General features: G+C 42.0%; 48 protein-coding genes, 1 pseudogene and 1 riboswitch (1 of these 50 running past the window's edge). Of the genes and pseudogenes, 36 read left to right on the top strand and 13 right to left on the bottom strand.

The annotated features are described in order from the left end of the window. Nucleotides 1-852, bottom strand: partial view of a hypothetical protein gene (locus H538_RS0118435; RefSeq protein WP_026678825.1) — the 5' portion only. 744 nt of this gene lie to the left of the window's left edge; only the first 852 of its 1,596 coding nucleotides appear in the window; it begins with the start codon at nucleotides 850-852; the stop codon falls past the left edge of the window. A gap of 130 nt (nucleotides 853-982) precedes the next feature. On the opposite strand from H538_RS0118435, the gene H538_RS0118430 reads away from it, so the two are divergent. Further along, the gene (locus H538_RS0118430; protein ID WP_026678824.1) at nucleotides 983-1,354 is read left to right on the top strand and encodes an SLAP domain-containing protein; all 372 of its coding nucleotides are present in this window, start codon (nucleotides 983-985) and stop codon (nucleotides 1,352-1,354) included. A gap of 33 nt (nucleotides 1,355-1,387) precedes the next feature. On the opposite strand, the gene H538_RS0118425 is transcribed toward H538_RS0118430, so the two are convergent. Continuing rightward, the gene (locus tag H538_RS0118425) at nucleotides 1,388-1,885 is read right to left on the bottom strand and encodes a YajQ family cyclic di-GMP-binding protein (protein WP_026678823.1); all 498 of its coding nucleotides are present in this window, start codon (nucleotides 1,883-1,885) and stop codon (nucleotides 1,388-1,390) included. Between the two features lie 652 nt (nucleotides 1,886-2,537). Here H538_RS0118425 and H538_RS0118420 point away from each other — a divergent pair. The 8 genes from H538_RS0118420 to H538_RS0118385 all read left to right on the top strand — a co-directional run bounded on the left by H538_RS0118420 (nucleotide 2,538) and on the right by H538_RS0118385 (nucleotide 10,616). Then, complete coding sequence (locus H538_RS0118420) at nucleotides 2,538-6,038, top strand: bifunctional 2',3'-cyclic-nucleotide 2'-phosphodiesterase/3'-nucleotidase (RefSeq protein ID WP_035351551.1); 3,501 nt, start codon at nucleotides 2,538-2,540, stop codon at nucleotides 6,036-6,038. A gap of 119 nt (nucleotides 6,039-6,157) precedes the next feature. Beyond that, nucleotides 6,158-6,727 (top strand): beta-class carbonic anhydrase, encoded by a 570-nt coding sequence (locus H538_RS0118415; RefSeq protein WP_026678821.1) that lies wholly within the window; start codon nucleotides 6,158-6,160, stop codon nucleotides 6,725-6,727. 284 nt (nucleotides 6,728-7,011) lie between these two features. Continuing rightward, entirely contained in the window at nucleotides 7,012-7,464 is a 453-nt protein-coding gene (locus tag H538_RS0118410; RefSeq protein ID WP_026678820.1) for a helical membrane plugin domain-containing protein, read from the top strand. Between the two features lie 39 nt (nucleotides 7,465-7,503). Next, entirely contained in the window at nucleotides 7,504-8,682 is a 1,179-nt protein-coding gene (locus H538_RS0118405) for an NAD(P)/FAD-dependent oxidoreductase (protein ID WP_026678819.1), read from the top strand. Nucleotides 8,683-9,060: 378 nt separating this feature from the next. Beyond that, nucleotides 9,061-9,297: a hypothetical protein gene (locus H538_RS0118400; RefSeq protein WP_026678818.1), complete on the top strand. Its 237-nt coding sequence runs from the start codon at nucleotides 9,061-9,063 to the stop codon at nucleotides 9,295-9,297. Nucleotides 9,298-9,535: 238 nt separating this feature from the next. Then, nucleotides 9,536-9,820: a YwdI family protein gene (locus H538_RS0118395; protein ID WP_026678817.1), complete on the top strand. Its 285-nt coding sequence runs from the start codon at nucleotides 9,536-9,538 to the stop codon at nucleotides 9,818-9,820. Nucleotides 9,821-9,950: 130 nt separating this feature from the next. Continuing rightward, complete coding sequence (locus tag H538_RS25795) at nucleotides 9,951-10,127, top strand: YvrJ family protein (RefSeq protein ID WP_154658031.1); 177 nt, start codon at nucleotides 9,951-9,953, stop codon at nucleotides 10,125-10,127. 117 nt (nucleotides 10,128-10,244) lie between these two features. Beyond that, entirely contained in the window at nucleotides 10,245-10,616 is a 372-nt protein-coding gene (locus H538_RS0118385; protein ID WP_026678816.1) for a DUF423 domain-containing protein, read from the top strand. Nucleotides 10,617-10,687: 71 nt separating this feature from the next. Here H538_RS0118385 and gerQ read toward each other — a convergent pair whose 3' ends face one another. Both gerQ and hemQ read right to left on the bottom strand, forming a co-directional pair. Then, on the bottom strand, nucleotides 10,688-11,179 hold the full coding sequence (gene gerQ, locus H538_RS0118380; protein ID WP_407636407.1) for a spore coat protein GerQ: 492 nt from the start codon (nucleotides 11,177-11,179) through the stop codon (nucleotides 10,688-10,690). A 228-nt stretch (nucleotides 11,180-11,407) separates the two neighbouring features. Continuing rightward, on the bottom strand, nucleotides 11,408-12,154 hold the full coding sequence (hemQ, locus tag H538_RS0118375; protein ID WP_026678814.1) for a hydrogen peroxide-dependent heme synthase: 747 nt from the start codon (nucleotides 12,152-12,154) through the stop codon (nucleotides 11,408-11,410). A gap of 190 nt (nucleotides 12,155-12,344) precedes the next feature. Between hemQ and H538_RS0118370 the strand changes: the two genes are divergently transcribed. After that, nucleotides 12,345-12,665, top strand: coding sequence for a YmaF family protein (locus tag H538_RS0118370; RefSeq protein WP_035351544.1), 321 nt, complete (start codon nucleotides 12,345-12,347; stop codon nucleotides 12,663-12,665). 1,033 nt (nucleotides 12,666-13,698) lie between these two features. Beyond that, nucleotides 13,699-14,670, top strand: coding sequence for a phosphate acetyltransferase (pta, locus tag H538_RS0118360; protein WP_026678812.1), 972 nt, complete (start codon nucleotides 13,699-13,701; stop codon nucleotides 14,668-14,670). 39 nt (nucleotides 14,671-14,709) lie between these two features. Here pta and H538_RS27170 read toward each other — a convergent pair whose 3' ends face one another. Then, nucleotides 14,710-14,988, bottom strand: a complete 279-nt coding sequence (locus H538_RS27170; protein WP_407636410.1) for a Uma2 family endonuclease — start codon at nucleotides 14,986-14,988, stop codon at nucleotides 14,710-14,712. A gap of 223 nt (nucleotides 14,989-15,211) precedes the next feature. Here H538_RS27170 and H538_RS0118355 point away from each other — a divergent pair, with 223 nt between their 5' ends. Next, complete coding sequence (locus tag H538_RS0118355) at nucleotides 15,212-15,502, top strand: hypothetical protein (protein ID WP_026678811.1); 291 nt, start codon at nucleotides 15,212-15,214, stop codon at nucleotides 15,500-15,502. A gap of 94 nt (nucleotides 15,503-15,596) precedes the next feature. On the opposite strand, the gene H538_RS0118350 is transcribed toward H538_RS0118355, so the two are convergent. Beyond that, complete coding sequence (locus H538_RS0118350; protein WP_026678810.1) at nucleotides 15,597-16,829, bottom strand: aminopeptidase; 1,233 nt, start codon at nucleotides 16,827-16,829, stop codon at nucleotides 15,597-15,599. Nucleotides 16,830-17,022: 193 nt separating this feature from the next. Beyond that, nucleotides 17,023-17,137: riboswitch (TPP riboswitch) on the top strand. 235 nt (nucleotides 17,138-17,372) lie between these two features. On the opposite strand from H538_RS0118350, the gene thiC reads away from it, so the two are divergent. The 5 genes from thiC (at nucleotide 17,373) to H538_RS0118320 (ending at nucleotide 23,726) form a co-directional block, all read left to right on the top strand. Then, a complete protein-coding gene (gene thiC, locus H538_RS0118340; protein WP_407636409.1) occupies nucleotides 17,373-19,112 on the top strand; it encodes a phosphomethylpyrimidine synthase ThiC in 1,740 nt (579 codons plus the stop codon). 51 nt (nucleotides 19,113-19,163) lie between these two features. Beyond that, nucleotides 19,164-19,334: a hypothetical protein gene (locus H538_RS26290; protein ID WP_154658030.1), complete on the top strand. Its 171-nt coding sequence runs from the start codon at nucleotides 19,164-19,166 to the stop codon at nucleotides 19,332-19,334. Nucleotides 19,335-19,670: 336 nt separating this feature from the next. Then, nucleotides 19,671-21,029, top strand: a complete 1,359-nt coding sequence (locus H538_RS24405) for a glycosyltransferase family 2 protein (RefSeq protein WP_081412715.1) — start codon at nucleotides 19,671-19,673, stop codon at nucleotides 21,027-21,029. 130 nt (nucleotides 21,030-21,159) lie between these two features. Beyond that, complete coding sequence (locus tag H538_RS24400; RefSeq protein ID WP_051291559.1) at nucleotides 21,160-22,149, top strand: LCP family protein; 990 nt, start codon at nucleotides 21,160-21,162, stop codon at nucleotides 22,147-22,149. 56 nt (nucleotides 22,150-22,205) lie between these two features. Further along, entirely contained in the window at nucleotides 22,206-23,726 is a 1,521-nt protein-coding gene (locus tag H538_RS0118320) for a LysM peptidoglycan-binding domain-containing protein (protein WP_035351540.1), read from the top strand. An 863-nt stretch (nucleotides 23,727-24,589) separates the two neighbouring features. On the opposite strand, the gene lipL is transcribed toward H538_RS0118320, so the two are convergent. Next, nucleotides 24,590-25,429 (bottom strand): octanoyl-[GcvH]:protein N-octanoyltransferase, encoded by an 840-nt coding sequence (lipL, locus tag H538_RS0118300; protein WP_026678807.1) that lies wholly within the window; start codon nucleotides 25,427-25,429, stop codon nucleotides 24,590-24,592. After that, nucleotides 25,420-26,223, bottom strand: coding sequence for a class I SAM-dependent methyltransferase (locus tag H538_RS0118295; RefSeq protein WP_026678806.1), 804 nt, complete (start codon nucleotides 26,221-26,223; stop codon nucleotides 25,420-25,422). Before H538_RS0118295 ends, lipL begins: the two co-directional genes overlap by 10 nt. Before the next feature lie 165 nt (nucleotides 26,224-26,388). Here H538_RS0118295 and H538_RS0118290 point away from each other — a divergent pair, with 165 nt between their 5' ends. From H538_RS0118290 to H538_RS0118275, 3 genes are all read left to right on the top strand, one after another. Then, a complete protein-coding gene (locus H538_RS0118290; protein WP_026678805.1) occupies nucleotides 26,389-26,697 on the top strand; it encodes a hypothetical protein in 309 nt (102 codons plus the stop codon). 646 nt (nucleotides 26,698-27,343) lie between these two features. Continuing rightward, a complete protein-coding gene (locus tag H538_RS0118280) occupies nucleotides 27,344-28,630 on the top strand; it encodes an HD domain-containing protein (RefSeq protein ID WP_026678804.1) in 1,287 nt (428 codons plus the stop codon). 19 nt (nucleotides 28,631-28,649) lie between these two features. Beyond that, the gene (locus H538_RS0118275; protein WP_026678803.1) at nucleotides 28,650-29,153 is read left to right on the top strand and encodes a YwgA family protein; all 504 of its coding nucleotides are present in this window, start codon (nucleotides 28,650-28,652) and stop codon (nucleotides 29,151-29,153) included. Nucleotides 29,154-29,296: 143 nt separating this feature from the next. Here the strand turns inward: H538_RS0118275 and H538_RS0118270 are convergent, their stop codons facing one another. Then, on the bottom strand, nucleotides 29,297-29,842 hold the full coding sequence (locus H538_RS0118270; RefSeq protein WP_051291558.1) for a L,D-transpeptidase: 546 nt from the start codon (nucleotides 29,840-29,842) through the stop codon (nucleotides 29,297-29,299). A 655-nt stretch (nucleotides 29,843-30,497) separates the two neighbouring features. On the opposite strand from H538_RS0118270, the gene H538_RS24395 reads away from it, so the two are divergent. Next, nucleotides 30,498-30,719 carry a hypothetical protein gene (locus H538_RS24395; protein ID WP_026678801.1) on the top strand — a complete coding sequence of 74 codons (222 nt, stop codon included), beginning with the start codon at nucleotides 30,498-30,500 and terminating at the stop codon, nucleotides 30,717-30,719. Between the two features lie 148 nt (nucleotides 30,720-30,867). Here H538_RS24395 and H538_RS27165 read toward each other — a convergent pair whose 3' ends face one another. Then, nucleotides 30,868-31,185: a DUF4944 domain-containing protein gene (locus H538_RS27165; protein ID WP_407636408.1), complete on the bottom strand. Its 318-nt coding sequence runs from the start codon at nucleotides 31,183-31,185 to the stop codon at nucleotides 30,868-30,870. Continuing rightward, nucleotides 31,128-31,349, bottom strand: a complete 222-nt coding sequence (locus tag H538_RS26835) for a flagellar basal body-associated FliL family protein (RefSeq protein ID WP_026678800.1) — start codon at nucleotides 31,347-31,349, stop codon at nucleotides 31,128-31,130. Before H538_RS26835 ends, H538_RS27165 begins: the two co-directional genes overlap by 58 nt. 202 nt (nucleotides 31,350-31,551) lie before the next feature. Between H538_RS26835 and H538_RS25220 the strand changes: the two genes are divergently transcribed. Beyond that, the gene (locus H538_RS25220; protein ID WP_051291557.1) at nucleotides 31,552-33,996 is read left to right on the top strand and encodes a S8 family serine peptidase; all 2,445 of its coding nucleotides are present in this window, start codon (nucleotides 31,552-31,554) and stop codon (nucleotides 33,994-33,996) included. Nucleotides 33,997-34,625: 629 nt separating this feature from the next. Then, a complete protein-coding gene (locus H538_RS26625) occupies nucleotides 34,626-37,253 on the top strand; it encodes a hypothetical protein (protein ID WP_035351537.1) in 2,628 nt (875 codons plus the stop codon). A gap of 327 nt (nucleotides 37,254-37,580) precedes the next feature. Here H538_RS26625 and H538_RS0118235 read toward each other — a convergent pair whose 3' ends face one another. Further along, nucleotides 37,581-38,894: an NCS2 family permease gene (locus tag H538_RS0118235; protein WP_026678798.1), complete on the bottom strand. Its 1,314-nt coding sequence runs from the start codon at nucleotides 38,892-38,894 to the stop codon at nucleotides 37,581-37,583. Between the two features lie 188 nt (nucleotides 38,895-39,082). On the opposite strand from H538_RS0118235, the gene H538_RS0118230 reads away from it, so the two are divergent. Beyond that, nucleotides 39,083-39,610 carry a YwhD family protein gene (locus H538_RS0118230; RefSeq protein ID WP_026678797.1) on the top strand — a complete coding sequence of 176 codons (528 nt, stop codon included), beginning with the start codon at nucleotides 39,083-39,085 and terminating at the stop codon, nucleotides 39,608-39,610. 269 nt (nucleotides 39,611-39,879) lie between these two features. On the opposite strand, the gene H538_RS0118225 is transcribed toward H538_RS0118230, so the two are convergent. Beyond that, nucleotides 39,880-41,934 carry a transglycosylase domain-containing protein gene (locus H538_RS0118225; protein ID WP_035351534.1) on the bottom strand — a complete coding sequence of 685 codons (2,055 nt, stop codon included), beginning with the start codon at nucleotides 41,932-41,934 and terminating at the stop codon, nucleotides 39,880-39,882. Nucleotides 41,935-42,120: 186 nt separating this feature from the next. On the opposite strand from H538_RS0118225, the gene H538_RS0118220 reads away from it, so the two are divergent. From H538_RS0118220 to H538_RS24365, 12 genes and pseudogenes are all read left to right on the top strand, one after another. Continuing rightward, nucleotides 42,121-43,410, top strand: a complete 1,290-nt coding sequence (locus H538_RS0118220; protein ID WP_026678795.1) for an amidohydrolase — start codon at nucleotides 42,121-42,123, stop codon at nucleotides 43,408-43,410. A gap of 150 nt (nucleotides 43,411-43,560) precedes the next feature. Beyond that, entirely contained in the window at nucleotides 43,561-44,391 is an 831-nt protein-coding gene (speE, locus tag H538_RS0118215) for a polyamine aminopropyltransferase (protein ID WP_026678794.1), read from the top strand. Between the two features lie 57 nt (nucleotides 44,392-44,448). After that, nucleotides 44,449-45,327, top strand: a complete 879-nt coding sequence (gene speB / locus H538_RS0118210) for an agmatinase (RefSeq protein ID WP_026678793.1) — start codon at nucleotides 44,449-44,451, stop codon at nucleotides 45,325-45,327. A 144-nt stretch (nucleotides 45,328-45,471) separates the two neighbouring features. Continuing rightward, nucleotides 45,472-46,842: a PAS domain-containing sensor histidine kinase gene (locus tag H538_RS24385; protein ID WP_051291556.1), complete on the top strand. Its 1,371-nt coding sequence runs from the start codon at nucleotides 45,472-45,474 to the stop codon at nucleotides 46,840-46,842. Nucleotides 46,843-47,001: 159 nt separating this feature from the next. Continuing rightward, nucleotides 47,002-47,484, top strand: a pseudogene (tnpA, locus tag H538_RS24380) (IS200/IS605 family transposase). A gap of 356 nt (nucleotides 47,485-47,840) precedes the next feature. Next, nucleotides 47,841-49,841, top strand: coding sequence for a family 10 glycosylhydrolase (locus H538_RS24375; RefSeq protein ID WP_161627222.1), 2,001 nt, complete (start codon nucleotides 47,841-47,843; stop codon nucleotides 49,839-49,841). Between the two features lie 25 nt (nucleotides 49,842-49,866). After that, complete coding sequence (locus H538_RS24370; protein WP_051291554.1) at nucleotides 49,867-55,359, top strand: DNRLRE domain-containing protein; 5,493 nt, start codon at nucleotides 49,867-49,869, stop codon at nucleotides 55,357-55,359. A gap of 30 nt (nucleotides 55,360-55,389) precedes the next feature. Then, nucleotides 55,390-55,971 (top strand): hypothetical protein, encoded by a 582-nt coding sequence (locus tag H538_RS0118180; RefSeq protein WP_026678792.1) that lies wholly within the window; start codon nucleotides 55,390-55,392, stop codon nucleotides 55,969-55,971. A 39-nt stretch (nucleotides 55,972-56,010) separates the two neighbouring features. Then, a complete protein-coding gene (locus tag H538_RS25780) occupies nucleotides 56,011-56,214 on the top strand; it encodes an RHS repeat domain-containing protein (protein ID WP_245595270.1) in 204 nt (67 codons plus the stop codon). A 251-nt stretch (nucleotides 56,215-56,465) separates the two neighbouring features. Then, nucleotides 56,466-56,732 (top strand): hypothetical protein, encoded by a 267-nt coding sequence (locus H538_RS0118175; protein ID WP_026678791.1) that lies wholly within the window; start codon nucleotides 56,466-56,468, stop codon nucleotides 56,730-56,732. 174 nt (nucleotides 56,733-56,906) lie between these two features. Beyond that, nucleotides 56,907-57,350: a YwiB family protein gene (locus H538_RS0118170; protein ID WP_035351573.1), complete on the top strand. Its 444-nt coding sequence runs from the start codon at nucleotides 56,907-56,909 to the stop codon at nucleotides 57,348-57,350. Between the two features lie 101 nt (nucleotides 57,351-57,451). After that, the coding region (locus H538_RS24365; RefSeq protein ID WP_026677875.1) for an IS110 family transposase at nucleotides 57,452-57,671 on the top strand (220 nt) is incomplete at its 3' end.

The following is a 57,671-nucleotide window of genomic DNA, read 5'->3' as shown; positions in this document are numbered from 1 at the left end:
AAAGAGAATTTTATGAAAAGGCACTTTATTTAATTGGGGAAGAGTCCCTGTTCCTAAATAGGCATAAAACTGTTTTGTCCCTTGTTTCGTCGTGCCTTTGACAAAAGAAACAGCAAGCTTATTACCATCTTCGGCAAAGTGATAGCCGAACATGCTTTCATCGACGCCTTTCGTTTCGGTTAAAACAGGGATTTCTTTGTATCCGGAGCCGCTCTTTTGGAAGTAGGACAGCCTGACTTCCGAGTCGCCTCCCGTTGCGACCAAAAATGAAGCCGAGCCCGGATTGCCGACAACATCCGCGATAAGATGCTTTTCTGTTTTAATAAATGTTTTCTTTAACGTTTCCGGATTTAAAATGTAAAGCTTATTTCCTTTGTAATACATAATAGCGTCCTGACTACCGGCAAGGCTATCAACGTTTTGGTCAATGACTTTTTCGCCGTTTTTTGTAAAAAGAGTCAAGTTCCCATTTGACAGGGCGAACACTTTGTTTTTATTGGCCCAGAACGGACTGTTTTTGTCTGTATGAACACGTATCGATGAAGACTTTTTAACATTAAGCTTATCGTCTACTGTTAAATGCGTCATTTTGCTTTCCGTTGTTGTATAAAGGTCAAAGCCATGATCCCCGCGCCACATGAAAGGGGCTTTATCATCTGAAAGGGCAGGAAGCTGGATAGAGCGGCTCCATTTTTTAGAAGGGAGTTTCGTTTCACCCTTCACATTATGGACGATCACCAAACTGAAAAAAATAAGTATGGCAACTAGAGGGAGGAGAAATCCGGCTATATTTTTATCCGGTTTCTTTTTCATTTTTTCTCCCGTGGCGGAGCTTGCTGTGACATTCGACATGATCATACCTCGCTTTTAATTCTTAAGTATCTGACTAGAAGCATTTCGACAATGGTTTCAAAAATTCCTTTTTTTGAGATTTTTTTGGAGCAAGAAAGTATGCTATAGTCGTAGGAAAGAGGTGAAGAGCGTGCAACAACTACTATTAGAGGAATCATGGGAAAAAGCAATTTCGCAAAAGGACAGAACAGAAATTGAACGGGCGTTCCGGGAAATACATAATGGAGAAGGGATAACGTTTACTCCATTATGGGAAGCGGTGAACCATAAAGGGGAATGGCTTATAACGGTGATCATCAACAATTTTACCAGGGATCCGATCAACTTTGATGGAATTCATTTATCTTATGTAGTGAATGGAAAGGCGGCCGCGGGGTCTACGTTCTACTTGCCATCGCTGGTTGTTCCAGGAAAGACGAGCATGCCCTGGACGTTTATTTTCCCGGTTGGAAGTTTTGAACAGGATTCAGTTCTGGAAAAAGGATCGCTATCCATAAGTTAAGGGCTGCCGAAATTTCTCCGGCAGCCCGTGATATTATCGATAATTAATAAACTGTACGTCAATTGGAAGATCGGCTTCGCGGATAAGAGCGATGATTTGTTGCAGGTCGTCGCGGCTTTTGCCGGTCACGCGGACTTGATCATCTTGAACCTGGCTTTTGACTTTCAGTTTTGAGTTTTTAATGATCGTATTGATTTTTTTCGCGTTCTCTTTGTCAATCCCTTGAACCAATTTCGCCCGTTGGCGGACCGTTCCGCCTGAGGCTGGCTCGACTTTCCCATAGTCCAAGTTTTTAATCGGTACATTGCGTTTAATAAGTTTGCTAATTAATACATCCTTCAACTGCTCCAGCTTATATTCGTCATCTGAAACAAGCGTAAGCTCACCGGTTGACTTATCCAGTTTCAATTCACTTTTACTTCCTTTGAAATCATAGCGGTTAGCAATTTCTTTCATAGCGATATTAATGGCATTATCAACCTCGGAAAGATCGACTTTTGAAACAATGTCAAACGAACTTTCTTTACTCATTTAAGATAAACCTCCTATTCTCGTAATGGTTTCCGACTATATCATTCTACTCAAGTATATCCGAATTTTTAGCGGTTTAAAATGGTTTCGGCTTTTTTACTAGTGCCCTTTCAGTTAAGAAAGTTCTTATTTTCAAGAATCCATTTTCGCCTGTAAAAAATAGAAGGAAAAAACAGGATCAAACTTCTCTAGTGTCGTAGTGTGGTGCTATTTTCATGGCATTTGGACAATAAACAGTGGATTTCCGATAATAAATCGTTTCCATCGGACAAAAAGTAGCCTCAGTCGGACAATAAAATGAGTAGTTTTTTTCGCTTATTGTCCAAAAGTAAGATGTTATTGTCTAAACCGGATGACTTATTGTCCAAATAAGAGCCCTTATTGTCCGAGAACGAAATCGTTTTAAATGATGTAACGATTCGTGATCGTTTTTCCTCATTTCACAGATCTAACGAGGTGTTCTTAAAATAACGAGTACTGAAAACTATTTTTCTAGAAGGGGCACTAGTTCAGCATGGGAGGTGGATTTAAATACCAATTTCGTAGTAATATTTTCTCAATTTATCTAGCAGGTGCAAAATACTAATCACAACGGATTTTTCCAATATTATAATAGATTCGAAAGCTACTAAATTTTACAAGGGGGATTTACATGAAAGGGGAGTCCATCCGCAAGATGGGGCGTTCTTTATTGGCCACGGCTTTAACATTATCCGTTTTGGCTGCTCCTGCCTGGACAAAGGAAGTGAAGGCAGAAAAGCCTCATCAAAAGCCGAAACACGAAGTAAAGCTAAGGCTAATGGAAACGACCGACATTCATACAAACATCGTTGATTATGATTATTACAAAGATGCGAAGACAGAAGAGTTCGGCTTAACGAGAACCGCCACATTAATTAAACAGGCAAGAAAAGAAGTAAAGAACTCGATGCTGTTTGATGATGGTGACTTAATCCAGGGAACGCCACTCGGAGATTATAAGGCAAAGGTAAAGAAGTTGAAAGACGGTGAAATGCATCCTGTTTTTAGAGCAATGAAACTCTTAAACTATGATGCAGCATCACTCGGGAACCACGAATTCAACTACGGACTTGATTATTTAGCGGAAGTATTAGATGATTCTCCTTTTCCATATGTGAATGCCAATATTTATAAGGATGACCATGACAATAATCCAAACAATGATAAAAACTATTTCACACCGTATAAAATTTTAAAAAAGACATTCATTGATGAAAGCGGCAAAAAACAGAAAATCAATATCGGAGTCATCGGCTTTGCCCCGCCGCAAATTACACAATGGGATAAAACGAATCTTGAGGGGAAAGTCATTACGAAAGACATTGTAAAAACGGCAGAGAAATTCGTGCCGAAAATGAGAAAGGCCGGCGCGGATATGATTATCGCCCTTGCCCATTCCGGAATCGGCGATGGCAAATATTCAGAAATGGAAGAAGATGCAGCCGTTGATTTAGCCGGGGTCAATGGAATTGATGCCGTATTTTCAGGCCACAACCATAAGTTATTCCCGGGCGACTTTAAAGGCATTCCGGATGTGGATAACGATAAAGGGCTCATTCACGGCAAACCGGTCATCATGTCCGGAAAATGGGGCGACCATCTTGGCGTGATGGACTTAACGTTGAAAAAAGAAAAAGGAAAATGGAAAATCGCCGAATCCAACATTGAATTGCGGGCGATTTACGATAAAGTGAATAAGAAAAGTTTGGCCAAGCCGGATCCGTCGATTTTGGCAGCCGTCATTAAAGACCATTTAGGGACGATTAATTATGTCCGCCAGCCAATAGGGGAAACAACGGCGGATATTCATAGCTACTTTGCCTTAGTCCAGGATGACCCGTCCGTTCAAATTGTAACGAATGCCCAGAAGTGGTACATCGACAAAAAACTAAAAGGAACGAAAGATGAGGGCTTGCCAGTATTGTCAGCAGGCGCTCCGTTTAAAGCTGGCGGACGGAACGGCGCGAGCTACTATACGTACATTCCTAAAGGAACGATGGCGATTAAAAATGCCGCCGACCTTTATTTATACGACAATACGGTAGCGACCATTAAGATTACCGGAGCGGATGTGAAGGAATGGCTGGAGATGTCGGCTGGCCAATTCAACCAGATTGACCCGAACAAAGAGGGCGAGCAAAACTTAATTAATAACAATTATCCAACGTACAACTTTGATACACTCGATGGGGTTACGTATCAAATTGACGTCTCGCAGCCTGCAAAGTATGACAAAAGCGGGAACGTCATCAATCCCGACGCCAATCGGATTAAAAACCTTGAGTATAACGGTAAGCCAGTTGATGACAAGCAGGAGTTTATTGTCGTAACCAATAACTACCGGGCAAGCTCTAAAACATTCCCGGGTGTAAAAAATGCGAAAGATGTTCAATTATACCCGGATGAAAACCGGCAAGTTTTGATCGATTATATTACTGAACAGAAGAAAATTGATCCGAGTGCGGATAACAACTGGACGTTTGCCGCAGTCAGCGGCCATCCGAACATCGTGTTCGACTCTTCACCTGATGCGCAAAAAGTCGTTCCAGCAGACGGCTCGATTCGCTATGAAGGGGAAAGCTCCGACGGATTTGCGAAATATTCATTCAAGCTTCCTGCCAAGCAGAAGGAAAATGTGAAAGTTCAGCTGCTCGGAATCAATGATTTTCATGGGCAGCTCGACACATACAATGCGAAATTGAATGCAGGGGGGGCCGAATATTTAGCCGCTTATTTAAAACAGCGGGAGGCGACAAATCCGAATACATTGCTTGTTGAAGCGGGCGACATGGTCGGGGCAAGCTCCCCGGTGTCGGCGCTCCTTCAAGATGAACCAACCATCCGTTTTTTAAACAAGCTCGGCTTTGATGTCGGGACTGTAGGCAACCATGAATTTGACGAAGGCGTAGCGGAAATGCTTCGCCTCATCCATGGCGGTCCCCACCCGAAAACAGAAGGGAAATACGGGCCGTTTGAAGGGGCTAACTTTCCATATGTAGCCGCTAACTTGATAGATGAAAAGACGAAAAAACCGATCCTCGATCCGTACGTCATTAAAAAAGTAGATGGCATTCCGATCGGCTTCATAGGTGTTGTTTTATCCGACACGCCAGGCATCGTCATTCCGAGCGGTGTAGCCGGCGTGCAGTTTACGGATGAAACGGAAGCGATCAATAAAGCGGCAGAGGAGTTAAAGGCGAAAGGGGTCAAATCGATTGTCGTTCTTGCCCACAACCCGGCCAACTCCAATTTTGACGGGACAGGTGCAACGGGAGAATTAGTCGATATCGCGAATAAAATCGATGATGAAGTCGATGTGTTATTTGGCGGGCATAATCATGCGTTTACGAACACAGTTGTTGATCATAAATTAATTGTCCAATCCTACTCGTATGGCACTGCTTTTTCCGATGTAGACCTTGAAATTGATCCGGATACGAAAGACATCGTTTCGAAAAAAGGCGAAATCGTTACAACGTACCGGGATAAAATTCAACCCGATGCTGATATAAAAGCGATGGTTGATAAATATAAAGAGGATGTTGCCCCGATCATCAATGAAGTAGTCGGACATGCAGCAGAGGCGATTACCCGGGACCCGAATGCGGACGGCGAAATAACGTTAGGAAACTTGATCGCCGACTCGATGAAGGCGCAAACGGGCACGGACTTTGCGTTTATGAACCCTGGCGGCATCCGCTCTGATATTAATGCCGGGGACATTACATGGGGCGAGTTGTTTACCGTTCAACCGTTTGGCAATGATCTTGTGAAAATGGAACTGACCGGCGAACAGATTAGAAAGATTTTTAACGAGCAATGGGCCGATCCAACAAGGCCGAGATTTTTGCAAATTTCGGGATTAAAGGTGACGTACGACGATTCCCGTCCGGCTGGCGATCGTATCGTCGACATTACCTTCCCGGACGGCAAACCGATCGATCCGGCGAAAACGTACACAATTACGACAAACAACTTCCTTGCCGGCGGAGGCGATAGCTTTTTGACGTTTAAAGAAGGCAAGAACCAGGTTGTTGACATCGTCGACCTTGACGCCCTCGTGAAATATGTTAAGGCAAAAGGGGAAGTCAATCCGAAGTTCGAAGGCCGGATTACGAAGTTGAATAAGTAAAAGAAGGAGGGTGACTCGACTGTCACCCTCCTTTTGATACCCCGGGTTGTTGTAAAATGAAAACATCGTTAAAATAGTACTAAAGGGTTTGAATCTTTGCAGCAGAGGAGAGTGTTTCTTTGGGGCGTTTATTGGATGATATTATTGAATATAACCGCGGTTTTGTTGATAGAAAAGAATATGAGCCTTATTTGACCACAAAGTTCCCGGATAAAAAATTCGTCATTCTTACTTGCATGGACACAAGGCTTGTCGAACTTTTGCCAGCCAGCATGAACGTCAAGAACGGTGATGTGAAAATGATCAAGTCGGCTGGTGGTGTCGTTTCAACACCATTTGGCGGGGTCATGCGCAGTATCATTGTCGCCATTTATGAATTAGGCGCCGATGAAGTGTTTGTCATCGGTCATCATGATTGTGGCATGAGCCACCTGAACCCGGAGCAAACGAAGAAAAAATTTATTGAAAGAGGGATTAAGAAAGAAACCATTGAGGTGTTAGAACATTCGGGGCTTAACCTGGAAAAATGGTTAAGAGGGTTTAATGATGTAACAGAAAGCGTTAAAGCCAGTGTGAACCTTATAAGAAGCCACCCTCTTGTTCCTGACATTCCGGTTCATGGCTTAGTGATCGACCCGAAAACGGGCAAACTTGATGTCATTGAAGCAGGGTATAAAAAGACCAAATAGAAGCAGAGATGAAGGGCGTCTAAGGATGTCCTTTTTGAAATTGGTTATTTTCATAGAATAGCCTAAAATTTCCATGTGGAATTATGCTAACTTTTTCACAAATTAAATTGTAATCAATGGCCGAAAAGGTATAAACTAATAAAGATGACTAAAAACGTTCCGTATCATAAAGTTCTGCTCACTGCATCATTCCGTCCATGGCCAGTCGATTTGGTTATGATAGTGAAAGTTGGAGTGGCTTTATCATGGTATGGCGATTTAAATAGTAAAGGAGGACTTCCAGTATGTCAGAAACATCAACTCAACAACCATCTACTACCGAAACTGCGGCTCAATCGTCTGAAACTCGCCGTGGGCAACTTGATGTGCTTGATCAACTACTTAAACCTGAAGTTCAAGAATCGTTGTCAACACTAGTAGACAATCTTCCTAAATTGGCGGAAATGGTTACGTTTCTCACTGATTCGTTCGACTTCGTGAAGTCAGTATCAACAGATAAAGTGCTGGCTAATGATATTGTCGGCGGAATTAAAGAATTTTCCGAGCCAATTACAGGGAAAGTAAAGGAATTGGCTTCAGCCGCGGTTGAAGCAAGCGACCGTGCGGAAGCCGATCAATCATCAACGATTGGTTTATTCGGGCTTTTAAAAATGTTGAAAGACCCGCAAGTGCAAAAATTATTCCGATTTGCGCAAGCTTATTTAGACATTATGGCAGAACGACAAAAGCAAAAATAATGGATCTACTTACGATAAAGGAATGAACGGAGGGTTAAAATGCAAAAAAAAGTTGTTATTTTGGGCGGCGGTTACGGCGGTCTGCTTACTGCGCTAACAGCTCGAAAATATTTAGGGGCAAATGAAGCGCCGATTACACTCGTAAACCGTTATCCATCACATCAAATTATTACTGAACTTCATCGTCTTGCTGCAGGGAATTTAGCAGAAAAAGCGGTTGCATTGCCACTAGAAAAATTGCTTCGTGGCAAAGACGTCAATTTAAATATCAATACGGTTAAAGAAATTATTCCTGATGAGCACCGCGTCGTTTTAGCAGACGGTACAAGCCTTGACTATGAAGTGCTTGTTATTGCGCTCGGAAGTGAAACAGCGTTCTTTGGCATTCCAGGACTACAGGAACACAGTTTTGTTCTTAAGTCTGTTGATGATGCGAACCGTATTCGTGCGCATGTTGAATCATGCATCCAGGAATACAGCAAAACAAAAAATAAAGCCGATGCAACGTTCGTTGTTGGCGGAGGCGGTTTAACCGGCATCGAATTAATCGGAGAATTTGCCGACGAAATTCCAGCGCTATGCAAAAAATATGGTGTTTCTTTTGATGAAATTTCTTTATATGTTGTTGAAGCAGCGCCAACTATTCTACCAGGCTTCCCTGAAGATTTAGTAGAGCGTGCGCAAACAAGTCTGGGCGCCCGCGGCGTGAAGTTCATTACAGGTGTTCCTGTAACAAAAATGGAAGCGACAACTGTTGAATTGAAAGACGGAAGTAAAATTGAAACGAAAACGATGGTTTGGACAGGCGGCGTTCAAGGAAACTCTGTTGTTGCGAATTGCGGAATTGAAGTTAACCGCGGCCGTGCGACAGTTAATGAATTCCTTCAGTCCACATCGCATGAAGACATCTTTGTAGCGGGAGACAGTGCGGTAGTTATGGGCCCTGAAGGACGTCCATATCCTCCAACCGCTCAAATTTCATGGCAAATGGGTGAGGCAATCGGCTATAACTTATTTGCATACTTAAAAGGCGGCAAAATGGAAGAATTCAAACCGGTCTTCTCCGGAACGTTAGGAAGCCTTGGCCGTAAAGATGCCATTGCGACAATCGGCGAGAATAAAACGAAGTTAAAAGGCATTCCGGCATCCTTAATGAAAGAAGCAAGTAATGTCCGTTATCTTGCGCATATTAACGGTTTGTTTAGTAAACTGTATTAATCCATACGTAATCATCATTTCAAAAGCTGTGAAAATCTTTGTTAAAGATTTCATAGCTTTTTTTTTCAACATTTCATTAGACGAAAGCAGCGAAATCTCGGCAAAAAAACTACCTGATTTTTAATTGAACGCCGCTTAGTATTGTAAATTCATTCGGATTTTGTTGGACAAGCGAAAGATATGTAAGAAAAAACTTAGCAAACGAAGCAGATTGTGACAAACATTTCTCTTTGAAGTACGTATAATCATTTTTACAAAGACATACATTGATAAGTTAACGAAACGGATCTTGTCAGGAAGAAAGGGGGACCGGTTGATTCGTTTTCACGCACGTGCTTCATATAGATCATTTTGAAAAAAAGAAAGGAGAGGTTTTTAGTGGAACAGATGGTATCATTAATTTTCATTCTTCTTGTCACGATGAATGTGGTTGTCAATCGTTTGCTATTATTTTTGATCGATAAAGTAGGACAAGCTGTGCAGTTGAATAATGTGAAGCTAGCCTGCCTCTTTGCGAAAAAGGCGTCCGTCCGTAAAGAAGCGGGAGGGAACGAAACGTTTATCAATGCCAACTATCAACAAATGAAGGCGGTGGAGTGGCTGGATACGTCATAAGTAAAAAAACGTGCAATTACATAAAAAAAGGGGGGGATCAATTAAAGCAAACCGGATATGTTTCTTATGGTGGAAAAAAACGCAAACCTTATTTGGCAGCGGCCTGGATCACCGCTTGTCCCATGAGGTTTCTATAGAACGCGCGCGGATTTCGGGCAGTCTATTTAGGCTGTCCTTTTTCTTATGTAAAAAACGTGGTATGGTAACGTTAAAGTGTTGTTATGAAAGGTGAATGATGATGAATATTCAATTAAGCAAACTCATTTCGAAAATGGAAGAGCATCTTGATAAGATGAAAAAAATAGACGAACACTCTCCGAAGTTGCGTGAGCATGCCGTCGCTGTTAAAACGCTTTGCGATCTTTTGCTTGATGAAGATGATAAGCCGGTTGTAGAAACCAAAAAGTGGGTTCCCGCGACACCAATTCAAACGCCGCCAAACTTCAATGTATCGTCTGCCCCATCACGCTCAAAGCTTGATGATGACGATGACGCAAACGGTGAATCGATTTTTGACTTTTAATAGAGCGCCATATAGGTCTTTTGATGGATTTATTATTTGTGAGGAAGGATGTATAGAAACCTATGCCCTTTTTTAGTATAATGATTTTACGAACAAACGTTCTGTAAATGATCTATAGGAGGGAATGGGGATGGTAGGCACAGACAATTGGACTGGTTTAGTGAACCTTCTTGGCAATGTCGGCTTTCCGGTCGTACTGGCTATTTACTTAATGAGTCAATTTGAAAAGCGAATTCGAAGCCTGGAAGAAAGCATTGAAGAATTGCAGGATGAATTAGCAAATAAAAAAGTGAAACGAAGGAAATAGAAAGTATGGTTCAACAATAGTTCTCCAAGTGATCATTCCCAAAATTGTAATATTCATGTTTGCGATTAATGCTAAAATTTCGATATGATAAAAGAAAAACGGGAAGTGACATTTCTTATGAAAGTGTTTCTTATTATTGGCGCAATCAATGCAGCGCTTGCCGTAGCCTTAGGAGCATTCGGCGCACATGGCCTTGAAGGCAAGCTCTCGGAAAAAATGCTAGAAGTGTATAAAACAGGTGTACAGTACCATATGTACCACGCCTTAGGCATCCTTGCCGTCGCGCTTATCGCCAGTAAATTAACAAATTCAAGCCTCGTCAACTGGTCGGGATGGCTTTTGTTTATTGGGATTATTTTATTCTCCGGAAGCCTGTACGTGTTAAGTATGACAGGCATTTCGAAGCTTGGAATCATTACGCCTTTTGGCGGATTGGCCTTTATTATCGGCTGGATTCTTCTCGTTGTCGGAGCCGTTAAAGGACTGTAAAAAATGAAGCACGTTGCTTTTATATGAGCAACGTGCTTTTCTCTTGGCCAGGCCCTGGCAGCACTTCGCTATCACCGCGAAGGATAGGTCGCCATTTGCGAGCCGGTTTGTTGTTGGCCGGCATATGGATACGTATATTCAATTGGCTCATCAAACGTAATGTAATTGACAAATACCATTAAAATTAAATAACGCCTATGGGTTTGCGGATCTTCCAAAATGATATGGTCGCGTCCTGCCGCCTCAATTTCCCCTTTAAACGCCTTGGCATTCCATTTTTCATTATTTTCAAATGTACAGTAGACAGTAGCAACCTTCCCTTTGTTCAACCTTAAAATGTTTTCAATGTACGATTGTTCTAATGGCAGCTGCCCGGGTGCAGCGATGTCCGGCGGGCTGGGCGGATACATCGGCGAGCCGGGTCCTTGCACCGATGGCTGCGGCACACTGGTAGTTCCCGGGTATGCATAGCTCCCTTGTTGCCGCGGCATTCCCATTTGTGGAATGCTTCCATAGTAAGGAGGCATTCCGATCATTCCATCTCCATTTCCTTGATTATTCATCATACTCCTCCTCTAATGCGTGTTAAAACCCTCTTGGCCCTCTTTTGGCAGAGGTTGGTAAAACAGCAGGATGATAAAGTGGAAAAATAACTGCACATCCCCGTTCACCCCATTTATGTGAGTTTCTCTTTTAATGGTGAACATGTTCATAAAAACTATTTTATTAATATGAAAGGATAGAGAAGTTTAGACCATAAAAAAACTCCCTGAAAAACAGGGAGTCATCACTTATACGTGCAAAAACTTTGGCACGTTTTCTTTTGCTAAAAGGTTTCCTACATAGAAAGAGCCGAACTCGCCGTAGCGGGCACTCACTTCATCAAAACGCATTTCGTAGACTAGTTTTTTAAATTGGAGCACATCGTTGGCAAATAACGTTACGCCCCATTCCCAATCATCAAAGCCAACAGAGCCAGTAATGATTTGCTTTACTTTCCCTGCATAGCTGCGTCCGATCATGCCGTGGCTGTACATCATCTTCTTGCGCTCTTCCATTGAAAGCATATACCAGTTGTCATTTCCTTCCCGGCGCTTGTCCATCGGGTAAAAGCAAACATAGTTCCATTTTGGAAGAATCGGCTTCAAGCGCCCTTGAATCATTGGGTCCGTCTCAGGATCTTTGTCGTTCGAAGGATTGTAGTTGCTCAGCTCAACGACCGATACGTATGAATACGCAGGAATCGTATATTGAGCAAACGTTGTTTTATTAAACGCATTTTCAATTTCATTCAGCTCTTCCATTGTCGGCCGTAAAAGCATCAACATGAAGTCGGCTTTTTGCCCAACGATCGTATACAGCGCGTGGCTTCCTTCTTTTTTCGCTTCAACGTTTTCCCACTTTTCAAGAAACGTTAAAAACTCTTTCGTCGCATAGTCGCGCTCTTCACTTGAAAGGGCTTTCCATGCGCCCCAATCCATTGTGCGGAAATCATGTAAACAATACCAGCCTTCTAGCGTTTGTGCGGCTTCACTCATGAATTTCACTCCTTTAATATCAATGAATTAACAAATTAACACTCCATTATTAACTATACCATACTGAAAACCCGAAACAAAAAAATCCCGCCGTAAACGGCAGAATGCCATTAAAAGGTTCATTTTTTGGAATACTGGATAGTTTCCATTCATACATCATAAAAGAAGAAGTCTGAAGGGAGAGGGCTCTATGCATAAACATAATATTGAGGAAGTCGAATGGACGGACCGTGCTCCCCATACGCACCATTATTCGACAAGAACAACGGTAGACTTTGGCCATTCCCATACCGTTCAGGGAACGACATCGCCCGCTGAAAATACAATCGGACACGTTCATTCTTATCAAGGGACGACGACGTTTGAAAACGGCCACGTCCATCATTTTTCCGGCCATACAGGACCACCCGTCCACCTTGCAAACGGGACGCACTATCATGAGTTTTCGGGAACGACGACGTTTGATGACGGGCATACGCATCATTACTCAGGTAAAACAAGTGCGGGATAAAGTTAATAAACAAACTCTCCTTAGAGAAGGAGAGTTTGTTCGTTTAAAAGGATTTTCTTCGGTGGCGAAAAATAAGATAACCAGTTCCAATGAGGGAAACGAAAAGACCGATGCTACCATATAAGAATGGAATGGGGAGCCGGGTTCGGGTAAATTTTTGCTTGTACCGCCAGATCCTCCTACAGAAGCGTCGTTTCCGTTTTCATCTAAAATGGGTTTAGCATCTTTATAACGCTCTTTAATATCTTTTCTAAACTCAGAAAAGTGTATATATAAGAAGCTATTATTAGCTTCACGGCAAGTCTCTTGAAATGATTAACTTTGTGCCAATATTACCGTTTCTTGGCCTTTTTTCGATTATATAAATTCCGTTTTCTACTTGCAGATCAAAAATATTTTTTTCTTTCAACTTTCCTATTTTATTGATGGTATTACCAGTTACCTCATATTGAGGTGCTATTTTCATGGCATTTGGACAATAAACAGTGTATTTCCGACAATAAATCGATTCCATCGGACAATAAATGGTCTGTGTCGGACAATAAAATGAGTAGTTTCTTTCGCTTATTGTCCAAAAGTAAGATTTTATTGTCTAAACTGGATGATTTATTGTCCAAATAAGAGCACTTTTTGTCCGAGAACAAAATCATTTTACATCATGTAACGATTCGTGATCGTTTTTCCTCATTTCAAAGATCTAACGAGGTGTTCTTAAAATAAAAATGTTCGATTACTGAAATTCAAACTATTTTTCTAGAAGGGGCACTAGTATCTGTTTCAGTGTTCGCATCTGCGAATACTAATTCTGGAAAAGCTATACTTGTGGCTAATAAAGTTGTTACAGCGGTTAAATCTAAAAATCCTTTAAATTGATTTTTAACATTTATGTCATTGTTTGAATCTGTATCTAAGCAAAGTATAGTTTTAGTTTACACCACAAAATAACGAGTAATTTTCGTATTTTTACGTTTATACTGGTAAGGAAACGTAGTAAACTAAGCATGGTATAAAAGCATTATAGGAGGTTTTCTTTTTGGGTGATTTATTTTTAGAGTTAAAAGAAAAGGTAGAGAAGGCGTATCCTTCCATCGTTTTTCCTGAAGGTACAGATGAGAGGATTTTAGAAGCGGCAAGCCGCCTTGCAGAAGAAAAGGTGCTTCAGCCGATTTTGTTAGGCAACGTCAATGAAGTTCAAGGAAAGGCAAAAGCGCTCGGGCTTTCATTAGGAGAAACACAAATCATTGATCCGAAAGAGTACGACGGGTTTGATGAGCTTGTCGCTGCTTTTGTCGAGCGGCGGAAAGGAAAGGCGACGGAAGAGCAGGCACGGGAGCTTTTGCTTGATGAAAACTATTTCGGAACGATGCTCGTCTATACAGAAAAAGCGCACGGTCTCGTTAGCGGAGCGGCTCATTCGACAGCTGATACCGTTCGTCCCGCTCTGCAAATCATCAAGACGAAAGAAGGCATTCAAAAAACGTCAGGCGCGTTTATTATGGTTCGCGGGGAGGAAAAATACGTTTTCGCCGATTGTGCGATTAACATTGCCCCATCCAGCTCCGACCTTGCAGAGTCGGCCATTACGAGCGCGCATACGGCCCGCGTGTTCGGAATTGACCCGAAAGTAGCGCTGTTGAGCTTTTCGACAAAAGGATCAGCTCAATCGGAAGAAACGGAGAAAGTGGTTGAAGCGACGAAACTGTTAAAAGAAAAACAGCCAGATTTTCCGTTTGATGGCGAATTGCAATTTGACGCTGCATTTGTGCCGGAAGTAGCTAAGAAAAAAGCGCCCGGATCAGCACTTGAAGGACGGGCAAATGTCTTTATTTTCCCGGGTCTTGAGGCAGGGAACATCGGCTACAAAATGGTACAACGACTTGGCGGGTTTGAAGCAATCGGACCGATCCTTCAAGGGCTCAACAAGCCGGTTAACGACCTTTCCCGCGGCTGCAATGCAGAAGATGTGTACAAGCTTGCTTTAATTACGGCGATGCAGGCATTATAAAAAAAATCCGCTAAGAACCTTCCTTTCTTAGCGGATTTTCTATTCTTCTTCGTCCTCAAGGGAAAACACATTCTTCAAATCGATTTCAAGGTCGCTAAAGAGGTTAGCCCGAATTTTGTCTTCTCTGAAATAGTGGCCAGTTCGCTTTTCAAGCAAATTGACTTCAATCGTCTGATTGTAAGGATCGACAATCCAATATTCCTTAACTCCTGCCTGCTCATACTTATTGTACTTTAAAACACGGTTATTCCTCGCTGTAGCCGGAGAAAGGATTTCAATGACGAGATCAGGTGCCCCAATTATGCGCTTGCTTTCAATTTGGGTTTCATTACAAACGACAATTAAATCGGGTTGTACCCAATTTTTTATGTCGCAATAAGGGGTTTCTTTGTCAACAAATAAACAAATGTCGATAGGCGAAGTAAAAAGTCACAATCTTTACCCCGCAAATACATTCCGAATTCAAGCGTTAGTTCCCGTGCCACTCGTTGATGCTCCGGAGATTTAAATAAACTTTTAAAAAAAGTCAGGAGAATTTTCCATGAAAAAAAGTCTTTTATTTACATCAACCATATTGTTAGTAGTCGTTCAATTTACTATTCTTTATTTTTGGATAATTAATTGGGAAGGGCTATACTCAACTTTTGGACTACTAATTTGGGGTATCTCCATTATTTTCGGTATTTTAATTTGCGTGCTTTATACTTCTTTAAAGAATAAAAAAGGAATTTACATCGTTTTAAAAAGGGTTCAGCTTATATCCACCTCAATCACAATACTTTTGGTAATTATATCTTTAATTATTGATTTTGCAGTAAAATCAATGCCATAAAGGTGGGAGTTGTGGGTTATTCAGCTACGCTATATTGCCGCAAAAAATGAAGACTGCCGGGATTTTCCCGGCAGTCTGTCGTAAATTGAAAGAATTAAAACGCCCAATTCCCATTGCGGAATACAGGCTCTCTTGTGCCGTCTTCCAAAATGCCGTCAATGTCCATTTCGGCTGAGCCGATCATGAAGTCGACGTGCGTGATGCTGACGTTTAAGCCATTTTTTTGAAGCTCTTCTTCCGACATTTTCTTGCCGCCTTCAATGCAAAAGGAGTATGCGCTGCCAATCGCCAGATGGTTAGAGGCATTTTCGTCAAATAACGTATTGTAGAACAAAATGTTAGACTGTGAGATCGGGGATTGGTGCGGAACTAAAGCAATTTCCCCTAAGTAATGGGAGCCTTCGTCTGTTTCGACAAGGCGTTTTAATATGTCCTCACCCTGTTCGGCTGTCACATCGACAATTCGTCCATTTTCAAATGTCATCTTAAATTTATCAATTAAGTTCCCGGCGTAGCTGAGCGGCTTTGTACTTGTCACATAGCCATTGACTCCGTCTTTTTGCGGAGCGGTGAACACTTCTTCGGTCGGCATATTCGCCATAAATTCAATCCCTTGTTCATTCACGCTTCCTGCCCCCACCCATATATGGTTTTTCGGCAGTTCTATCGTCAAATCCGTGCCTGGAGCTTTATAATGAAGCGCCTTATATTTCTTTTCATTCAAATAATCGACTTTTGTATGCAAGTTTTGGTCATGCTCTTTCCACGCCTGAACCGGATGGTCTGAGTCAATCCTTGTTGCTTTAAAGATCGCATCCCATAATTTATCCACACGTTCTTCGCGAGGTTCATCAGGGAATACTTTGTCAGCCCACGCTTCGGACGCCGCTGCAATCACCGTCCAGCTCACTTTATCTGACTGTATGTATTGCCTGAACGTATTTAACGCTTGTCCGGCTGCCTTTTGCGAATTGGAAATCCGCTCAGGATCAATCCCTTTTAAAAGATCCGGGTTATTGGACGTAATGGAAATGAAGGCGGCCCCTCTTTCGGCGAGTTGAATCTTTTCCTGTGCTTTCCACTCAGGGTACTCTTTAAATACTTCATCAGCGGCTTTTTCATATTTTAAGCGAGACAGCTCGTCATCCATCCAATCAACATGAACGTTTTTTGCCCCGGCTTCATACGCTTTTCTAGCAATAAGCCTCGTTAAATCTGCCGAATGCAAGTTGGAAGAAATGACAACCTCCTGTCCGGGTTGAATATTGACCCCCACTTTTACGGCAAGTTCAGCGTACTTTTCTAAATTCTCCTGAAATGTCGACATCCACATTCTCCTTTTTAAAAGAATTCGCTATCATTTTAACAAAAATAGGTAAAGTATTAAAATGACTATGATTATAAATTCTAAGTTGCAAATGAAATATCCTTCTAAAAAGCCTTCCTCTAGTCAAAAAGAACTATTGTCAAACGATGGGCAATCGGTTATGATGTGGTTGTGCTTTTAATAACAACAAAAAAGTTTCAACTAGGGGTGTCCGGTAGTCCGGGCTGAGAATAAGGCGCGATTAAGCCTTTAAACCCTCTGGACCTGATCTGGTTCATACCAGCGTGGGGAAGTTAGAATGGCAACGATCAATGGGGAAAGTGCAGGCTTTCTTCCATTTTCAGGCCGGGTCCTAAATCAATGGGATCCGGCTTTTTTATTGTTTACAAACAAGTGAAGTTGCCTTCGCCTTAAGGCTGTTTTGATCGGCTTATTTTTCTGAACATGCGGGTTTTTTCCGGATCTCGTCCTTTTCATTCAAAAAAGAAAAAGGAGAGATGCAAGTTGAGTCAACCATCCATTAGCGAGAAAAACATTTCCATCATGTCTAATTTTTCCGGAAGCAAGAAAGTATACGTTCAAGGCTCGAGGCCGGATATTCAAGTGCCGATGCGGGAAATTTCTTTAAGTCCTACAACCGGAACGTTTGGTGAGAGTGAAAATCCTCCGGTTAGAGTGTATGACACAAGCGGGCCATACACCGATGAAACCTATACGGTTGATATTACAAAAGGACTTCCGGCCATCCGGCGAAACTGGGTGCTGGAACGAAACGATGTAGAAGAGTATGAAGGCCGTGAAGTGAAACCGGAAGATAACGGTTATAAAGCTGGAAGCAAAGCGCAAGCAGAAGCTTATCCTGGTCTTGTCCGAAAACCGCTCAGGGCGAAAAAAGGGCAAAATGTAACGCAAATGCATTATGCGCGGAAGGGAATCATCACCCCGGAAATGGAGTTTATTGCGATTCGGGAAAATGTCTCTCCGGAATTCGTCCGTGATGAAGTCGCAAAAGGGCGTGCCATCATTCCGGCGAACATTAACCACCCTGAAAGCGAGCCGATGATTATTGGGCGAAACTTCCATGTGAAAATTAACGCAAACATTGGAAATTCAGCCGTCACCTCTTCTATTGAAGAAGAAGTGGAAAAAATGACATGGGCGACTCGCTGGGGCGCCGATACGATGATGGATTTATCAACAGGGAAAAACATTCATACAACGAGGGAATGGATCATCCGCAACTCGCCTGTCCCGGTTGGAACCGTGCCAATTTACCAGGCGCTTGAAAAAGTGAATGGCATTGCCGAAGAACTTACCTGGGAAATATACCGCGATACGCTAATTGAGCAGGCTGAACAGGGTGTCGATTATTTCACCATTCACGCAGGTGTTCTCTTGCGCTATATTCCGCTGACGGCAAAGCGCGTAACAGGTATCGTCTCACGTGGTGGCTCAATTATGGCGCAATGGTGCCTGGCGCATCATAAGGAGAATTTCCTTTACACCCATTTTGAAGAAATTTGCGAAATTATGAAAACGTATGACGTTTCTTTCTCGTTAGGGGATGGATTGCGTCCGGGATCGATTGCCGATGCGAATGATGAAGCGCAATTCGCTGAACTAGAGACGCTTGGCGAGTTGACGAAAATCGCCTGGGGTCATGATGTTCAAGTGATGATTGAAGGCCCGGGCCATGTCCCGATGCATCTCATCAAAGAAAACGTTGATAAACAAATGGAAATTTGCCAGGAGGCCCCGTTTTATACCCTTGGTCCGCTTACAACGGACATTGCCCCGGGATATGACCATATCACCTCGGCAATCGGTGCGGCGATGATCGGCTGGTTTGGAACGGCGATGCTCTGTTATGTCACGCCGAAAGAACATCTCGGTTTGCCAAATAAAAACGACGTAAGAGAAGGGGTTATTGCCTATAAAATTGCAGCCCATGCGGCAGATCTTGCAAAAGGCCATCCGGGGGCGCAAAAACGGGATGATGCCCTGTCGAAAGCGCGCTTTGAATTCCGCTGGCGCGACCAGTTTAACCTATCTCTTGATCCGGAGCGGGCGCTTGAATACCATGATGAAACATTGCCGGCCGAAGGGGCGAAGACGGCGCATTTTTGCTCAATGTGCGGCCCGAAATTTTGCAGCATGAGAATTTCGCAGGACATTCGCGAATATGCGAAGGAAAAAGGGCTTGATGGGCAAGGTGCGATCGAAGAAGGCTTAAAGGAGAAGGCAAAGGAATTTAAAGAAAAAGGCGGGCAAATTTATTCATAAACGAGGAGCCACACTCTGGCGAAAGAATAGAAGGAAGGGCTGGGATGCTCGATGAATCGTGCTGAAGAAATCGTGAAGGAAATCAAGGACCTTCATGTAAAGCTCGAACAGATGAAAAATGAGTTGAAACAGCTGCAGGAAAGCTGCGAGCATCAGTTTATCGAAGAGCCGTTTATGCGGACTTGCACAAAATGCTGCTATATCGAAGGAACGCACTATTAAAATCGTAAAGGCGCTGCAAAACTAATCGCAGCGCCTTCTATTCATTTTATAGGCAAAGCAGCAGTATGCATAAAATTTCCGGTCATTCCATTTTTATAATAAAATTTTTAATTTGAAATAACGGCGTAACACTTAAAAAATAATATGTTAACCGAACGTAATGTATGTGTAAAAAACGATTGATATACTCGGTTTTGGACAATGATTGATGTCCTTTCTTTTAGTTTTAGCCTAAAAGAAAGGCTTTTTTTATTTTTGAAGCAATCCGCCTTTACATATGCCAGATGGGGAAATTGTTACAAATAGAAGGTGTTATAGCGAGAAAGGAGTTTTGTTTTGGAAGATTTTATGCTCGTTTTGTTTTGTTTATCGATCGCTTTTCCAGTGATTCATTCCATCCATTGTTTGCCCTGGTTCCGCAAGCGTGACAAAAAGGTGAAGCACAATGTTGAACAAGAGAAGGGGATCAGCATTTTAATTCCCTGTTACAATGAGCAAGGAATGATCCAAACATCGATTGAAAACATGAAATCATTATCTTATTCGGAGTCGGAGATTATTTATATTAACGATGGTTCAACGGATCATACGCTGTCCCTTTTTAACAAACTGTTAAAGTTAACCCCGAGCTCAAAAGCTCCGCTCGGAAAGCTGACTCATAAAAAGGTAAAAACGGTCTATCAATCTGAGCTTTATCCTCATATCTATGTTTTAGATAAAGTAAACGGTGGAAAGGCTGATTCGTTAAATGCCGGCATTGAATTCGCCAGCCATGATCTGGTTGTAACGCTCGATGCAGATACGATTTTGGCCGACGGGGCTTTATCAGCCGTTAATGGAACATTTGAGGATCAAGAGGTCGTTGCAGCGGGTGGCATGGTGCATGTGTTGCAAACGAAAGCTTCTTCCCCTTTAACTGGCTTATCTTTACTTAAAGCAAACATGTTAATCCGAGCCCAATCGCTAGATTTCTTGAGAGCTTTCTATATTCTTAAAGTTTCGCTGGCACGCTTTCGTTCTCTTGCTATTATCTCGGGGGCGTTCGGCATTTTTAGGAAACAGACGCTTTTAGACGTGGGTGGCTATCGAATAACATTAGGGGAAGACATCGACATAACGTTGCAGATTCATAGATATTTGTCCAAACATAAAAACCAAAAGATTGTATTCATACCGGAAGCTGTCAGTTATACAGAATTGCCTGAAACATGGAAAGATTTATTCAAGCAACGCATACGCTGGCAAAAAGCGTTTATTGATTGCCTCATTCATTATCGTTCGTTTTTTTGGAAAAACTTATTTGCCAGGTCGGTTTCTTTTTTCTATATATTTGAGTCATTCCTTGCGGGTACTCTCGCCGTATATCCTATGACTGGAGTATTTGTAGTAGATGGCATCATTAACTATTCTTCCTTTGTCCACTATTTCCTCCTTTACTTGCTTTTTATTTTCGTATTGGGGTTTGCCTATGACATGGTGGCAATTGGAATGGGTGAATACTATGGATTTGCGTACCAGGATAATGATTTCTACCGGTTGCTAGTAACCATCCTCTTTGATATTTTTGTTTACCGATTTGTCATTATTTTTTGTGTGCTATATGGAAGCATCGCTTATTTCTTTGATAACAAGAGTTGGAATAAGGTTTCCCGCACAGGACGGAATTATCAAACGGATTCCCAGTCTGCAGCATAAGATTTATAGATCAAGTGGGAGACTCATATGCTACCCTTAATCGAGATATGAATAACCCGATTTTCCTCGCCAGGGAAGCTCGGGTTTTCTATTTAGCTACGAATTTTGACGAATGAATGGAGGAACGTGAATGGCTACACACCAAAGATCGCCAAAAAGCCCTTTCAAGCGGCTTTTGCGCAGCATACTTGCAGCTTGTTTATTACTACTCTTCTCCGTGTGCGGTTATGGAGGGTATTTGGCTTATAAGCTGAAAACAACAGCTGATGCGAGCAATGTGCTGCCGCGGGAAAAATCGGATTTGCGAAAGAAGAAAGTTACGATTGGAAAGGATCCAGTAACGATTTTGTTGCTCGGTGTGGAAAAGTACGGTGGGAGTGAGCCGCCTCATTCTGATTCAATGATGTTGGTGACGCTCAATCCAAAAACTAAACAAACTTCCATCCTGAGCATCCCGAGGGATACAAGGACCTATATCCCTATCGAGAAACGAGAAGATAAGATGACTCACGCTTATGCGTTCGGCAGTGAAAAAGGTAAAGGCGAAGCTGTAAATGCAAGCATAGAGTCCGTTGAACATTTTCTCCATGTTCCTGTGGATTACTATGTCACTGTTAACTTTAAAGCTTTTAAAGAAGTGGTTGACGACCTTGGCGGGGTCACCGTCAATGTGCCTTTTTCTTTTAAGCAACATGCGATGAATGCGATCGGCGGAGGCGTGGTCTCTTACCATAAAGGCGAAATGCATTTAGATGGCCGTGAAGCGTTAACTTTTGCGCAAATGCGAAAAAAAGATCCGCAGGGGGATTTTGGGCGCCAGAAGCGACAGCAAGAAGTTCTTCAAGCCGTTGCAGACAAGGCATTGTCGATTAAGAGCGTCACAAAGGCTGATAATCTGCTTGAAACAGTAGGCGACAATGTCACTACAAACATTTCGATGAAGGAGCTTTTAAAGCTGAGAAGCTACTACGAGTCCATCCAAGGGAAAAAAATAGACCGTTATGTTTTTACCCATAGTCCAGACACGAACAAGAATATCGGAAACGTTTATTATTTTGAGCCAAAAGAGGAAGAAGTAGAGAAGATTAGCAGGCAGCTCCAAAAAAATCTTGGACTATAGGGCGATATTTGAAATAAGTTGCGTTGGATAAGGATCCATTACGTCGGGAGAGAAAAATGAAGAAATTCGTGGTCATTTTCCCTTTTGTGTGCTTGCTTGGATTGACCTTAGTACCGGACTTTGCCAAATCACCTGCCAATCCGCCACTTTCTGTTGGCTTAGTAAAGGCGGACAAAGCAAATGTGTATTCGTTGCCGGCGGCAAATTCCCCCATTTTAACCGTTTTAAAAAGGGGAGAAGAATTTCCAATCATGTCATCCTCAGCCGGAGATGCTATGGATCCCATTATCCATAAGGTGAAAAAAGGTGAGACGCTATGGATCATCTCTAACCGGTACGGCATTTCCGTAAGCGAGCTGCAAAAGGAGAACCAATTAACAACAAAAAACTTAAACGTCGGACAAACATTAAAGATTCCAGGGAAAACGTTAAATTATAAAGTAAAGAGAGGGGATACCATTGGGGAAATTGCTTCAAGATTAAAGGTATCTGCCAATGAGTTAATGAAATTCAACCATTTGCACTCCTCAAAGCTCCATACAGGACAAAGGTTGAAAATCCCTGATTATTACGTCCAAATTCAATGGCTTGGAGGCAAAAAAGGATGGATTAAAAAATCTCTCCTCCAATCCAGGAACATAAAGCGGGTCATGATGGGCTGGAACGATAGGGGGACGACGAAGTCTTACATTCAACAAAACAAAAAGACAAACGTAAACGTCGTATCCCCCCGCTGGTTCACGTTAAGCTCTACAGGAAATTTTGTTACAGACTCGGGCGATCCGCGTTTTGTCCTGGAAAGCCATGCCGAGGGTCAACAAGTCTGGCCGTTGATCGGCAACAAGTTTGATCCTGTGTTGACTGGCCGCATACTTGCGGATCCAAAAAAACGCCAAAAGCTCGTAAAAGCACTGCGGGATTCCTTGGTGAAAACAAATAGCGACGGAATTAACGTTGATTTTGAAAACATGAACATTAAAAACAAGCACGATTACGTCCTGTTCATAAAGGAACTAAAAAAGGAACTTGACCCTTTTGGCATCGTGGTTTCAGTAGATGTAAGCAGGCAAAGCAAAGATCCTAATTGGTCGGGCAGCTTTGACCGGCATGAACTTGGCAAAAACGCGGATTTTGTTATTATGATGGGATATGATGAACATTGGGGAGGAGGAAGCAAAGCAGGGTCTGTCGCATCGCTTCCCTGGGTCCGCGATGGAATCGAGCAGTTAATGAAAGAGGTTCCGTCCCAGAAAATTATCCTTGGCGTTCCGTTTTATACGAGAGAATGGGTGACGGATCGGGCCACCCATAAGGTGGAAAGCTATGATCGGGCGATGCCGGAAGCTGAAAAATGGATCAAAGAAAAGAAACTTCGAAAGATCTGGGATGAAAAAACGTCCCAATACTATGTGAAATATACGGCTAAAGGAGAAACACATCAACTATGGACGGAAGATCGACAATCAATGGCGCTTCGCCGTGACCTCGTGAATGAATACCATCTGCGTGGCATCGCCGTCTGGCGAATTGGGTTTGAAAGTCCTGATATTTGGAAGGCGCTTCGTTCCTTTCGATAAGATCGTGTTTTACGGAAAACAAAAGGCACTGCAGGATACCCGCAGTGCCTTGCTTTATGTGCTATCACCGAGAGAAAAAGCACCGAGAGAAAAAGGGAAGAGAACGGCGAAGAAAGAAACATTAGAAGTTGTGAAAAATAGAGTCGGCATCTACTAGTGCCCTTCCAGCTAAGAAAGTTCTTATTTTCAAGAATCCATTTTCGCCTGTAAAAAAATAAAAAAATAGAAGCAAAAAACAGGATCAAACTTCTCTAGTGTGGTGCTATTTCATGGCATTTGGACAATAAACGGTTGATTTCCGACAATAAATCGTTTCCATCGGACAAGAAGTAGCCTCAGTCGGACAATAAATTTAGTATTTTGTACACTTATTTGTCCAAAAGTAAGATGTTATTGTCTTAACCGGATGACTTATTGTCCAAATAAGAACATTTATTGTCCGAGAACGAAATCATTTTAAATCATGAAACAATTCGTGAGTCATTTTTCCTCATTTCACAGATCTAACGAGGTGTTCTTTCGATTACTGAAATTCAAACTATTTTTCTAGAAGGGTACTAGGAATGCGACTTAAGGTAGGAGGCGGTCTGGTTGAAGATTGACGCTTATTTGGAACGGTTTCATGCAGAAGGAAACAGCTAAAGATATTGGTGATTTAACGTATTTGCAACAGCGGCATATGCATGATGTGCCATTATAACCAGACTTCTCCTGAATCCCATTTCACTCACCGGGATTCTCATCAACAGGAAGAGTGACACTTTCCGATAATATGCTAACGATCTCCGGGGAAATAAAAAGATAAAAACTATGCAAAAAGTACTTCGGCATTGAAATATAATCAAAAAAAGCACGAAAGAGCATTAGCTCTCCAGTGCTTTTTCATTGCGCTCAAAGACGCGCTTATAGTTGGCTTCATATAACGGAATTTCTCCCACCGTAAGCTGGGTAGAGGTGAGCCGGTCTGTCACACTGTTCAATACATTGAATAATTGAAGCATTAAATCTTGAACTGACACGTGCTGACCCATTAATTCGGTCAGTGAAGCCATTACGCAAGGATCGATTTTTGGATACACGAACTTCGTCTCTTCGCCTTGCAACCCTCGATTGTAAAATTCCCGGATCATTTCTGCCCTTCCTGCACCACTGCCGTCCGCGCAAAGATAGATTTGTACGGCGACGCCGCCGCGGATGCGCCGCTGGGAAATGCCGGCAAATTTTTTTCCGTTAATGCTTAAATCATAGCTTCCCGGGCAATACGAACCAACAATTTCGCGTGCTTCAAACGAAACGTTGTAAGGGGCGAGCATCCGCTCTATAAGTTCCACCATCGTATCATAGCCTCTGTTAATATCAATCGTCTTCTCCTTTTCGGGAAGGACGATGGAAATGTTCAAAACGCCTTCATCAAGAACGACTGCAAGCCCCCCGGAATTGCGGACGATGACGTTATATCCAATCGAGCGCAAAAATTCAACGCCCTTTTGCAAATGGGGAAGCCGGCTATCCTGGATGCCGAGGACGATCGTTTGATGGTGGACCCACGTCCGTACGGTCGGCGGCGCTTCACCGCTCCCGACAGATGTGCATAAAGTATCGTCCATTGCGAAGGATTGCAATGCGCTGAAGGTCGGTCCAAGGCTGGATTGATCAATGATCCGCCAAGTCGGTTGGTTTAACAATGATTCGCTCATACTAATTTCTCCGCTACGATAATAAAAGTTTTTGGAATGCCACGGTCGAATTCTTCACGGTGAGACTCTTCAACAAGCGTCTGGATCCATAATCGTTCTTTGCCGATCGCAGTTACAATTTCCCCTAACGTCCATTTGCGCAAGCTCACTTGAAATGGTTTTCGTTCTTCCGCCGTCGCATAGCGCAATTCTGGCAAAAACTTCGAATAGGCGACTTCCGTTACTTCAAGTGCCGTATCAAAATAGTTTCCCGTCACTTTATGCTTCCGGACGGCCTGGCTCCTCCCCTGTGACGTAATCAATTTAGTCGATACGGGATGGAAATCTTGCAGAACAAGCTTCCCCCCTGCCTTCAACAACCGCGAAACGACCTGGAAAAATGGGGTGAGATCTGTAAAGTAGTGCAGTATCCCGAGTTCCGTAAAAACAAGATCATAGTCACCCGTTAGCTCATCTTCGGGCAAGTTCAGCACATCCTGAACGACATAGCGAATGGAGACATTGGCGCTATCCGCAAGCTCCCCTGCATACCGGCTATTCGATTCGGAAATGTCAATCACCGTCACATCGGCTCCAAGAAGTGCGAGCGCAACGGCTTTGCTGCCATGGGAGCCGAGAAGATTGCACACCTTTTTCCCATTTACATTGCCAATATATTGATCTAGCGGCTCAAGCCTTTTTAATGGATCTTTTTTAATTTTTTCAGCTGCCTCATGCGGCATCCCGAAACGATTAACCCAGGCATCATATGATTTTGCATTCCAGGCCTGGCCGTTTTTTTCTTGACTTTTTTCTTCCAAAGCAAAAATCCTCCTGCATGTAAACGTATCTACTTACAGTATAGCTTTTTCGATCTAATTTCACCATCCAATGAAAAAAATCGGCGACAAAAAAAGAACATTCAAAAACACTATCCTCCATATACTGTGATGTATGTCTTACTTTTATAAGAGGGGGTTAGTGATTTGAGCACTTCAAGAATTTTAAAATGGGTGACAGGGGCATTAGAAATCTTATTGGGAATCCCCGTGTTAGGAGGATTAATTGTTGTTAGTCTTGCCTGGGTTCCACTGGGGATTATGCTCGTCCTTCACATTATCACACTCGTGTTTTCATCAAATGAAAGAGCTGCAAAGCATGGAAGTATATTGGGTATTGTTACCAATTGTCTGGCATGGATTCCATTCGTAGGGATGATTCTTCACCTTATAACGGGGATCATCTTAATGATCGATGCCGCACAGAGCCATAAAACTGAGCCGAGTGAATCTTAAGATTATCAGTAGAGCCGGTCGCTATTTAATGCGTCCGGCTTTTGTGCGGAAAAGAAAACTCCAGGCTATGACCAGGATTCTGTATTAAAAAAACCCCCCTGCGGTGCTAAAATATTTTTGGGTCGTCTGGAAGGTGAAGGTAGTCTTCTTCCGTATATTTAGGAATTCAACTATGAATGGGGGAGACATAATGTCTAAGAAAAAAGTAATGTTGGATATCATTGTTTACACTCTTTTGTTAATTTTCTTCTGTTTTTGGAATATAAAAGATCATCTTCCTTCATATTTTTGGATAGTAAGCATTATTTTATTGATAATAATTGTTTTCAAGTTTAAAGAGCTTTTAAAATGATTTCGTTTTTATAGGCGAAAATTTATTCTTGAAAATAAGAATCCAGTTTCGGAAGCCATGCCAATAAATTAGCCCCTCTAAGAATTAAAAACCCTAATAAATTGGAGGATAATCGGTACCCATTATTTTTAATCCGATGTTAACTCCGGTCCGAAAAAAAATTCTATTTGAGAAGTGAATCGAAAAGGAATAAAATAAAAGAGCAGAGTAGAAAAAACAACATGATTGCCCTTCTATGTAGAAACATGTAGAAGGCTTTTCTTTTTTTAAACGAGTTGAAGGAGATCCCCACTTATGACCAGGACACTTGGAAAGCTACATGAAGAAAAAGTATTTAAAGATCCTGTCCATCGCTACATTCATGTACGTGACGAGCTTATTTGGCGGTTGATTGGGACAAGGGAGTTTCAGCGCCTCAGACGGATTCGCCAGCTTGGGACGACGTATTTGACCTTTCACGGAGCGGAGCACAGCCGGTTCAGCCATTCTCTCGGTGTCTATGAAATTACGAGACGGATCATGAACATCTTTCAGGAAAGATCCGATTGGAATCCTGATGAAAGAATGCTCGTTTTATGTGCCGCGCTGCTTCATGATGTAGGACACGGGCCGTTCTCCCATTCTTTTGAAAAAGTATTCCAGGTTGATCACGAAGACTTTACACGCGATATTTTGCTCGGGGAAACGGAGGTCAATCAAGTGCTTCGCCTGGAGGGAGAAGACTTTCCCGAAAAAGTGGCCGATGTCATTGCAAAAACGTATCCGAACAAGCTTGTCGTCAGTTTAATTTCCAGCCAGATCGATGCGGATCGGATGGATTATTTATTGCGTGATGCCTATTTTACAGGGGTAAGCTATGGGAATTTCGACATCGAGCGGATTTTGCGCGTCATGCGCCCGACAGATGACGGGGTCGTTTTCAAATCAAGCGGAATGCATGCGGTGGAGGACTATATTATGAGCCGCTACCAGATGTATTGGCAAGTATATTTCCACCCGGTGACGCGGGGCGCAGAAGTGATTTTAAGGAAAATTCTGCACAGAGCGAAGGAATTGTACATGAACGGCTATCAATTTGAAAAAGATTTATCACATTTTGAATCGATTTTTCGTGGTAAAATGCCACTAGACGACTATATTCGACTTGATGAAGGCGTAATGCAATATTACTTTCAAATTTGGCTTGATGAAAAGGATGAAATTTTACAAGATTTATGTACCCGTTTCTTAAATCGCAAACTATTTAAATATACAGAAATGGTGCCGATGGCCGACGCCTATCAATTAAAGGAACTTTTCAAGGAAGCGGGCATCGATCCGGAGTATTATCTTGTCCAGGACTCCTCTTCTGACTTGCCCTACGATTTTTACCGTCCCGGGGAGCAGGAAGAGCGATTGCCGATCCAATTAGTGAAACCGAATGGGGACATTGCCGAGCTTTCCAGAGAGTCAGATGTGGTGGAGGCGATTTCTGGGAAACGGAGAACGGATCATAAGCTCTATTATCCTTTAGACTTGATTGAAAAAATAGAGAATGTGCCATTGAAAAATAAAATTAAAGAAATGTTACATAGAAAATAATTGGTAAGGGGGAGCGGCTATGTTTGAAGATCACCTCAAAGTTGTTAAGGTGATTAAAGAAGCTGGTGAAATCGTCGGGCGGAAAAAGCTGCAAAAAATGGTCTATATCGCGAAGAAATTGGACTTTCCGTTCCAGGAGAAGTACCAGTTTCATTTTTACGGCCCTTATTCGGAAGAACTGACGCTTCGCATTGAAGAATTGTGCAATCTTGGATTGATTGAAGAAACGAAAGAAAAAGTGAGCGGCTATTCGCAATATCGCTATTCCTTGAATGCAGAAGGCGAAAACTTTTTAGAACAGTACGGAAAGGACATCCCGAAGCTAAAGGAATGCGTCCGCTCCATGAATGAGCAGTCGTCCCGGTTTTTGGAGCTCGTATCAACGATTCTTTTCTTCTTCCACTTATCCGTTGATGAAGTGAAAACAAAGATTCACACGTTGAAACCGAAGCAAAAATATACCGATGAAGAAATTCAGCAAGGCTATGCCTACATTGAAAAACTGAAGGAAATAAAGCAGTAAAGGAAAGCCCGGCGATACGTTCGCCGGGCTATTTCAACCGTAACGTGGATAAAGATATAGAAATATTGAAAAGCAAAATACTTTTTTTGCCACGGTTAAACCCCGAACTTCGCTATTTAAGACGATTTCGGGGTTCTTATTTTTTATGATTGATGAAGGGCATAACCTTTAAATTTGTAATGGTATTTTTTAGCCAGTGCCTTAAATGATTGATAAGAGCTTGTTATGTAAACCGGTGTGCCAACGGATACTTGGCTGAACAGCCATCTAACTTCTTTATTGTACATCCGGATACAGCCCCCGCTCACGTATTTTCCAATGGATTTGGAATTATTGTTTCCATGAATCGCGTATGTCGTTCCCCACGTACCACGGGCATTTAAGCCCAGCCACCGGTCGCCTAATGGGTTTCTTGGGTCGCCCCCTTTTATATGCCCCTTATAATACGGCCTGTTTTTGATTTTGTTGACGATTTTGAACTTTCCTTCGGGAGTATAAGAAGGTTTTCTTCCGGTCGCAACAGAGGCTACTAATCTCATTTTGCCATTATGGAAGAAAGCAAGTTTATTATAAGTTTTGTTAATGATGATCAAGTCTTTATTTGACTTTGCACTGGCATTAGATGTCGCCCCTCCACATAAAACGGCAGTAGCCAAAAAGGTAACAGTAAGTGCCTTTTTTAAATTCAAACGATCACCCACCAATCAACAATTCTACTATTAAGTACAAAAACTATCAGTTTATAGATAATTTTAACACTATATGTATAAGTTTGTAAATAATACCTTATTATTCTATTTTGATGTTTTGGAGGTATTAACTGTGAAACACCAGTTCGGGTACTAGAAAAAGATAGTACTATCCGGAACACGGGGAATGAAGTATAACTAGTTACAACGGTTATTCCAATTTGCTAGTGCCCCTTCAGCTAAGAAAGTTCTTATTTTCAAGAATCCATTTTCGCCTGTAAAAAAAATTAGAAGCAAAAAACAGGATCAAATTTCTTCAGTGTGGTGCTATTTTCATGGCATTTGGACAATAAACAGTGGATTTCCGATAATAAATAGATACTATCGGACAATAAATGGCCTCAGTCGGACAATATAATGAGTATTTTTTTCACTTATTGTCCAAACGTAAGATGTTATTGTCTAAACCGGATGATTTATTGTCTAAATAAGAGCACTTATGGTCTGAGAACGAAATCATTTTAAATCATGTAACGATTCGTGATCGTTTTTCCTCATTTCACAGATCTAACGAGTGTTCTTAAAATAACGAATGTTCTATTACTGAAATCCAAACTATTTTTCTAGAAGAGGCACTAGAAAGGTGTTTTAAATCATGAAAAATTCAACGATCACCGTCTTTTCTTTGTTGGCATCAGTTGTCGGTTTTATTTTCAGCCTATCGTTTCAGTCAATGGCTTATTGGGATCACGAAGTAACAATGTTGTGGTACTGGGTTGGGGCCATCTTATCTTATATCTTTTCAGGGCTCGCTTATAGCTCTAACCAGGAGAAAAATAAAATTAAGTCGTTTCGATTTAACTTGCATGAGCATTAGCATAGCTTTAATACTAATCACTTTCTATTGGACCACAATTGTTATCATTGCATGGCAGGCGGGCTGGTAATTGAAGAATTAGAACTAACTATATTAGGAATGTCAAATCGCCAAAGAGGATTATTGGAGGAAGAGAAAAGAGCAAAGTCTACTCTTTCCCCGTTATTTTCTTTAAATGAATTTGAGTTTTATGAATTTGATTGTCTTGTTTCCAATGCAAATAAACCACTAATTTTTTATTGTTAATAGTCTTATAAGGCTCCATTTCTACAAAGCCAGTATTATCCGGGAAAGATATTCTCATTTCTTTTTTACTCGTTCGTTCCTGTTTATCCCCTGTATGGTACTTACCATTAACCCTAAATTGAAGGAAGGTTATATCGGTTTTATCTACTGCCTTTTTGTCACCTAACCAGTATGCTTTTCCAAAATAACTAACATGATCTGACTCTTTATCCTTAGCAATGACAGCTTTCCATTTTCCATCAGTGCTGATACCTTCCCATCTCGGGTATTCCAGTAAGCTTCGGCTTTTTTGTTATGTATAAACCAGAAAGCACCGCCAATTGCCACGATTAAAATGACTACTGTAATAAAGATAAAAAGCTTCCTTTTCTCCGATTTCTTCATGGTGCACCTCCTTTTTTCTCCAATTGATCCTTAAATTTAAAAATAACATATTATTTCCGATCTTTAATACATAGTTGAAGCGCAAAAAAACGAATGTTAATCGAATTATTTTTATAGTAAAAAAGTAATAGCGAAAGCCTTATAAACGCTGTAAGATGAGATTACATAACATTCCTAGTCGGAGACAGAAATGAGGGCGGAGATGAACTATATTAAATCTATTTTTCTATTCTTCTTGTTTTCTTTTGTGTCGGTTTCGGTTGCTCATGCGAATGAAATTACTGTGAAACCAAAAGTTTCAAAATATAGCACGAAAGCGATGTTTGATAAGAAAAAGGAGTTTGCCAGCGGCCAGCTCATCATTAAGTTTAAACAAGGAACGACGCATGATGAGAAAGAGCGGCTTTTTCAAACCTTGCATTTGAAAGAGATTTCGAGCTTAACGTTGGGCGACTTTTCACTTGTCAGCGTGCCGAAAGAAATGAGTGCAAAATTAGCGGCAACTAGACTTGTTCAAAGCTCCGCTATTGAATTTGCAGAACCAAACTATCATGTGAAACGGGCCTATATCCCGAAAGATTCCGGGTATAAGAAACAATGGTTTTTAAAAAAAATCAATGCAGCAAAAGCGTGGAATGAAACAAAAGGCGCTTCCAATGTGACGGTTGCTGTAGTTGATGGAGGTGTTCAGAAAACACATCCCGAATTTAAAGGTCGCATCGTCAAGCCGTATAATGCGGTAACAGGAAAGACGTCGTATCCTTTCGATAAACACGCTACCCATGTCGCTGGCATTATTGCCGCAAGCATGAACAATAAAGGTACGGTCGGTCTTGCGCCAAAAGTGAATATTATGCCGGTAAATGTATTTGTCGGTAACGAAGCTGATTTTTATGATATTGCCAGAGGCATCGAATATGCAGCAGACCATGGCGCTGATATTATTAATTTAAGTCTCGGAAGCTATGATTATAGTTATGTGATCGATTATGCGGTCAACTATGCCTATTCAAAAGGAGTCATTGTCATTGCCGCAGCGGGAAATGAAGATACGTATAAGAAATCATATCCTGCAGCACTTGACCATGTGCTGGGAGTCAGTGCGACAAACGATGCCGACCGGATTACCTGGTTTTCCAATTACGGTTCGTATATAGACCTCGCAGCCCCCGGGGAAGATATTTATTCGACAGTGACGGGGAATTCCTACGAGGAAATGAGTGGAACATCAATGGCAGCACCAGTAGTTTCCGGAACAGCAGCCTTAATTTTATCGAAAGATCCGTTTTTAACCCCTTCCCAGGTAGAAGGCATTTTGAAAAAGTCGACGGTTGATTTAGGGCCAAAAGGAAGAGATGATTATTACGGAAATGGAAGAGTGGACGCTTATAAGGCGGTGACAAACACACCTTCGCCACTTTTCGGACTGTCTTCATCCGTTAAGAGCTTTCCGATAAAAGGGACAAATACCGCTTCTATTTCGTTCCATGCGGTCGCAAAAACAAAAGTGTCCGTTTATGTAAAAGACTCAAAAGGAAATGTCATTCGCAATATCATCAGCAAGAAACCTTCTTCCGGAGGCAAAAAAACCGTTACATGGGACGGGAAAACGAATGATGGGGATTATGCGCCAAATGGAACATACGAGATTTGGGCGAAAGTGACAAATGGAAAGAAAAGCGTTTATAAAAACATCAAGCTAAAAGTCGTTGATCAAGTGCTTCCAGCAATTAAGCCAACAGTTGCATCCGCATACGTTTCGCCGAACAAGGTAAAGACGGCAAGTGTGCCATTTGTATTGAGCAGAAAAGGAAAGCTTACGGCAACGATCAATGACCAAAATGGCAAAGTCGTAAAAACGATCTGGAAAGACCGCGTTTTCATGGAAGGGAAACATTCATTATCATGGGATTTTAAAACGGCGAGCGGGAATAAAGCGAGCGACGGGGAATATACGATTAAATTCAGCCTGGTTGACGCATTGAAGAGAAAAGGATGTGCTACAGTAAAGGTAAAGGTCGATTCAAAAGCGCCTAAAGCAAAATTGCCGCTTGATTCCAGCCTCTTTAAAGCAGATGGCAATCAACTGTTCCTAGCGAAAGCCACGATCAATGAAAATAGTGTTGTCAATGCTTATGTTGTATCCGAGCAAGGGGAAAAAGAAAAGAAGCTAATAAGCAATCAGTCTTATCAACCAGGGGCAGTTTTCCTCAACTGGGATGGAACTACGGAGAAGGGCACATTTGCCGCCGAAGGAACGTACCGACTCGAGTTGGACATCAAAGATCAAGCCGGGAATGAAACGTCTGTCAAAAGCGGCCCATTCACGTTTGAAGATTGGCGGACACCCGTCATCGAAGGAGCGCCGTCCGTAGACTATACTCCGCAAGGCAACACAGAGACTGCCTATACTCTATTAAAAGCAGGAAAAGTGACGATCGAGATTCGTGATGAGGCAACTGTCATCCGGACGATTGAAACGGATATGGATCAATCCGAAGGCAAACACTCCTTTACGTGGGATGGAAAGGATCAGTCCGGAAATGCAGTCGGCAATGGCGTGTATCGATATACGATTAAAACTGTTGACTCACACAATCTGGACTACACATTTACCGGTGAAATAAATGTCCATACAAACGAATGAACAAGAGGATGATGTCCAAAAGTCAGGCTTTTAGGACATCATCTTTGCATAAATGTCATTTTGATAGCGATATTTTCACCCAATTTGAATAAGATATTGTTCAAAATTCAATGAGTGACCCTGTTATTTTCCAGACGGCGGAATTTATTTTTCAATCAGCGAATTTTATTTTATTTTCTAAACGACAAGATTTATTTTCCAAACTAGTGAAATGATTGTCCGAGGGCAGTTTCCGACAACTTTTTTCAGTGTGCACGCTCTAAGCTAATATGTTCTGCGCTCATTTTTATTTGAAGTAGTTATAAACCACAGAAATAATAATAATTAATAAAATCAGTGATAACATACATCCTGGTTTCCCTATGAATGTCCGGTCAAACGTATCGCGTTCCTTTTCTCTCATTACAGGACCCCCTTTTAAAATAGTTATAAGTATTCAATTTCCTGCAATAAAATTCCTCTACTTGGAAAAATGTTTTATAAGTCTTTGGACATGGTTCAAAAGATTCAATTCTATCAACTTGCTAAATTTCCCCAAAAAACACAAACTGTTAATGATAGAATAATTTTTGGAATATGGCATCACGCTAATCCGGGGTCATATTACTATTTTCTTTCGGGGGTAGAACATGGGGAAACAGGGCAGGCTGTTCATTAAAATTTTTCTGCTATTTGTCTGTATAGGTGTGTTACCTTTTATTTGCGATACAAAAGGGGTACATGCGGAAGGCCCGAACGATCCGGCGCCGCAAATTACACCATCTGTTCCAAACGGGAAAAAAGTATTATTTGATAACACCCATGGGCAAACAGCCGGAGCGGCGGATTGGGTCATTGACGGCGGGTTTTCCGACTTTGCCAATGCAATTGCGAATGAAGGGTTTTTTGTAAAAGAACTTCGCAAGACAAGTCCGATTACGTATGACGATTTGAAAAACTATCAAGTGTTTGTTATTGGTGAAGCGAACATTCCGTATAAAAAATCGGAACAAGAGGCGATGCGCCAATATGTTGAAAACGGCGGAAGCATCTTTTTCATCGCCGATCATTATAATGCCGACCGCAATAAAAACCGCTGGGATGCATCGGAGGTCATGAATGGATACCGCCGCGGGGCATACTCAGATCCGGCGAAAGGAATGTCGGCTGAAGAAAAAAATTCCGCTGCCATGCAAGGTGTTGAAAGCTCGGACTGGCTAAGCAGCAACTTTGGCATCCGTTTTCGTTACAATGCCGTCGGGGATGTGAATGCGACAACAATCGTTTCGCCAAAGGACGCTTTTGGCATTACTGAAGGTGTGCAGTCTGTCGCAGTTCATGCCGGGTCAACCTTAGCCATTACCGATCCGAAAAAGGCAAAAGGCCTTGTTTATCTTCCTGCTTTGACAAAAGACGACAAATGGGCGAATAGTGTTGACCAGGGCGTTTATTTTGGTGGTGGGAAAGATGAAGGACCGTTTGCTGCCATTTCGAAAGTAGGGAAAGGAAAGGCGGCTTTTATCGGCGATTCTTCCCCCGTTGAAGATGCCTCGCCGAAATACTTGCGAGAAGAAAATGGAAGCAAGAAAAAGACGTATGACGGTTTTAAAGAACAAAATGATGCCCGGTTTCTGACGAATTTGGTTAACTGGCTCGCTAAAGAAGAAAGCTATACGTCGTTTGACCAGGCAGGAATCTCATTAGATGAACCTTCGCCACAGCTTGATTTTGAAACACCGAGCCGTTCAACAGAGCCGCAGCCGGAACCATGGGCCGCTCCGGATCCCGGCTATAAATGGTACGATCCTTCCACTTTTGCTGCCGGTTCGTACGGGGCAACGAAAGAAGCAGAAGTCAAACCCGAATATTCGTTTGTTCACCAGGACGTTCTCCCAAATGCAGAAACGTTTCAAATTCGGGTTTCAGTTGACCATTTATTGCCCGGGCAAACGGTTTCTGATTTGAAAGTCGGAATCTATTTAGACGGCGGAACACAGGTTGCCCAGTTTCAAAAGCAAGACGGCACATGGCCGACTTCCTATGATTATAGCGACGCGTTTTCGATGACAGCGGACAGCTTCGGTCATGCGAAAAAAGAATGGACCGTCCGAATCAAGCCGGGAACAAAAGGAACCGCGAATCTTCGCTTAAAAATAGGGAAAACGAACATTTTGACGAAAACGGTGACGATCGATAATGTAAAAGCCGTTCCATTGCCGGAAGATCGGCCGCAGCTGCCTGAAAAAATTTCCATTGCTGACGCCAGAGGAAAAAAGGAAGGATCAATCGTAACAGTTGAGGGCATTGTTACGACAGAACCTGGCAACTTTGGCGGAAAAGGCTTTTATTTGCAAGATGGATCAGCGGGGATTTATATTTTTCAGGATAAAGACGGATTCCACCCGGGTGACGTCGTCAACATAACGGCCCCGATAGCGGTTTTTAATAATGAACGAGAATTAACGGACCCTATTGCGATGAAGAAAGTCGGAACATCAGAAGTCCCAAAAGCAAAAGTAGTGGATGAAGTCAATGAACAAAATCAAGGACAGTTCGTTCGTCTGGAGAATGTTGTGATTCAAAATTTGATGCCCCTTAATCGCGCTTTCGAGTTCGACGCGATTCGGAATGGGAAAACGACACGTGTCCGGGTCGATGAACGGACAGGTGTCACGTACAGCCAGTTTACGGAGAAGTTCCATAATGGAGATTTCGTTCATCTTTCAGGGATTTCTTCCATCTATAAAGACGTTTACCAATTGAAATTGTTCAATCTTAAAGACGTTGAATGGGCGGATACAGAAGGGCCGGTCATTCACGATTTGGACAAGTTGTCGTTCTTTTTAACCGATACATTCGAGGAAAAAGTGGCTGTAACGGATGAAGGGAGCGGGGTAGCTGAAGTCAGTCTCACATTGGACGGAAAGGCCGCTGCCAATCCGATCCACATTGACCCTCTTCAACTACTAAAAGGTGAACATACCCTTGCCGTTACGGCAGTCGATCGCGCTGGCAACAAAAGCGAAAGGACATTCACCCTTGAGGTCAAGATGGATACCGACCATCTCGATGAATTATTGGCCATTGGCTCCGATAAAGGATACATCACCCATCACGGCATCATTAACAGTCTTTCAAAGAAAATAGAAGGGATTCAAAAAGCAAAAAGTGAGGCTGAAAGAGAAGAAAGGCTTACAGCTCTTATCAATGAAATAAAGGCACAGGCAGGGAAGAAAATCGATAGCAGGTTTGCGGAATATTGGTATATGGTTAATTAAACAAAAACCGAAGCGGTAATCCCGTTTCGCAGGCTGTCGAGAAAGAAATCGACAGCCTTTCAAATGGACAAAAGCAGGCAGATAGACTTGATTTCTTCATTCGTTGAATTATGCCTTAAATCGGTTGAATTAATACTAAAATTGGTTGAATTATGATCAATTTCCGTTGAATTATGGGTTGTTTTCGTTGAATTATGATCCAAATTACGTTGAATGTTCTTTAAAATCGGCTGAATGAATTGGAGTGAGAAGTCGATTAATTTCTTCTAAATAAAAAAAGTGTGGAGAAAACTTAGGTTTCCCCACACTCTGTGAAATTGTAATCAATTAATGTGGCAAAAAGGTCAACTGATAAAAGAAAAGTACTGCAAATACGTAAACGAGGATCGGCACTTCACGCCATTTTCCGCGGACAATTTTCAAAAGCGGATAGGAAATGAAACCGAGTGCAATGCCGGTAGCGATGCTTGATGTGAGTGGCATCGTTAGAATAATTAAGAATGTCGGGAAGGCTTCATCAAAGTCTTCCCAATTGACTTTTCCAAGGGCTCCAAGCATCAGGCTGCCAACGATGATCAACGTTGGCGCTGTGATGGCAGAAAGGCCTGAAATGGCGCTTACCAATGGGCTGAAGAAAGCGGCAATCATAAATAAAATGGCAACGACAACCGAAGTCAGCCCCGAACGTCCTCCTGAAGCCACACCTGAAGATGATTCAATAAAAGCACTTGTCGGGCTTGTCCCGAAAGCCGCACCAACCGTTGTTGCTACTGAATCTGCCAGAAGCGCCTGGCGGGCACGCGGCATCACATTCCCTTTCATCACCCCCGCTTTTTCCGCCACTCCGACCATTGTTCCGGTTGTATCAAAAATCGTCACGAGTAAAAATGAAAAAACGACGGAGTATAGACCGTAATGAACAACATCGCTGAAAGCCGTGGCTGGATTGCCAAAAATAAAGAAATGATCCGGCAATTTTGGCACTGCGACAAATCCTTTAAATTTCAACTGACCTGTAAAATAAGCGATAATTCCCGTTACAATCATCCCGAAAAACAAAGCGCCGTTTACATTTAACGCCATGAAAATAAGTGTAGCGGCAAGCCCCGCCAATGCGAGCAATACAGACGGCGAATGGAGATCACCCAGGCCAACGAGGGTCGCTTTATTGGCAGTGATGATGCCGGTTTGGCGCATCCCGATAAAAGCAATAAACAGGCCGATTCCGGCAGTAATTCCATGTTTTAAATTGGCCGGGATCGATTCAATTAATTTTTTCCGAAATGGCGTTAAAGACAAAATCAGAAAGATAATCCCGGCTACAAAAACTGCGCCAAAAGCCGTCTGGTAGGAGATGTGCGTATGTCCCCCGCTGACGATGGACGCAAAATAGGCGTTTAATCCCATCCCTGGCGCAATGGCGATCGGATAGTTGGCAAATAGCGCCATCCAGAGTGTCCCAATGACAGTAGAAATAATGGTTGCCATGAAGACGGTGTCAAAAGGAACGCCGGCAGAATGGAGAATAATTGGATTGACGACGACAATATAGACCATTGTCAAAAACGTTGTCGTTCCGGCTAACGTTTCCGTTTTAACGTTTGTTCCTAATTCTTTTAACTTAAAAAAGGAAGATAACATGAGAAGCCTCCTCAAATAACGAACATTAAATTAACACGATTACTATATTATTCGTTTTTAGTTTGGTTTGCAATAGGTTTCTATGAATAGAATTCGTTTTTAGCAGGCAAATCATGTATAAGTCTTGAAAGGGCCGAATTGTGATAAAATAAATGTAGTCGAATATAGCGTTTCGGGAGGACATAAAGATGAAAGATCTATTTAATTCGGATAATAACAATAAGAAAAAGGGAATGGGCTTTACGATTATTAGCGGTGACTCAACGAGCGGCCACGGCGGGTTTGGCGTTGGCGCATTAAGCCTTGACCATGTGACGCCTGTCATCGTTGATCCAGAAGACAACACTGCCTATGTTGACATGGGCGCGATGCATGCGAGGAGCGATGTTGAAAAACGGATTAAATTCACGCCCAATCGTGAAGATACACCAAACCCGAGATTATACTGGCTCGTTTGGGTGACGATTAACCGCAATGCGGAAGGTCCGTATTATTACGGCGTCACGGCATGCGAGATGCAAATTGATAAAGAAGCCCGCCGCGGTTACAAAAGCTTGCCGGAACATGTTAACCGCATGGATAAGTCGATCAAGGGCCATGTGATCGTCGACGATATGGATGAAAAATCAAGAAAGCTATTAGGGAATTTCCTGAAGTCACACAGTGAAGAAATGTTCAATCGCTCAAGTGATGAAGTGAAGAAATTGGTAGATTAACTGGAAAAGTTATGAACCTTTTTTGAACATTTTCTAAAAACTCTGTCACAAATAATGAGAATGAAGTAAACTCCAGTATATAGCATTGTACACACAATGTTACTAGGACAATAAAATGCCCGGAGGAGACGGTCTCCCCCGGGCATTTTATTTTTGGGCGGAATTACTGCACCAATTGGCGGAATGATTACTCAATTCGGCGGAATGATCGCCAAAATCGGCGGAATTCATCCCCGAAATGGCGGAATTAAGCAAAATCACTGTTTTCGTCACCACGAAAATAGCTTCCGGAACCAGCTTTTTTCTTTTTTCTTCTGATGCTTGCTCTTTTTATGTCCCCCGTGTTCGTTGCAATAGTCTTTCGGCTCCGTTCCTTTCACATAATACGTCAAGCGTTTGACAGGACAATTTTTCGTGGCGCGTTTTCCGTTGGCGGGATCGACTTTAACGGCTACGACGCCTTTTGGTTTTTTAAAAGAAAGAACGGGTTGATCTTCTAACGCATGTTCCATAAATTTGACCCAAATTTTCTTCGAATAGCTTGAATCGCGGACGGGATCAAGTATACGGCCCTGATCATAGCCGACCCAGACGCCCGTTGTTAGCTGCGGCGTAAAACCGATCATCCAGCTGTCATTTGGCGTCGATCCCGATTTCCCCGCTGCCGGCCGGGTTAAATATTTGCTGATGCTAGCACCCGTTACTTTCGTATAATCGTTCAGTCGCTCATCGAACGTTCCAGTAAGAAGCCCGGTCATAACAAACGCCTTTCGTCGATCAAGCACTTGCTTTCCTTTCTTTTCATTTTCATAGATCACTTTTCCGGAATGATCGGTAATTTTCGTAATGAATACCGGATCGAAGCGTTTTCCGCCATTTGCGAATAAATTATAGGCATTGGTCATTTCAAGCACGCTCGTTCCTTTAGAGCCGAGAGCCAACGACGGAATTGGAGCGAGCGGGCTTTTGATTCCAAATTTATGGGCGGTTTTTACAAGTTTTTTCGGACCTAAAAAAAGGTTCGTCTTTACCGCATAGATGTTATCCGATAACGCTAAAGCCTGTGCTAATGTAATAAAATCATAGGCGTAACGGTTGTTGAAATTGTGCGGTTCATATTCCTGGCTTCCTGTTCCCATCGCGAATGTCGTTGGCTCACTGCGGATCGACGTCGAAGGGGTGTAGCCGTTTTCCAATGCACTATAATAAAGGAAAGGCTTAAACGTCGATCCCGGAGCGCGAGTTGCCTGTGTCGCGCGGTTAAACGGGCTTTCTTCATAATCTTTTCCACCGACAAGGGCTTTTACTTGCCCGTTCCTCGGATCCATGGCGACAAGAGCGGCTTGAATGTCAGCGTTCTTTCGGAGTTCTTCATCTACTTCCTGTTCCGCTTTTTCCTGCATGTTTACATCAAGCGTCGTATAAATGTGAAGACCGCCAAAATCAATTAATTTCGGATCAAGATTTAATTTTGATTTTAAAATGCGCATCACTTCATCTTGAAAATATGGCGCGATCTTCGGCGGGGCTATTGCCTGCTGCTCATGAAAATGGAGCTTAGCGTGGCGGGCCGAAACTGCATCAAGCTTTGAGATGATTCCTCTTTTTTGCATCGCCTTTAAAATCGTCGCTTGCCTTTGTTGAGCCCGCTCGAGATGCGAAAAAGGAGAATAATATTCCGGACCTTTCGGAATGCCGGCAATCATCGCGGCTTCTGGCAATGTTAAGTCTTTCGCTTCTTTTCCGAAATAGTATTCAGCAGCCGATTGAATGCCGTATGCCCCGTGTCCGTAGTAGATCGTATTTAAATAGCCTTCAAGAATCTCTTTTTTTGAATAATTCATTTCCAGACGGAGCGTATAAAACGCCTCCATAAGTTTTCTCGTCCACGTTTTATCATGGGTCAAAAAAAGATTGCGGGCGTACTGCTGGGTAATTGTGCTTGCCCCCTGCACCTTGCCCCCCGCTTTAATGTCGGCAAGGATGGCTCCGGCAATCCGTTTGAAATCAAACCCATGATGGCTGTAAAAGTTTTTGTCTTCGATTGCGACGGTAGCATTGACAAGCGCGGGACTGATTTTATTTAAAGGCACCCAATAACGGTTTTGCCCCGATGGTTTCACTTCGCCGATCACCGAGCCATCATTCGCATGGATGATCGTCGTTTGCGGCACGAGAATGGGAGGAGGTCCCATCATTCTTGCAGCAAGTAAAAGGCCGAGAAAACTTGCGAACATGAAGCCGCCTGCCACAAGAGCCAGTTTAGCGAAAAACGCTCTTTTCCCTTTTTTAAAAAACCGCTTCTGATGTTGACCCTTTTCCAACGAAATGTGCCTCCCTTTTCGTGATTGATTCTCTTTCGATGCACGGGTGATGCAGTACATGTGCATTCTTATCTGTTAGTATTGCAAAGAACCCGGCCGCTTAAACATGCGGGCAATCGCCGGTTAAACAGGGAAGAGTTAAAGAATGATATACTAGTACTAGCAATCAATTGGAGGTTATCGATCATGTTGATTAAAAATATTCGTTATCTTGTCTTAGAGGAGGGAAATTGGGCCGCCAACCAGGGCGATATATTCATTAAGGACGGGAAATTCCATGAAATCGGCAATGTGAAGCATGCAGAGAATGAGAATGAGATCATCGATGGGAAAGGGATGCTTGCCATACCAGGGCTTGTCAACGGGCACCAGCATACGCCGATGTCGCTCTTACGCTGTTATTGTGATGATTTACCGTTAATGGATTGGCTAAACAAAAAGATGCAACCGGCGGAAATGAAAATGACGGATGAAGACCGCTATTGGGGAGCGATGCTGTCTATTGCTGAAATGATCAAATCGGGAACAACGACATACGCGGACATGTATATCGGCATGGACACGATTGGACGGGCGGTAGAGGAAAGCGGAATCCGCGCGTCTCTTGCAAGGGGGTTGATCGCGATGGACTCCGACTATGAAGGGCGACTGAAGGAAGCGGCGGACGTCGTCGACAAATGGCACGGAAAAGCAAATGGGCGGATTACGGCGATGATCGCTCCGCATTCGCCGTATTTGTGTCCGCCGGAGTTCTTGAAAGACGTCGTCCAATTGGCGAAAGAAAAAGAAAAGCCGCTGCATACCCACCTTGCGGAAACGATGGATGAAACCGCCATTATTGAGGAGCGCTACGGAATGAGCCCGACGGCGTATTTGGAAAGTGCCGGGATGTTTGACGGCACCCACGTATTGCTGGCCCACGGCGTTCATTTCAGTAAAGAAGATGTGGCTATTTTAAAACAGATAAAAGGCGGCATCATTCATAACCCGGTCAGCAATGCGAAGCTCGGCTGCGGCATAAGTGAGGTTACCGGTTTAATGAAAGAGAAAATCACAATCGGCCTCGGCACAGACGGAGCCGGCAGCGCAAGCACGCTGGACCTTTTTATGGAAATGAAGGCGGCGACATGGATGCAAAAGCTGCTCTATAAGGATGCCTCTGCCTTATCAGCCGGTGAAGTGCTAAAAATGGCAACTATCAATGGGGCCGAAGTGCTCGCGCTCGGAGATGAAATCGGGTCAATCGAAATCGGGAAAAAAGCCGACCTCACGCTCATCGATATGGGCAAGATCCATTTAACGCCTGCGCATGATGATGTTTCGCTTCTTGTTTATTCAGCGACAGGGCAAGATGTCGATACGGTCATTATTGATGGGAAAGTTGTCATGCGGGGCAGGGAGCTGCTTTCGATCGATGAAGAAAAAGTCATTTTTGAAGCGAAGGCGAGAACGGAAGCCTTAATAAAAAGAGTATAAAAATGCAAGTAGATTATGAAAAAGGTAAATGCTATAATCGTTATGTTTGATTAAAAAACAACGATGCCTGGCATTTCGAATAATGAAAAGCGGCAAAGAAGCACGCTACGTTTTGGCTGGCCGCGATCAAGAAAAAAAGGAGTGATGAACGTGGAATTATGGTTCACGGAAAAGCAGACGAAAAACTTTGGAATTACAGCGAAGATCAAACGTACATACGTGACGGAGCAAACGGAATTCCAAAAGCTTGATATGGTAGAAACAGAAGAGTTTGGGAACATGCTTGTTTTGGACGGTATGGTCATGACGACGCAAAAAGATGAGTTCGTCTATCATGAAATGGTGGCGCACATCCCATTGTTTACCCACCCAAATCCGAAGCAAGTGCTTGTCGTCGGTGGCGGTGACGGCGGGGTTATTCGCGAAGTGTTGAAACACCCATCCGTTGAAAAAGCGACATTGGTTGAAATCGATGGAAAAGTCATTGAATACTCGAAGCAATATTTGCCTGAAATTGCTGGCGAACTTGACAATCCGCGCGTTGAAGTTAAAGTGGACGACGGCTTTATGCATATTGCAACAAGTGAGAACAAGTATGATGTGATTATGGTTGATTCCACCGAGCCGGTTGGTCCTGCGGTCAAGCTGTTTGAAAAAGGATTTTACGAAGGCATTTCCAAAGCGCTGAAAGAAGATGGTGTATTTGTCGCGCAAACCGACAACCCATGGTTCACTCCGGATTTGATTTCGAAAGTATTTTCCGATGTAAGCGAGATTTTCCCGATCACCCGTCTGTACACGGCCAATATCCCGACCTATCCGAGCGGCCTGTGGACATTTACGATCGGCTCGAAAAAGCATGATCCGCTTGAAGTAAGCGACGAGCGGTTCCATGACATTGAAACGAAATATTGGACGAAAGAGCTGCACAAAGCGGCATTTGTCCTTCCAAAGTTTGTTCAAGATTTAATTAAAAAATAATAGCGAAGGCGGCTTACGGGGCACCCGGGCCGCCATTTTCTGAAAGGAGACTGTTTGATGCGATTTGAAGAAGCCTACTCCGGCAACGTGTTTATTTTAAGCAAGCCTGACTTTGAAACGAGTGATGCAGTCATTTACGGGATGCCGATGGATTGGACTGTTTCCTTCCGCCCGGGTTCGCGTTTTGGCCCTGCCCGCATTCGCGAAGCGTCGTTAGGTCTGGAAGAATACAGCCCATATGCGGACAAGCATTTAGAAGAAGTGAATTATTTTGATGCGGGGGATATTCCACTTCCATTTGGCAACCCTGAGCGCAGTTTGAACCTCATTGAAGAATATGTGGGGAAATTGCTCGATGCCGGCAAATTCCCGCTAGGCCTTGGCGGCGAGCATCTTGTTTCCTGGCCAATTTTTAAAGCGATGAAAAAGAAATACGACGATTATGCGATCATTCATATTGATGCTCACGCCGACCTTCGCGAACAATACGAGGGAGAGGCGCTTTCCCATTCAACACCGATTCGGAAAGCATGCGAGTTAATTGGACCTGAAAATGTGTATTCATTCGGTATTCGCTCAGGGATGCGCGAAGAATTCCAATTTGCAAAGGAATCAGGTATGCATCTTTATAAGTTTGACGTAGCCGAACCGTTGAAAAAAGTGTTGCCGACGCTTGCAGGGAGAAACGTCTATGTGACGATCGACATCGATGTTCTCGATCCGGCCCATGCACCGGGAACGGGTACGGCGGAAGCTGGCGGAATTACATCGAAAGAATTGCTGGAAGCGATAATGCTTATTTCTGAGTCTGACGTCAAGGTCATCGGCGCGGATCTTGTTGAAGTGGCTCCTGTATATGATCCGTCCGAACAAACCCCGATTGCGGCAAGCAAATTCGTTCGTGAAATGCTCCTCGGTTGGGTCAATAAAAAATAACAGTTGGACAATGAAATAGATGAAGGGAAAAGACTAAAATTTTTGATTTTAGTCTTTTTTTGTCGAATAATGTTACAAAACTGTGTCGGAATTTGATATAGTTAACGTGTAGAAATTTTCAACATTTCGGAGGGAGTTGTGAAAATGAGTCTAATGGAAAAAGCAGATGTATTCGATATAAGCTTTATCCATCACCTTTCCGATGCAGTTATTTTTCTTTCCCATCATCAAAACATCTACTCGTTCAATCCCGCCGCCGAAATGTTATCCGGATATTTGGCAAAAGAGATGGAAGGACAATCGATTACCTCCATCTTGCCTGATTTAGTGATTGAGGATGAAAGACAAATCGAAACGAAAGAGTGGTTACATACGAAAGATGGCCGAATGGTTCCGGTCATTGTGACAATTCAATCCATTCGCCATCAGCCAGAATCGCTGTATTGTCTGATCGTGAAAACGGCTTCGAGTGGTTCTGTAAGGAAAGAAGAAGATCAAAACTATCAATTTTTATTTGAATATAGCCCGAATACGGTCTTTGCGATTAGCCTTGATGGGAAGATTAAAGATGTAAATAAGTCTGCCGAAGAATATACGGGTTATTCCAGAGATATGCTCATTCACCAGTCATTTGAAATGTTGTTTGATGAGCAAGAATCAAAAAGGGCAGCGAGCGAGCTAAAAAAAGTCACGAACGGAAAATTGCGGAATTGGAAAACGTACATTTACGATAAAGATGGAAAACGAAAAGAAATTGGCATGACCGCCATTCCTGTTATTATGGATCAAAGAGTATATGGCGTTTATGCCATCGCCTGTGATATGACGGAAGTCAAATCGACGGAGGAAATGCTGAAGAAATCCGACACCTTATCGATTGTCGGCCAGCTTGCCGCTTCCGTCGTTCATGAAATCCGCAATCCTTTAACGGCATTAAAAGGATTTATTCAGCTGTTGCAAACGAGAGAAACCGTAAATGCGCAAAAGTATTATCAAATTATGTTCGATGAGCTGAACCGGATTGAGAAAATCGTCACAGAGCTTTTAATTCTGGCTAAACCACAAGTAAAAGATTATGAGAAAAAAAGCATTGAGGACCTGTTAGATTATGTTGTTGCCTTGTTGAAGAGGGAAGCAGAAAATCACAATAGTGAAATAGAATTTCAATCTACAGGTGAGATGCCGCTTGTCGAATGTGATGAGGATGGGTTGAAACAAGTGTTTATTAACGTGGTGAAAAATGCGCTCGAGTCGATGGAAAAAGGCGGGGTCGTCCGCGTATCATGTTCATCCGATGATAAGGACGTCATGATCGCCATTGAAGATGAAGGCTGCGGAATTCCCGAAGAAGATATCAAAAAAATTGGAAAGCCCTTTTATACGACAAAGGATAAAGGAACAGGCCTTGGTCTTATGATCAGCCAACAAATCATTAAAAAACATAAAGGAACGTTCCAAATTAAAAGCAAAAAAGGAAAAGGAACGACCGTCCAAATCACCTTGCCGGTCGCCTGACGCACTTCAACATGAAGTGCGTTTTTTTTGTGGAAAAGAAAACCCTAGGCTAGGCCTAGGGTTCCAAAAAGCTTTCAGCGTGGTATTAAAAAAACTCCTCTGTGATGCTAAAATATTTTTGGTTCGTCAGCCAAAATATCAGCATACGGAGGAGTTTTTATGTCAAAAGACACTAATAGTTTAGCACACACGAAATGGAATTGTAAGTATCACATCGTATTTGCCCCAAAGTACAGAAGGCAAATCATTTATGGGAAAATTAAAAAGGACATTGGAGAAATACTGCGCACGCTATGTGAGAGAAAGGGTGTAGAGATTATCGAAGCAACAGCATGTAAAGATCACATACATATGTTGGTAAGTATTCCACCTAAGATAAGTGTGTCCGCATTTGTAGGATAGTTAAAAGGAAAAAGCAGTTTGATGATATTTGATCGTCACGCCAATTTGAAATACCGGTACGGGAACCGAAAATTTTGGTGCACCGGATATTATGTGGATACAGTGGGGAGAAACAAGAAGGTAATAGAAGAATATATACGTAACCAGATCCAGGATGATATAGTCGCAGAACAATTAACGATGATGGAATATATTGATCCATTTACAGGTGAAGAGGTAAAGAAAAAGAAAAGAAAATAAGAAGGAGGCCTTTGAGGTCTGGCCAGTAAAAGAAGTACGCCTGGCGAACCATTCAGTAGCCCTTTAGGGTTTGGTCAGTAACAAAGGCTTCCAGCCGCAGAGAAAACCACCCGTTATCACGGGTGGTTTTTATTGTAGATGACTATAAAGTTTTACGGGAAATAAATAGGATGAATTCTTCTTGAAAATCTATTTTTAGAATTCAACATTAAATGAATTTGTTACTTTTATCCTAATTTATTTAAGAATCATATCGAAAAAATGGTTAATCATACCCATTTATGGTAACAGGAAGCATTATATAATGAAGTTAATTGTCGTACAAAATGGAAAAAAGGGGGATAAGGGGGAAACGTATGAAAAAAAGGAGTATATTGTTGATGGTTGTCTTTTTAGTGACCATTTCTAGCTTGCTAGAATTATGGGCCTTTAATAAGACAGCCAAGGCAGCTGAGTCTTCAGTCAATGTGAGTACAACAGAAGTAATTGAAGATACGTTTATTAGCAGCCAAAATCCATCGACGAGCTATTCAATAAGCCAGTATTTAGTAACGGGAAAGCATAGCAATTTTGGTACTACCCGTAGTTTTCTTAAATTCAAGTTGCCTTCTCTTCCAGATAATGCTGTCATTACTTCTGCAAAACTAAGTCTTTACCAATATTACAATACTACGAATCAAGTCTCCATAGATATTAGACCTGTCAACAGTTCATGGAACGCTTCAACTCTCACATGGAATAATAGACCAATAGTAGGCAGCAGTATCTCGAACAAAACCGTACAGCAACCGGGATGGTATGACTTTTACATGACGGATCTTGTGAAAAGTTGGTATAACGGGGCATCAAATTATGGCATTTCGGTCCAATTTCGAGATGAAACCCAATCAACAAAGATTTTTTATTCGAATGATCATCTCAAATACGATGACCTAAAGCCAAAACTTACGATCACTTACTCTGTTCCAGGTGATATGTCAAAAGAGTATCGGGCTTTTTGGGTTGATATGTTTCATGACGGAGCAAAAACCCCAAACCAGGTCGATCAATTAATAAAAGATGCCCAAAACAACAATGTAAATACGATTTTCCTGCAAGTTAGGCGCCGAGGGGATGCCTATTATTTGAATTCAGTTGAACCCAAAACGGAGGACCCTTATTTGCAGGACGGTTACGATCCTTTGGCCGATCTAATTCAAAAAGCGCATTCAGCCAATCCGAAAATTCAAGTTCATGCCTGGTTCGCGATGATGCCGATTTGGAATAAATCAACACCTCCAAAAGATCCAAATCATATTTTTAACGCGCACGGTATGACTCAATCTAGTGAAAATAACTGGTTAAGTAAGACCTATACAGGCAGCTATGTTAATGGATCGGATTATGTCATTGACCCGGGACAACCTGATGCGGTGAATTATACAAGAGATGTCATTATGCGTGTTGTCCGAAATTATGATGTGGATGGCATTCATATGGATCTCGTGCGATATATGGGTGAGGACTGGGGCTATAACGATATAAGCGTTGAACGCTACAACAAGGCATATAAGAAATCCGGATTGCCACAGCCTTCAGATCCGACCTGGAAGCAGTGGAGAAGGGATCAGGTAAGCAATATGGTTCGAAAAATTTATACATCGGTTCAACGTGTGAAACCATCGGTTACGGTCTCAGCCGCAACAATAGCCTGGGGAGACGGTCCGAAAACAAAAGACGATTGGAATCAATCTTCTACAATGAACAGTGCCTTGCAAGATTGGCAAAGTTGGCTTGAAGAGGGGGCAATTGATATAGCCGTTCCTATGAATTATTTCAGGGAATATGATAGCAATCAACAAGCCTATTATGAACATTGGCTAGAATGGGAAAAAAACCATCAAGGGAAACGAATGACGCTATCCGGTGTCGGCATATATTTAAATTCCATTCAAGAGAGCTTGTCCCAGATTAAAAAGGCCCAGGCTCCATCTTCAACAGGGAAACAATTGGGTGGTATTAGTCTCTACAGTTATGCTGTAACCAACAAAGATGGGACATCTAATACTGAGTTTTACAGTGTCTTAAGTTCACCTACAACATACAGTCAAGAGCCCGTATTTTCAACAAAGATATCCGCTCCTGAATTACCGTGGAAAATATCACCTTCAAAAGGGCATCTTTCTGGTTCCTTAAATGGATCTGATCATGAACTTGTTACGATTACAGGGCCAGAAGTTCGTCAAACGTACTCGGATGGTAGTGGAGATTTTCAAGCGATTGATTTAACGCCGGGGGGCTATACGATCGAAGTTAACGGAAAATCGGGTCAAGTTACTATTGAAGCTGGAAAAGTAAGCACGATTACTTTGGAATAAAGAGTAGTTAATTGGGGGAAGAATTATGGGATATCGTAAGGGGATAAAGCAGCTTTACAAAACGATTGTTTGGACTATCACTTTCGCGCTAATTGTTAGTTTAGCTCCGCCACTGGATTCAAATGTGGCAGCAGCACCCAAGAAAAGCAAAAATCACATTAAAAGTACGAAAAAATTAAAAGAACTAACCGACCTCAGAACGGAGAATTCCAAAACCTATCTTGATCCGCAAACCCACGAATATATTATGGAAGAATACACCGAACCTATTCACTTCAAAAAAGATAAAAAATGGGTCAACATTGACAATACGATCGTAAATGGCAAAGCAGAGTCGGATGACACGGATCTTGCGTTAGGAAACAAGGCAAATAAATTTAATGTGAAATTTGCTAAGAAAAACAAAGACAACCGAACCGTTCGCGTCAAATGGAAGGATAGGAAACTTGATTTCGGCATAGTCGGTGCGAAAAAGGTAAAAGGAGTGGTTGAGAAAAACCATGTCACGTATAAAGGGATTTTCCCTGATACGGATCTTACCTTTTACTCTGACAATAACTCAATCAAAGAAGAACTGGTCATTCACAGCAAACCCGACCAAACTCAATTTTCATACGAAGTGAAAATGAAAAATCTTGAAGCAAAAGAAGGAAATAACGGCGAAATTCATTTTAAGGACAAAAAAGGAAAAACATTTTTTTCCTTGACGAAACCGTTTATGTATGATGCCGAAGGAACTATATCCCATGACGTAATGATGAAACTCCGTGAAGAAAATGGGAAAACATATGTTGATGTGAAGGCTGACGATAAATGGTTGAAATCGCCGGATCGCAAATATCCAATTATCATTGATCCCAGTGTGGTTGTGAATGATGCCACGACAGAGGACTCCTTTGTTTCTTCCGCGTATCCAAATAACAACTATTATCTTGACCCATCCCTTATTACGGGAAAACAAATTTATTATGGGACCACTCGTTCATTGGTAAAATTCAACTTAAAAAGTGTGTTAAGTGGGGCAAAAATTACCGCAGCGAAAGTTTCGTTATATTCCCACTCTAATACCAATGGTTTCGATCATACAGCAAATGTAGGCGTGTATCCGATTTCAAATGCGTGGGATTCAACCAAAGTCACTTGGAATAACCAGCCTTCGATTGAACCCCAGGTTTCCAGTCTGGCTGTAACAACGGATGGCGAATACAATTTCTTTATGACCAATTTAGTGAAAGAATGGTATAGCGGGAAAAAGGCAAACTATGGAGTCATGCTGAAAAACACAGATGAAACAGTTGATCGGAAAATGTTTCGATCCAGTGATTATTCTACAGACTTGACCAAAAAACCGAAACTGACCGTTGTTTATTCCATTGAGCCGATCGGGGTAGAAAGTTTTTGGACTACAGCTGAATCCAATGTCAACACATATAATGGAAACTTCTTTACACAAGAGACTGATCTGACCATTGATGGCCGTGGCCTACCTTTAACGGTCAACCGAACGTATAATAGTCGATCAGATATATCTGGTTGCTTCGGATATGGATGGAGCTCTAACCTCGATCAACAACTGACATTTGCAACGGATGATCTTGTCGTATACCGGGATGAAGACGGAACGGAACACTTTTTTACAAAAAATACATCCGGGGGGTATGATTCTCCAGGAGGCGTTTATTTACAGCTAGAGAAAAACTCTGACAGTACCTTTAAACTCATCGATAAAGACCAATCGTATACAACGTTTGATTCTAAGGGGAACGTGGTCTCTGAAACGGATTCGAATGGGAATAAAACGACGTATGAGTATAGCGGAAACCAACTAGTATCCGTTATTGATCCGTCAGGAAGAAAGATGACGATAAGCTATGGGGATAATGGAAAAGTAAGCTCGATCACTGATCCCGCTGGCAGAAAGTACACCTATTCTTACGATAGCAACGGAAATCTGACAGGTTTTTCAAAGTTGGACAAGAACGGAAATACTGTGTTTAGTGTCGCCTATGGCTATGACACGAACCATCAAATGACCTCTTTTACCGACGAAAGAGGGAAAAAGTTGAATATGACGTACAACTCAGATCGCCACCTTGTCAAATCAGAGCAACAGGTTACCGTACAAGGTTCTCTTAAGACGGATTATTACACGATGTCCTATGATACTACTAATGGTGTTACTACACTTACAGACTCTCGTGGAGTTAAAACGGAATACACCCACAATGCGTATGGAAACGTCATTAAGACTGTCGAGGATGTTGGGGGCTTAAATTATACAAGAACGTATAATTACGATGATGAAAACAATTTAATTCAGGAAAAAGACGAAAACGCGAATAAGAGTGGCAGCGATGCATCATATAACTATTCGTATGATGAAAATGGCAATTTAACAAGCTTTACAAATACCCTTAATGAGCAAGAAAAAATAGAATATGATTCAAACAACAATCCAATCGAATTTACGGATGCTAAGGGGAATGTTTCAACAGAAGAATATGACAATAAAAATAACAATGTAGCTTCAACAGATGCAGCAGCAAAGTCTTCAGCAGCCAAATATGATTCAAATGGCAACGTCATTGAGGATACAACTTCCGTTAGTATCGGGGATAACCTTGTTGCAAACAGCAGCTTTGAGACAGATAGAAATAATGACAATTGGCCAGATGGTTGGAAAAAGATTGGAACAGCCACCTTCACATACGACAGCAATAGTGCCTCTGTACAAAATACAAAACTGGGTACAAAACAGATAAAAATTTCAAATCCATCAACCAATTCCGCGGTTGAAAGCAATACGATCACGTATGATGGGCAAAAGAAATATGTGGCAAGCGGTTATATTAAAACATCGAATGCAGCATCAACCGCTAAACTTGTTATTACAGGGAAGGATTCGAGCGGCGCAACGACGAAAACCATTAATAGTCCAACACTATCAGGAACAAGCAAAGTTGAAAGGCTCCACCTCGTCATCAATCCGGGGGATCTTCCGAGTAATACTACATCGATTACGTTAAAAGCGTATGCAAACGCGGGAAGCGGGGATTACTATTTCGATGGGCTACAGCTTGAGGAAGAATATTATGGCGCTTATAATTTAATCGACAATGGCAATTTTGAAGTAACAGATAGTAACGGAGTACCAGATGGATGGTATTTGCCGGGAACATTGACCTCTTCTGACGGAATAGATTCCACGACGGCTTATGCAGGGAAAAAGTCATTCAAATTAACCGGCAAGCGTGGAGTAGATAAGTTTGTCCGCCAGGAACTGCCGATCAATGGAAAAGCCGGACAAGAAATCACTGTTTCCGGGTTTTCCAAAGTGGATTCTCCAACCGCTTCAGGCCAGTATCAAATGAATGTGGCTATTAACCATACGGACGGCACGACACAGTGGGTGAATGGGGATTTTGACAAAAGCAAGTCCCATGATTGGCAGCATGTGTCATTACGTTTTGCTGCGACAAAAGATTTTAAATCATTAACGGTTTATTACCAGTTTAAAGATCAAACTGGAACTGCATGGTTTGATGCAGCCAAAGCCCAAATCGGGTCCATTCGGACCAAATCAACATATGATTCCAAAGGGAACTATGTCATTAATAGTACCGATCCAAACGGCAACAACGTCTGGAAGTCGTATGATGATGTTGGAAATGTAACCGGAGAAACCGTTGGTGGCGATACCCGGAAATACGAATACGATGCCAACGATAAATTGACAAAAGTCATCGATGAAAACGGAAAAACAACAGTTTATGAGTACGATAAAGCAGGAAACCATACCGCTACGATCAATGCGAAAGGTCAAAAAACAACATCAACGTATGATGAACGAAACAACCAGACATCATTGACGGATGCACTGGGACGCAAGATTACGTACGATTATGATCTTGTGGGGAATGAAGTAAAAACCACTTCTCCAAATGGCAGTATTGTAGAGAATACGTATAACAATGCTGATCGAAAAACGGCAGTTTCGCATAATGGTTCGAAGCGCTATGAGTTTACGTATGATGCCAATGGAAATGTATTAAGTGAAAAGGATCTCCTGACAGGGGTCACGACGAATTATGTTTACGATGCGGATGACAAAGTAAAGGAAAAGTCCGATTCAACCGGAAAGAAAAACACATACACATATGACAAGAACGGCAACGTTGTCAAGAGCACTTTTGCATCAGGCACGACAACGATTACAGTCGACCGCAAAGTAGATAAAAATGACCAGGTGACAAGCATTACGAGCGGGAATACGGCGGCTTCGTTCACTTATACGGAAAATGATCTATTGGCTGGTTTGAAAAATAAGAATGGAACTTTCACACTATATGATTACGATGGAGCTGGTCAGCCACTTCGTTTTTTGACAACGAATTCAAGTGGTGCATTCATTGAATCATTCGATTATACGTACGATGCGAAAGGCAATCGATTAACGGAAGAAACAAAGGATGGAACCGCTAAATTTACGTATGATAAAAGTGAACAGCTTATTAAAGAAGTCCGTCCAAACGGAGACACTTATGAATATACGTACGATGAAGTAGGCAACCGTCTATCGAAAAAAGTAACAAAAGGCTCGACCGTTATAACGGATGAATATACGTATGATGCAGCCAATCAGCTAACCGCCATCAACGGAAAATCAGTTACCCATGATAAAAACGGAAACTTGACGAATGACGGCAAACGAACGTACGTTTATGATGCTGAAGACCGCCTGATTGAAGTGAAAGAAGGAAGCACCTCTGTTGCGAAGTACCAATACAACTCGCAAGGGCTTCGTGTCAGCAAAACAACAGGTTCCACAACGATCAACTACACCTATGACGAAAACAATAATGTAGTCTTAGAAACCGATCAAAGCGGAAATGTCATCGCCTCCTATGTGTATGATGACGGAAACCGTCCATTAACAATGACAAAAGGCGGAAAAACGTACACCTTCCACGGAAATGCACGTGGTGATGTCACTTCCGTAACAGATGAACAAGGGGCTGTTGTTGCTTCGTTTGAATACGATTCCTGGGGTAATATCCTTAAAGAGTCCGGCTCATTTGCATCTCAAGTTCCATTCCGTTATGCGGGATACCGTTATGACCCGGAAACAAAATTTTATTATTTGCAACAACGTTACTACAACCCGGAGATTGGAAGATTTTTAACTCTAGATCCTGATCTAGGCGATAAAGAAAATCCGATTACTCAAAATGGATATACTTATGCGGATAATAATCCAGTATTAAAAGTCGATCCTAATGGTGAATTTGCATGGGCAGCAGGTGCATTTTTCGTACCAGGAATCGGTTGGGTAATTGGAGCTGGAGTATTAGCAGGAACTGCTGTCGGAGCTGGAGTTTATTACTTTAAGGAACATACCAAAAATAAACGAAAAAGCAATTGGAACAAGCATACGAAACCTAGACCAGGCCGGCATAGTGAAAAAAAGAGGCAAAAGAAAAATTGGAAATCAAGAAGTAATAAGAAAAAACGGAAGTAATAGAAAGAAATATAGAATGGAGTGTGTATAATGGACCAGGCAACCCATTTTATTTCGATTTTTGAACGTTCAATTAAAAAGAAGGAAGTGCTTTCTACTTATTTAAATCAATTTGACCCAGAAAAGTGTTCAGTCGGATTCATAGAATCTATTTCCTCAGAACAGTTTATTATGAAACATGTAACACCAGAAGGGATGAGTGATGGTTATATAGTTAGAAAGCTAGAAGATGTATTTAGAATTGATTCCAACGGAGAGTATGAAAAAAGAATTAAATTATTATATACTCTTCAAAATCAAAAACACGAAGATTTTACTGATAAAAATACAATATCCGGGAATACCAATTTGTTCAAGGAGTCCCTCATGATTGCAAAGAAAAAAGATTTAATTGTATCGGTATGTATAGATGAGACTGAAACTCAAGATGACATTATTGGATTTGTTAAAGATGTTAATTCCGAAGAAGTAACAATTTCGCGGATTTCTTTTGAAGGATTTTCGGATGGGGAATCAACTTTTTACTTGGAGGATATTAACAAGCTAAACTGTGATACTAGTGATGAAAAAATTATAAAGTTGTTATATAATCACAGAAAATCAAACAAATAATTAAAAAACTTTTTCCTGGTTGGCTCTCAAAGTGAAATTTTGAGAGCCAACCTTATTGATTATTTTCGGTGTATATTCTGTTGTTCATTAATAAACCAAATTTTTATTTATTACAATCCAGGGGTAGGAAGATTTTTAACCCTCGATCCAGAACTAGGAGAAAAGGAAAATCCGATTACCCAAAATGGCTATACTTATGCAGATAATAATCCTGTCATGATGGTTGCTCCTGATGGTGAGTGAGCCTGGTTAGCAATTAATGTATAGGTATCGCTGTGTATAGTAAATTGGCCGACAAAACGAAGTGGTTGGAAATTTGCCACATATGCATATGCGACCGGTGGAGCATAAATAGGCGGTGCTGACTTTAAAGGGGCACGAATTCTTTATTGGGATATGTAAATCAGATGTCCGTATATTTCAAAACCTATGAAAAAAGCATTTAAGTTTTTTGACTTGAACAGCTCATTTTTTTATTTTTAGGAGGATTTCAAATGGATTGCAAAATTTCCACTGAAGAGTTTTTAAGTTTAATCAATAGAGGTAGCGAAATAAACTTTGAATTTAATGACCAAGAGTATTGGATAAGCCAAAGCAAAGAAAACAATTTGAAAATTATTATTTTAACAAATGTGAATCATCAAGAAGATCCAAATGAGCAAGTTTTTCGAAGTATTGATGAATTCATTAAAAATGCGAATTTAGGTAGTTTCAAATTAATCGACGTTGTTGAGAAATTTAAGATTGAAGTAATTCTTTAGTGTCTGGCCAGTTTTAAGCAGCGTACACCCAGCAATCATTCGATTTATACATACGATGCTAAGATTCAAAATGGACTCTCGCCACAATTAAAGAAAAAATGCATCGACTTGATAAGCGCAGTTTCTTTCTTTTATAATAAAAAGGTTATGTAAATGAAAAAGGATGTGTCCGAAATGGCTGAAAAAGAAACGGGAATTTCGGTCAAACTGTCAATTGAAACGGAAATCCGCCATGATGGAATGAAAGAAGCGCATTCCGGAACGGCAGACGGGATGCTCTATAAAAAAGGCGATTCCACTTATTTAAAATATATAGAAGAGATCGAAGAAGTTGGATCGGTCAACAACGTCATTAAGATGAATCATAAAGGTATTGTCGTCATTCGCAACGGAAGCGTAGGGATGCGCCAAAAATTTTTAATCGGGCAAACGACGCAAGGAATGTATGATAGCCCATTTGGTCAATTGAGGATGGAAACGACGACGAAAGCGATGGAATTTCGCTGGAACCGGCAGGAAGGGCACGGTGAGCTACTTCTTGAATATGCGCTCGTTTTGCAAGGCGAAAAGGCAGGAAATCACACGATAAAAATTTATTTTAAGGAGCATTCCTGTTAGAAGGTTTTCGGGGACTTGAACAAAAAGAGCCCTCTTGGTATGATGCGGGGTGTCAATCTGCTAGAATTGACCCCTAATTTGTTAACCAAGGAGGACTCCATATGGATTGTATAGAAAATCAAAAAATTAATCAAGTCACTGAAAAAACACTTGTCGTCGGTATCGACATTGCGAAGCGTACACATTTCGCTTGTTTTGTGGATGATCGTGGTCGTGTGCTTCAAAAATCATTCTCTGTATCCCAATCTCGGGATGGATTTGAGTCCTTCTATCAACGAATATTAAGGGCCATGAAGGATCATGACAAAACAGAAGTCTTAG

It is taken from the genome of Fictibacillus gelatini DSM 15865 (genome assembly GCF_000430745.1).
In the GTDB taxonomy this organism is placed as follows: Bacteria; Bacillota; Bacilli; order Bacillales; family Fictibacillaceae; genus Fictibacillus_A; species Fictibacillus_A gelatini.
This window is presented reverse-complemented; position numbering and strand designations above follow the sequence as displayed.

What these genes read in the sequence shown, in the direction of transcription:
- H538_RS0118425 (WP_026678823.1), bottom strand. Translation starts at nt 1,885, where the DNA reads ATGAGTAAAGAAAGTTCGTTTGACATTGTTTCAAAAGTCGATCTTTCC.
- H538_RS0118420 (WP_035351551.1), top strand. Translation starts at nt 2,538, where the DNA reads ATGAAAGGGGAGTCCATCCGCAAGATGGGGCGTTCTTTATTGGCCACG.
- H538_RS0118410 (WP_026678820.1), top strand. Translation starts at nt 7,012, where the DNA reads ATGTCAGAAACATCAACTCAACAACCATCTACTACCGAAACTGCGGCT.
- H538_RS0118405 (WP_026678819.1), top strand. Translation starts at nt 7,504, where the DNA reads ATGCAAAAAAAAGTTGTTATTTTGGGCGGCGGTTACGGCGGTCTGCTT.
- H538_RS0118395 (WP_026678817.1), top strand. Translation starts at nt 9,536, where the DNA reads ATGAATATTCAATTAAGCAAACTCATTTCGAAAATGGAAGAGCATCTT.
- H538_RS25795 (WP_154658031.1), top strand. Translation starts at nt 9,951, where the DNA reads ATGGTAGGCACAGACAATTGGACTGGTTTAGTGAACCTTCTTGGCAAT.
- H538_RS0118385 (WP_026678816.1), top strand. Translation starts at nt 10,245, where the DNA reads ATGAAAGTGTTTCTTATTATTGGCGCAATCAATGCAGCGCTTGCCGTA.
- gerQ (WP_407636407.1), bottom strand. Translation starts at nt 11,179, where the DNA reads ATGAATAATCAAGGAAATGGAGATGGAATGATCGGAATGCCTCCTTAC.
- hemQ (WP_026678814.1), bottom strand. Translation starts at nt 12,154, where the DNA reads ATGAGTGAAGCCGCACAAACGCTAGAAGGCTGGTATTGTTTACATGAT.
- H538_RS0118370 (WP_035351544.1), top strand. Translation starts at nt 12,345, where the DNA reads ATGCATAAACATAATATTGAGGAAGTCGAATGGACGGACCGTGCTCCC.
- H538_RS0118355 (WP_026678811.1), top strand. Translation starts at nt 15,212, where the DNA reads ATGAAAAAAAGTCTTTTATTTACATCAACCATATTGTTAGTAGTCGTT.
- H538_RS0118350 (WP_026678810.1), bottom strand. Translation starts at nt 16,829, where the DNA reads ATGTCGACATTTCAGGAGAATTTAGAAAAGTACGCTGAACTTGCCGTA.
- thiC (WP_407636409.1), top strand. Translation starts at nt 17,373, where the DNA reads ATGTCTAATTTTTCCGGAAGCAAGAAAGTATACGTTCAAGGCTCGAGG.
- H538_RS26290 (WP_154658030.1), top strand. Translation starts at nt 19,164, where the DNA reads ATGAATCGTGCTGAAGAAATCGTGAAGGAAATCAAGGACCTTCATGTA.
- H538_RS24400 (WP_051291559.1), top strand. Translation starts at nt 21,160, where the DNA reads ATGGCTACACACCAAAGATCGCCAAAAAGCCCTTTCAAGCGGCTTTTG.
- H538_RS0118320 (WP_035351540.1), top strand. Translation starts at nt 22,206, where the DNA reads ATGAAGAAATTCGTGGTCATTTTCCCTTTTGTGTGCTTGCTTGGATTG.
- H538_RS0118280 (WP_026678804.1), top strand. Translation starts at nt 27,344, where the DNA reads ATGACCAGGACACTTGGAAAGCTACATGAAGAAAAAGTATTTAAAGAT.
- H538_RS0118275 (WP_026678803.1), top strand. Translation starts at nt 28,650, where the DNA reads ATGTTTGAAGATCACCTCAAAGTTGTTAAGGTGATTAAAGAAGCTGGT.
- H538_RS24395 (WP_026678801.1), top strand. Translation starts at nt 30,498, where the DNA reads ATGAAAAATTCAACGATCACCGTCTTTTCTTTGTTGGCATCAGTTGTC.
- H538_RS26835 (WP_026678800.1), bottom strand. Translation starts at nt 31,349, where the DNA reads ATGAAGAAATCGGAGAAAAGGAAGCTTTTTATCTTTATTACAGTAGTC.
- H538_RS25220 (WP_051291557.1), top strand. Translation starts at nt 31,552, where the DNA reads ATGAACTATATTAAATCTATTTTTCTATTCTTCTTGTTTTCTTTTGTG.
- H538_RS26625 (WP_035351537.1), top strand. Translation starts at nt 34,626, where the DNA reads ATGGGGAAACAGGGCAGGCTGTTCATTAAAATTTTTCTGCTATTTGTC.
- H538_RS0118235 (WP_026678798.1), bottom strand. Translation starts at nt 38,894, where the DNA reads ATGTTATCTTCCTTTTTTAAGTTAAAAGAATTAGGAACAAACGTTAAA.
- H538_RS0118230 (WP_026678797.1), top strand. Translation starts at nt 39,083, where the DNA reads ATGAAAGATCTATTTAATTCGGATAATAACAATAAGAAAAAGGGAATG.
- H538_RS0118220 (WP_026678795.1), top strand. Translation starts at nt 42,121, where the DNA reads ATGTTGATTAAAAATATTCGTTATCTTGTCTTAGAGGAGGGAAATTGG.
- speB (WP_026678793.1), top strand. Translation starts at nt 44,449, where the DNA reads ATGCGATTTGAAGAAGCCTACTCCGGCAACGTGTTTATTTTAAGCAAG.
- H538_RS24385 (WP_051291556.1), top strand. Translation starts at nt 45,472, where the DNA reads ATGAGTCTAATGGAAAAAGCAGATGTATTCGATATAAGCTTTATCCAT.
- H538_RS24375 (WP_161627222.1), top strand. Translation starts at nt 47,841, where the DNA reads ATGAAAAAAAGGAGTATATTGTTGATGGTTGTCTTTTTAGTGACCATT.
- H538_RS24370 (WP_051291554.1), top strand. Translation starts at nt 49,867, where the DNA reads ATGGGATATCGTAAGGGGATAAAGCAGCTTTACAAAACGATTGTTTGG.
- H538_RS0118180 (WP_026678792.1), top strand. Translation starts at nt 55,390, where the DNA reads ATGGACCAGGCAACCCATTTTATTTCGATTTTTGAACGTTCAATTAAA.
- H538_RS0118175 (WP_026678791.1), top strand. Translation starts at nt 56,466, where the DNA reads ATGGATTGCAAAATTTCCACTGAAGAGTTTTTAAGTTTAATCAATAGA.
- H538_RS0118170 (WP_035351573.1), top strand. Translation starts at nt 56,907, where the DNA reads ATGGCTGAAAAAGAAACGGGAATTTCGGTCAAACTGTCAATTGAAACG.